Annotated in this window: 46 protein-coding genes and 1 riboswitch (2 of these 47 cut by a window edge); of the genes, 18 read left to right on the forward strand and 28 right to left on the reverse strand. The window is 72.5% G+C overall.

Going from position 1 to position 57671, the window contains the following annotated elements; translation table 11 throughout:
• The 3 genes in view from ABZT02_RS06385 to ABZT02_RS06395 are tightly spaced (at most 19 nt apart) and all read left to right on the forward strand, a layout consistent with a single transcriptional unit that may run on beyond the window.
• Positions 1-1262, forward strand: the 3' portion of a protein-coding gene (locus ABZT02_RS06385; RefSeq protein ID WP_356014822.1) for an AMP-binding protein. It extends 301 nt beyond the left edge of the window; the window shows 1262 of its 1563 coding nt (coding positions 302-1563); its start codon lies beyond the left edge, outside the window; its stop codon occupies positions 1260-1262.
• On the forward strand, positions 1259-2437 hold the full coding sequence (locus tag ABZT02_RS06390; RefSeq protein ID WP_356014824.1) for an FAD-dependent oxidoreductase: 1179 nt from the start codon (positions 1259-1261) through the stop codon (positions 2435-2437). Before ABZT02_RS06385 ends, ABZT02_RS06390 begins: the two co-directional genes overlap by 4 nt.
• A 19-nt stretch (positions 2438-2456) precedes the next feature.
• Positions 2457-3251: an aminotransferase class IV gene (locus ABZT02_RS06395; protein ID WP_356014825.1), complete on the forward strand. Its 795-nt coding sequence runs from the start codon at positions 2457-2459 to the stop codon at positions 3249-3251.
• Between the two features lie 51 nt (positions 3252-3302).
• Here the strand turns inward: ABZT02_RS06395 and ABZT02_RS06400 are convergent, their stop codons facing one another.
• Together ABZT02_RS06400 and ABZT02_RS06405 are read right to left on the reverse strand one after the other, a co-directional pair.
• Complete coding sequence (locus tag ABZT02_RS06400; protein WP_356014826.1) at positions 3303-3788, reverse strand: carboxymuconolactone decarboxylase family protein; 486 nt, start codon at positions 3786-3788, stop codon at positions 3303-3305.
• A 74-nt stretch (positions 3789-3862) separates the two neighbouring features.
• On the reverse strand, positions 3863-5251 hold the full coding sequence (locus ABZT02_RS06405) for a PLP-dependent aminotransferase family protein (protein ID WP_356014827.1): 1389 nt from the start codon (positions 5249-5251) through the stop codon (positions 3863-3865).
• 46 nt (positions 5252-5297) lie between these two features.
• Here ABZT02_RS06405 and ABZT02_RS06410 point away from each other — a divergent pair, with 46 nt between their 5' ends.
• The 3 genes from ABZT02_RS06410 to ABZT02_RS06420 are packed head-to-tail and all read left to right on the forward strand — an operon-like array spanning position 5298 to position 6954.
• Positions 5298-5795: a carboxymuconolactone decarboxylase family protein gene (locus tag ABZT02_RS06410; RefSeq protein ID WP_356014828.1), complete on the forward strand. Its 498-nt coding sequence runs from the start codon at positions 5298-5300 to the stop codon at positions 5793-5795.
• Complete coding sequence (locus ABZT02_RS06415; RefSeq protein WP_356014830.1) at positions 5792-6235, forward strand: carboxymuconolactone decarboxylase family protein; 444 nt, start codon at positions 5792-5794, stop codon at positions 6233-6235. Before ABZT02_RS06410 ends, ABZT02_RS06415 begins: the two co-directional genes overlap by 4 nt.
• Positions 6232-6954 (forward strand): isocitrate lyase/phosphoenolpyruvate mutase family protein, encoded by a 723-nt coding sequence (locus ABZT02_RS06420; protein ID WP_356014832.1) that lies wholly within the window; start codon positions 6232-6234, stop codon positions 6952-6954. The genes ABZT02_RS06415 and ABZT02_RS06420 overlap by 4 nt, the downstream gene beginning before the upstream one ends.
• 6 nt (positions 6955-6960) lie before the next feature.
• Here ABZT02_RS06420 and ABZT02_RS06425 read toward each other — a convergent pair whose 3' ends face one another.
• From ABZT02_RS06425 to ABZT02_RS06460, 8 genes are all read right to left on the reverse strand, one after another.
• Positions 6961-7908 (reverse strand): ABC transporter substrate-binding protein, encoded by a 948-nt coding sequence (locus ABZT02_RS06425; protein WP_356014834.1) that lies wholly within the window; start codon positions 7906-7908, stop codon positions 6961-6963.
• 1 nt (position 7909) lies between these two features.
• Complete coding sequence (locus tag ABZT02_RS06430) at positions 7910-9856, reverse strand: ABC transporter permease subunit (protein ID WP_356014836.1); 1947 nt, start codon at positions 9854-9856, stop codon at positions 7910-7912.
• Positions 9856-10977 carry a glycine betaine/L-proline ABC transporter ATP-binding protein gene (locus tag ABZT02_RS06435; protein WP_356014838.1) on the reverse strand — a complete coding sequence of 374 codons (1122 nt, stop codon included), beginning with the start codon at positions 10975-10977 and terminating at the stop codon, positions 9856-9858. Before ABZT02_RS06435 ends, ABZT02_RS06430 begins: the two co-directional genes overlap by 1 nt.
• The gene (locus ABZT02_RS06440; RefSeq protein ID WP_356014841.1) at positions 10977-12506 is read right to left on the reverse strand and encodes a GMC oxidoreductase; all 1530 of its coding nucleotides are present in this window, start codon (positions 12504-12506) and stop codon (positions 10977-10979) included. The genes ABZT02_RS06435 and ABZT02_RS06440 overlap by 1 nt, the downstream gene beginning before the upstream one ends.
• 47 nt (positions 12507-12553) lie before the next feature.
• Positions 12554-14080, reverse strand: a complete 1527-nt coding sequence (locus ABZT02_RS06445; RefSeq protein ID WP_356014843.1) for an aldehyde dehydrogenase family protein — start codon at positions 14078-14080, stop codon at positions 12554-12556.
• Positions 14081-14295: 215 nt separating this feature from the next.
• Complete coding sequence (locus tag ABZT02_RS06450; RefSeq protein WP_356014845.1) at positions 14296-15459, reverse strand: hypothetical protein; 1164 nt, start codon at positions 15457-15459, stop codon at positions 14296-14298.
• A 96-nt stretch (positions 15460-15555) separates the two neighbouring features.
• A complete protein-coding gene (locus tag ABZT02_RS06455; protein ID WP_356014847.1) occupies positions 15556-15912 on the reverse strand; it encodes a hypothetical protein in 357 nt (118 codons plus the stop codon).
• Entirely contained in the window at positions 15899-17683 is a 1785-nt protein-coding gene (locus tag ABZT02_RS06460; RefSeq protein WP_356014850.1) for a hypothetical protein, read from the reverse strand. Before ABZT02_RS06460 ends, ABZT02_RS06455 begins: the two co-directional genes overlap by 14 nt.
• A 140-nt stretch (positions 17684-17823) precedes the next feature.
• On the opposite strand from ABZT02_RS06460, the gene ABZT02_RS06465 reads away from it, so the two are divergent.
• Together ABZT02_RS06465 and ABZT02_RS06470 are read left to right on the forward strand one after the other, a co-directional pair.
• The gene (locus tag ABZT02_RS06465; RefSeq protein WP_356014851.1) at positions 17824-18720 is read left to right on the forward strand and encodes a helix-turn-helix domain-containing GNAT family N-acetyltransferase; all 897 of its coding nucleotides are present in this window, start codon (positions 17824-17826) and stop codon (positions 18718-18720) included.
• Between the two features lie 194 nt (positions 18721-18914).
• Complete coding sequence (locus tag ABZT02_RS06470) at positions 18915-19214, forward strand: hypothetical protein (protein WP_356014853.1); 300 nt, start codon at positions 18915-18917, stop codon at positions 19212-19214.
• Positions 19215-19570: 356 nt separating this feature from the next.
• Here ABZT02_RS06470 and ABZT02_RS06475 read toward each other — a convergent pair whose 3' ends face one another.
• The 6 genes from ABZT02_RS06475 to ABZT02_RS06500 all read right to left on the reverse strand — a co-directional run bounded on the left by ABZT02_RS06475 (position 19571) and on the right by ABZT02_RS06500 (position 25606).
• Positions 19571-20434 carry a hypothetical protein gene (locus ABZT02_RS06475; protein WP_356014854.1) on the reverse strand — a complete coding sequence of 288 codons (864 nt, stop codon included), beginning with the start codon at positions 20432-20434 and terminating at the stop codon, positions 19571-19573.
• A 127-nt stretch (positions 20435-20561) separates the two neighbouring features.
• Positions 20562-21551, reverse strand: a complete 990-nt coding sequence (locus ABZT02_RS06480; protein WP_356014856.1) for a malate dehydrogenase — start codon at positions 21549-21551, stop codon at positions 20562-20564.
• 394 nt (positions 21552-21945) lie between these two features.
• Complete coding sequence (locus ABZT02_RS06485) at positions 21946-23127, reverse strand: DUF2690 domain-containing protein (protein WP_356014858.1); 1182 nt, start codon at positions 23125-23127, stop codon at positions 21946-21948.
• 232 nt (positions 23128-23359) lie between these two features.
• Positions 23360-23839 (reverse strand): helix-turn-helix transcriptional regulator, encoded by a 480-nt coding sequence (locus tag ABZT02_RS06490; RefSeq protein WP_356014859.1) that lies wholly within the window; start codon positions 23837-23839, stop codon positions 23360-23362.
• A 236-nt stretch (positions 23840-24075) separates the two neighbouring features.
• Positions 24076-24666: a DUF3017 domain-containing protein gene (locus ABZT02_RS06495; RefSeq protein ID WP_356015535.1), complete on the reverse strand. Its 591-nt coding sequence runs from the start codon at positions 24664-24666 to the stop codon at positions 24076-24078.
• 85 nt (positions 24667-24751) lie between these two features.
• A complete protein-coding gene (locus ABZT02_RS06500) occupies positions 24752-25606 on the reverse strand; it encodes a bifunctional methylenetetrahydrofolate dehydrogenase/methenyltetrahydrofolate cyclohydrolase (RefSeq protein ID WP_356014861.1) in 855 nt (284 codons plus the stop codon).
• A 239-nt stretch (positions 25607-25845) separates the two neighbouring features.
• On the opposite strand from ABZT02_RS06500, the gene ABZT02_RS06505 reads away from it, so the two are divergent.
• Together ABZT02_RS06505 and ABZT02_RS06510 are read left to right on the forward strand one after the other, a co-directional pair.
• Positions 25846-26499, forward strand: coding sequence for an RDD family protein (locus ABZT02_RS06505; protein ID WP_356014863.1), 654 nt, complete (start codon positions 25846-25848; stop codon positions 26497-26499).
• 322 nt (positions 26500-26821) lie between these two features.
• A complete protein-coding gene (locus ABZT02_RS06510) occupies positions 26822-28456 on the forward strand; it encodes a serine/threonine-protein kinase (RefSeq protein ID WP_356014865.1) in 1635 nt (544 codons plus the stop codon).
• 22 nt (positions 28457-28478) lie between these two features.
• Here the strand turns inward: ABZT02_RS06510 and purH are convergent, their stop codons facing one another.
• Both purH and purN read right to left on the reverse strand, forming a co-directional pair.
• The gene (purH, locus tag ABZT02_RS06515) at positions 28479-30053 is read right to left on the reverse strand and encodes a bifunctional phosphoribosylaminoimidazolecarboxamide formyltransferase/IMP cyclohydrolase (RefSeq protein ID WP_356014867.1); all 1575 of its coding nucleotides are present in this window, start codon (positions 30051-30053) and stop codon (positions 28479-28481) included.
• Positions 30050-30697 carry a phosphoribosylglycinamide formyltransferase gene (gene purN / locus ABZT02_RS06520; RefSeq protein WP_356014868.1) on the reverse strand — a complete coding sequence of 216 codons (648 nt, stop codon included), beginning with the start codon at positions 30695-30697 and terminating at the stop codon, positions 30050-30052. Before purN ends, purH begins: the two co-directional genes overlap by 4 nt.
• Before the next feature lie 292 nt (positions 30698-30989).
• Between purN and ABZT02_RS06525 the strand changes: the two genes are divergently transcribed.
• Positions 30990-31811, forward strand: a complete 822-nt coding sequence (locus ABZT02_RS06525; protein ID WP_356014870.1) for a hypothetical protein — start codon at positions 30990-30992, stop codon at positions 31809-31811.
• Between the two features lie 26 nt (positions 31812-31837).
• Here ABZT02_RS06525 and ABZT02_RS06530 read toward each other — a convergent pair whose 3' ends face one another.
• A complete protein-coding gene (locus ABZT02_RS06530; protein ID WP_356014872.1) occupies positions 31838-33499 on the reverse strand; it encodes a DUF6350 family protein in 1662 nt (553 codons plus the stop codon).
• 96 nt (positions 33500-33595) lie between these two features.
• On the opposite strand from ABZT02_RS06530, the gene ABZT02_RS06535 reads away from it, so the two are divergent.
• Complete coding sequence (locus ABZT02_RS06535; protein WP_356014874.1) at positions 33596-34480, forward strand: sigma factor-like helix-turn-helix DNA-binding protein; 885 nt, start codon at positions 33596-33598, stop codon at positions 34478-34480.
• Positions 34481-34632: 152 nt separating this feature from the next.
• Here the strand turns inward: ABZT02_RS06535 and sucD are convergent, their stop codons facing one another.
• The 7 genes from sucD to ABZT02_RS06570 form a co-directional block, all read right to left on the reverse strand.
• Entirely contained in the window at positions 34633-35517 is an 885-nt protein-coding gene (sucD, locus tag ABZT02_RS06540; protein WP_356014876.1) for a succinate--CoA ligase subunit alpha, read from the reverse strand.
• A 21-nt stretch (positions 35518-35538) separates the two neighbouring features.
• Positions 35539-36717 carry an ADP-forming succinate--CoA ligase subunit beta gene (sucC, locus tag ABZT02_RS06545; RefSeq protein ID WP_356014878.1) on the reverse strand — a complete coding sequence of 393 codons (1179 nt, stop codon included), beginning with the start codon at positions 36715-36717 and terminating at the stop codon, positions 35539-35541.
• A gap of 419 nt (positions 36718-37136) precedes the next feature.
• Positions 37137-38960: a hypothetical protein gene (locus ABZT02_RS06550; RefSeq protein WP_356014881.1), complete on the reverse strand. Its 1824-nt coding sequence runs from the start codon at positions 38958-38960 to the stop codon at positions 37137-37139.
• Between the two features lie 178 nt (positions 38961-39138).
• Positions 39139-40167 (reverse strand): hypothetical protein, encoded by a 1029-nt coding sequence (locus tag ABZT02_RS06555; protein WP_356014883.1) that lies wholly within the window; start codon positions 40165-40167, stop codon positions 39139-39141.
• Between the two features lie 241 nt (positions 40168-40408).
• Positions 40409-41539 (reverse strand): VWA domain-containing protein, encoded by a 1131-nt coding sequence (locus ABZT02_RS06560; RefSeq protein ID WP_356015537.1) that lies wholly within the window; start codon positions 41537-41539, stop codon positions 40409-40411.
• Between the two features lie 631 nt (positions 41540-42170).
• Positions 42171-44942 (reverse strand): DUF5682 family protein, encoded by a 2772-nt coding sequence (locus ABZT02_RS06565; protein WP_356014885.1) that lies wholly within the window; start codon positions 44940-44942, stop codon positions 42171-42173.
• A gap of 533 nt (positions 44943-45475) precedes the next feature.
• Entirely contained in the window at positions 45476-46606 is a 1131-nt protein-coding gene (locus ABZT02_RS06570; protein WP_356014887.1) for an AAA family ATPase, read from the reverse strand.
• A 157-nt stretch (positions 46607-46763) separates the two neighbouring features.
• Between ABZT02_RS06570 and ABZT02_RS06575 the strand changes: the two genes are divergently transcribed.
• Together ABZT02_RS06575 and ABZT02_RS06580 are read left to right on the forward strand one after the other, a co-directional pair.
• On the forward strand, positions 46764-48119 hold the full coding sequence (locus tag ABZT02_RS06575) for an SWIM zinc finger family protein (protein WP_356014889.1): 1356 nt from the start codon (positions 46764-46766) through the stop codon (positions 48117-48119).
• A 74-nt stretch (positions 48120-48193) separates the two neighbouring features.
• Positions 48194-49804: a DUF5691 domain-containing protein gene (locus ABZT02_RS06580; protein WP_356014891.1), complete on the forward strand. Its 1611-nt coding sequence runs from the start codon at positions 48194-48196 to the stop codon at positions 49802-49804.
• A 350-nt stretch (positions 49805-50154) separates the two neighbouring features.
• Here ABZT02_RS06580 and ABZT02_RS06585 read toward each other — a convergent pair whose 3' ends face one another.
• Entirely contained in the window at positions 50155-50571 is a 417-nt protein-coding gene (locus ABZT02_RS06585; RefSeq protein ID WP_356014893.1) for a cobalamin B12-binding domain-containing protein, read from the reverse strand.
• A gap of 61 nt (positions 50572-50632) precedes the next feature.
• Between ABZT02_RS06585 and ABZT02_RS06590 the strand changes: the two genes are divergently transcribed.
• The 3 genes from ABZT02_RS06590 (at position 50633) to ABZT02_RS06600 (ending at position 53808) form a co-directional block, all read left to right on the forward strand.
• Complete coding sequence (locus ABZT02_RS06590; RefSeq protein ID WP_356014895.1) at positions 50633-50806, forward strand: hypothetical protein; 174 nt, start codon at positions 50633-50635, stop codon at positions 50804-50806.
• 328 nt (positions 50807-51134) lie between these two features.
• The gene (locus ABZT02_RS06595) at positions 51135-52004 is read left to right on the forward strand and encodes an alpha/beta fold hydrolase (RefSeq protein WP_356014896.1); all 870 of its coding nucleotides are present in this window, start codon (positions 51135-51137) and stop codon (positions 52002-52004) included.
• A 292-nt stretch (positions 52005-52296) separates the two neighbouring features.
• Positions 52297-53808 carry a M23 family metallopeptidase gene (locus ABZT02_RS06600; protein WP_356015540.1) on the forward strand — a complete coding sequence of 504 codons (1512 nt, stop codon included), beginning with the start codon at positions 52297-52299 and terminating at the stop codon, positions 53806-53808.
• Positions 53809-53835: 27 nt separating this feature from the next.
• On the opposite strand, the gene pcrA is transcribed toward ABZT02_RS06600, so the two are convergent.
• Positions 53836-56319: a DNA helicase PcrA gene (gene pcrA, locus ABZT02_RS06605; RefSeq protein ID WP_356014897.1), complete on the reverse strand. Its 2484-nt coding sequence runs from the start codon at positions 56317-56319 to the stop codon at positions 53836-53838.
• A 617-nt stretch (positions 56320-56936) separates the two neighbouring features.
• Positions 56937-57083, forward strand: a riboswitch (cyclic di-AMP (ydaO/yuaA leader).
• 7 nt (positions 57084-57090) lie between these two features.
• On the opposite strand from pcrA, the gene ABZT02_RS06610 reads away from it, so the two are divergent.
• On the forward strand, positions 57091-57671 hold the 5' portion of the coding sequence (locus ABZT02_RS06610) for an NlpC/P60 family protein (protein WP_356014899.1). 565 nt of this gene lie beyond the right edge of the window; 581 of the gene's 1146 nt are visible here — the first part of the coding sequence; the start codon lies at positions 57091-57093; the stop codon falls past the right edge of the window.

The raw sequence follows: 57671 nt of genomic DNA on the forward strand, positions 1-57671 counted from the left end.
TCTCCCCCGGGCTGGCCGGTGAGGTGGTCGGGGAGTTGATCGAGCGGCTCAGGCAGCCATGGCTGGTCACCGACCGGGCCAAGCTGGAGGGACCGCTGAAGGGGGTGGGCCTGCGGGTGCGGCAGGTTCTCACCGTGGACGACGCGCCGGGCGCCGAGCCCCTGGAGCGGTACGCCGGTACCGAGCCTCCGCCTCCCGTCCGCCTCCACCCCCGCGAACCGGCGCTGATCACCCACAGTTCGGGCACCACGGGCCTGCCCAAGCTCGCCGTGCATTGCGCGAACACCATGTGGAACCGGCTCGTACCGCAGAAGGCGATGGGCTGGCCGACGCGCGGGGAGACCGCGGCGCTGCACATGTCGTTCGTGCACTCGCGGTTCTACCATCTGCTCGGCGTCCTGCTGCACTTCGGCAGCCCGCTGGTGCTGATCACCGACCCGGATCCGGCCGCCGTGGGACCGCTGTTCACCCGGCACCGGCCCGGCATCGTGGAGACGCATCCCAACACCTTCGTGCTGTGGGAGGAGTTGGCCGACGCGCCCGGTGCTCCACTGTCGCGGGTGCGGTCGTACGGCTCGACGTTCGACGCGATCCATCCGCGCACGGTACGGCGGCTGCTGAACGCCTCGAAGCGTCGTACGCCCTGGCTGATCCAGCTGTACGGACAGAGCGAGACGGGGCCGGTGGCCTTCCAGTGGTTCACCCGGCGCAGTGCCGCACGCGCGGACGGGCGGCGGGTCGGGATCGGCATACCCGGCTTCACACGCGTGCGCGTGACGGGGCCGGGCGGTGAGCGGGTCGCCGCCGGGACGAACGGCAGGATCGAGGCCCGTACCCGAGGCCGCATCCTCACCTATCTCGGCTCGCAGGACCGCTACGACCGGCAACTCCACGACGGCTGGTGGGAGATGGGCGACATGGGCTACCGCAGTCGCCTCGGCACCCTGCATCTCACCGACCGGGAGATCGACCGGATCGACTCCGTGCCCAGCAGCCTGGAGGTCGAGGACACCCTGATGGAACGCCTGGAGGAGCTGCGGGAGGTCGTCATCGTGCCGGGTGCGGACCGCGAGCCGGTGCCGGTGGTGTGCGTGCGCGGGGACCGGCCGCTGGACCCCGGGCGCTGGCGGGATGCGACGGCGGATCTTCCGGTGATGGCCGAGCCCCGGCAGTGGCGGTTCGAGGAGCTGCCGATGACGGCGACCTGGAAGGTGAAGCGGGTCGAGATCACCCGGATGCTCGCGGAGGGTGCACGCGCGTGACACCGGTCGTGGTGGTCGGCGCCGGGCCCGTGGGGCTGTCGGCGGCGCTCGCGCTGCGGGCGCGCGGGCGGGAGGTCGTGCTGCTGGAGGCGGACCCCGAGGACCGTGAACGGCCTGGCAGCCGGGCCCTGTTCGTGCATCGCGAGACCCTCGCCCTGCTCGACGCGATGCGGCCGGGACTGGCCGGAGAGATCACCGCGTACGGACAGACCTGGCGGACCCGGAGGACCCTGTACCGGGGCCGCGAGGTGTACTCCCGCACCTATCCGCCCCATCGGCCGAAGGAGGGCCCGCCGCCCTTCACCAGCCTGCGCCAGGTGGACACCGAGCGCTTCCTGCGGGCCGCGTGCGAGCGGGCGGGAGTGGAGTTCGCGTGGGAGGCACGGGTGCTGGGCGTCCGCACGACCGCGACCGGGGTGTGGCTGGGATGCGGCGACGGCCGGGAGTGGAGCTGCGAGTACGCCGTGGCCGCCGACGGCGCCCGGTCGGCCGTGCGGGGTGCCCTGGGCATCGCCATGGAGGGCGAGCGGGGCGAGGGCTTCCATGTGGTCGTCGACGTGGCCCACGCACCGGGTGCCGAGCCGCCGCCCGAGCGGATCTTCCACTACGAGCATCCGGGCGTCGGCGGCCGCAGTGTGATGCAGGTGCCGTTCACCGGGGGCTTCCAGGTCGACCTGCAGTGCCGGGACGACGACCTGGAGGAGGAGTTCGGGACCGAGGAGGCCGTACGGCGCTGGCTGCCGGCGGTCGTGGGCGAGGGGTACGGGGAGCGGGTCCTGTGGGTGTCGACGTACCGCTTCCTGCGCAAGGTGGCCGCCTCCTTCACCGATCCGCACCGGCGGGTGCTGCTCGTCGGGGAGGCGGCGCATCTCTTCCCGCCGTTCGGGGCGCGCGGCATGAACAGCGGCATCGCGGACGCGGCGGCCGCCGCGGCGGCCATCGCCGCCGGGACGGTCGAGGACTTCGCCGACGTACGGCGGTCCGCGGCGCTGTTCAACAGTGCCGCCGCCGGTACCGCGCTGGACCATCTGCGGCCCCGGCGCCGGATCGTCCGGGCCCGTCAGCGGGCGGCGGCGGCGCTCGCGCCGGTGCTGCCGTGGTGCGGCGCGTGGCTGGAGCACGCGCCGTACGGGCCGCGGCACGGGGCGCCGGTGAACGCCGGGCTCAAGTACTGAGGAGGGAGTGGCTGTGGTGGTGAGCCGACCGGTCATCACGGAGGGGCTGTCGGTGTGGTCACCGGCCCGTGGGCTGACCCCGGCCGCAAAGACAGCGGCACCTCTCCTCGTCGCGGACTCCTGGCTGGTGCGGGACGGCCGGGTGCGCGGACTCGAACGGCACCGGGAGCGGTTCCTGCGGGCCTGCGGCGAGGTGGACGGGCCGCCGTTGCGCAGGCTGCTGGAGTTCTGGCGCGACATGACCGACGCGCTGCCCCGCACGGGCGAGTGGTTTCCCCGCGTCGAACTCGCTTCCGGTACCTCGGAGTTGCGGTTGCTGCTGCGCCACGCTCCCCCGCTCGGCACCGGCGTACGGGTCTGGGCGACCGGCCAGTGCGACCCTCGGAGCGTGCCCCGCCGCAAGGGACCGGACCTCGCCGCCCTCGCCCGGGTGCGCGAGCGGGCGTCCGGCGCGGGCGCGGAGGAGGCGGTGCTGATCACACCTTCCGGCGCCGTCCTGGAGACGGCCACCGCCAGCGTGCTGTGGTGGGAGGACGACACCCTGTGCCTGCCCCCGCCCCGGCTGCCGGTCCTGCCCGGGGTGACCGTGGCCCTCGTCCAGGAGCGGGCCGGGCGGGAGGGCGTCCCCGTCGCCCACCGCGAGCGGACCGTGGCGCAGCTGGACGGCCGGGAGGTGTGGCTGGTGAACGCGCTGCACGGAATCCGGCCCGTGACGACATGGACGGGCGGGTCGCTGAAAGCGGCACCGGCGGACCGCGCACCGGAATGGCGGGCTTGGCTGGACGGCATTATGGAGCCGCTGCCGGATAGATAGAGCGACGAACGGACGGGTATCGGCACGCATTGCCGATACCCGTATTCGGCGTTATTTCTTGGCCGGCTGATATCCCCCCGGCACCATCCGCGTGGCAATGGCGATCCGGTTGTACGCGTTGATGACGGTCGCCGCCCAGATCAGTGCCGCGACCTGAGTCTCGTCGAAGACCTCCGCGGCCTCGGCGTACACCGCGTCCGGTACCCGGCCGTCGTGCACCAGGGTCACGGCCTCGGTCAACGCCAGTGCGGCGCGCTCGCGCGCGGTGAAGAAGGGGGCCTCCCGCCAGGCGTTCAGGGCGTAGAGGCGCTGCTCGGTCTCGTCGGCCGCCCGGGCGTCCTTGGTGTGCATGTCGATACAGAACGCGCAGCCGTTGATCTGCGAGGCACGGATCCGGATCAGTTCGAGGAGTTCCGGTTCCACCTTGGCGTCCTGGGCCGCGGAAACGGCGGCGGCATGCAGGGAGCCCATCGCCGCGGACACGTCGGGGGTGATTTTCTTCAGGGCCACACGGGATATGGCTGCACTATTGCTCATGGGGCGACTCTATCCGCGCGACCCAATTCGCGTGCCGTTATTCAGAAATGGTGAACAGGTCGAACAGAACCTCGTCATTCGGGCAGCACCGCGCACAGCGCCTCCAGCGCTCCCGACCATGCGTGGTCCGGCGGTGTCCCGTAGCCCACGACGAGCGCGTCGCGCCGCTCGACGCCGGCCTCGGGGTGCTGGTAGCGGTGCAGGCCGTGGATCGCGAGGCCCTGCCAGGCCGCCGCCCGCAGCGCCGCCTGCTCGGTGCCCGGCGGGAGCCGCAGCACCACGTGCAGGCCGGCCGCGATCCCGGTGGCGTGGACCCGCGGGGCCCGCCGCGCGAGCTCGGCGACGAGGGCGTCGCGGCGGCGCCGGTAGCGCAGCCGGGCGGCGCGCACATGACGGTCGTAGGCGCCGGAGGTCAGGAACTCGGCGAGGGTGAGCTGGTCGAGGGATCCGCAGACATCGATGCCGCCCTTGGCCGCCAGCACCTCCTCCATGAGGCCGGGCGGCAGTACCAGCCAGCCCAGTCGCAGGCCGGGGGCGAGGGACTTGCTGGCCGTGCCCGCGTGGACGACGTGGTCGGGATCCAGGCCCTGGAGGGCGCCGACGGGCTGGCGGTCGTAGCGGAACTCGCCGTCGTAGTCGTCCTCGATGACCAGTCCGCCGGTGCGGCGGGCCCACTCGACGACGGCCGAGCGGCGGTCGCGGTGCAGGGTGCCGCCGATCGGGAACTGGTGCGCGGGGGTGAGCAGCACCGCGTCCTGGTCGGTCAGCTCCCGTGGGTCCGTGCCGTGCTCGTCGAACGGCAGCGGCACGGTCCGCAGACCGGCGGCAGCGAGCAGGTTCCAGTGCACGTCGAGGCCGTACGACTCCACGGCGACCGTGCGGGCACCGCGGGCCCGCAGGACCGCGCCGAGGAGCCGCAGGCCGTGCGAGAACCCGGCGCAGACCAGGATGCGTTCGGGGTCGGCGCGCACGCCGCGGGCGCGGGAGAGGTACTCGGAGAGGGCGGTGCGCAGTTCGACCCGCCCGCGCGGATCACCGTAGTCGAGGGCCTGGTAGGGGGCGGTGGCGAGGGCTCGGCGGGCGGCCTTGAGCCACTGGGCGCGCGGGAACGAGGCCAGGTCGGGGGTGCCGGGGACGAGGTTGTGGGTGGGGCGCCCGGGTGCGCGGGGCCGGGGTGGGGCGCCGGCGGGCGGGACGACCGTACGGTCGGAGACGCGCGTGCCGGAGCCCTGGCGGGCGGTGAGCCAGCCCTCGGCGACCAGGTCGGCGTAGGCGTCGGCGACGGTGTTGCGGGCGATGCCCAGGTCGGCGGCGAGGGCGCGGGAGGAGGGCAGCCGGGTGCCGGGGGCGAGGCGGCCGGTGCGGACGGCCTCGCGCAGGGCGTCGGTGAGGCCGCGCCTGACGCCCCCTGCGGAGGGCTCCAGGTGCAGGTCGATGCCGAAAGTGGCCCATGGTCTTGCCATGAAAGTGGACCATACCCTTGGGCTGCCCGGCTCCTAGGGTCGAGACATGACCACCGAGGAAACCGTCCGGTACACCCCCGAACACACGCCCCGCCTGTCCTGGGCCCAGCACGCCCCCGAGGTCTACAAGGCGATGCTCCGCCTCGACACCGCCGCCCGCCGGGGACTCGACCCCCGGCTGCTGGAGCTGGTGAAGATCCGCGCCTCACAGCTCAACCACTGCGCGTTCTGCCTCGACATGCACTCCAAGGACGCCCTCGCGGCCGGCGAGAGCGTCGAGCGGATCATCCAGCTCGGCGCGTGGGAGGAGTCGAGGCACTTCTACACGGAGAAGGAGGTCGCGGCCCTCGAACTGACCGACGCGGTCACCGTCCTGACCGACGGCTTCGTGCCGGACGAGGTGTACGACCACGCGGCCAAGCACTTCGAGGAGGCCGAGCTGGCCCAGCTGATCGCGGCGATCACGGTGATCAACGCGTGGAACCGGTTCGGTGTGACGTGCCGTCTGGTCGCGGGCCACTACGAGGCGGGGCAGCACCAGTGAGCCGTACGGACCTCCTCGACAGCGAGGTCGGCCGTGCCCTGTCCGCGCTCAGCGCCGCCGCGAAACAGGGACTCGGCGATCCGGCGCTCGCCGAACTCGTCGTCATCCGGGCCTCGCAGCTCAACCACTGCGCGTTCTGCCTGGACATGCACCTCGCGATCGCCCGCAAGCACGGGGTGAGCGAGAAGCAGCTGGACCTGCTCGCCGCCTGGGAGGAGGCCGAGGGCGTCTTCGACGAGCGGGAGCGGGCCGCGCTCGCGCTGACGGAGGCGGTGACCGTACTGACGGACAGCTTTGTGCCGGACGCCGTCTACGCCAGTGCCGCCCGGTATTTCGACGAGACCCGGCTCGCCCATCTCATCGGCCTGATCGTCGCCATCAACAACTGGAACCGGGTGATGGTCGCCCGCCGGATCCCACCAGGGGGTTACCGGCCGTGAGCAAGGTGGACGTCTTTCGCGCCCTGCACCGCAACCGGCTTCCCGGCGATCCCCTGGTCCTGCCCGGCCCCTGGGACGCGGTCAGCGCCCGGGTGTGCGAGGAGGCCGGGTTCCCGGCGCTCGCCACACCCAGCGCGGGGATCGCGGCCGCGCTCGGTCACGAGGACGGGTCCACGCCGGCCGACAAGATGTTCGCCGCGGTGGCGCGCATCTCCGACGCCGTCGACATCCCCGTGTCGGCGGACGTCGAGGGCGGGTACGGGCTGGCGCCGAAGGAGCTGGTGGAGCGGCTGCTGGAGGCGGGGGCCGTGGGCTGCAACCTGGAGGATTCCCATCAGGGTGTCCTCAAGGACCCGCGCGTGCACGCCGAGTGGCTCGCCGAGGTGCGGTACGCGGCCGGGGACCAGTTGTTCGTCAACGCCCGTGTGGACACGTTCTCCTACGGCGACGGCGATCCGGAACGGGCCATCGAGCGGGCCGCGCTGTACGTCGCCGCGGGCGCCGACTGCGTCTATCCGATCGGCGCCCCGGCGGGCGTACTGCCGTTGCTGCGGTCCGGCATCCAGGGGCCGCTCAACGTGTTCGGGCGGCTGGACGGCAAGGGCCCCTCGCCCACCGAACTCGGTGAACTCGGGGCCACTCGCGTCACGTTCGGGCCGGGGCTCCAGCGGAGGGCGGTCCAGCAGCTGCGGGAGACCGCCCGGAGCCTCCGCGCATAGCGGTGTTCAGGACAGCCACGCCTTCCAGGTGGACTCGTGGCTGTCGACCCACTTCTTCGCCGCGTCCTCCGGCGTCAGCTTCTGGTCGGCGATCATCAGGGAGACCTGGTTCTGGTCCTCGGTCGTCCACTTGAACTTCTTCAGGAAGGCCGCCGCCTTGCCGCCGGACTTGGCGAAGTCCGTGTTGAGGTACTTCTGGAGCGGGGTGTGCGGATAGGCGCAGGTGATCTTCGCCGGGTCCGCGTCGCAGCCCTCCTTGTAGGCGGGCAGCTTCACCTCGGTCATGGGGACCTTCTCGAAGAGCCACTGGGGGGCGTACCAGTAGGTCAGGAAGGGCTTCTTCTCCTTGGCGAACTGTTTCATCTGGGTGATCTGCGCGGCCTCCGAACCGGCGAACACCACCTGGTAGTCCAGGCCCAGGTTCTTCACCAGCGCCTTGTCGTTGGTGACGTAGGACGGGGAGCCGTCCATCAGCTGGCCCTTGCCGCCGCTCTCGGCGGTGCGCAGCTGCGAGGCGTACTTGTTGAGGTTCTTCCAGTTGGTGACGTCCGGGTGCTGCTCGGCGAAGTACGTCGGGACGTACCAGCCGATGTGCCCGGTCACGCCGAGTCCGCCGCCCGGCGTGATCGTCTTCTTGTCCTTGACGTACCGCTGTTCCTGCTCGGGGTGGCCCCAGTCCTCCAGGATGGCGTCGACCCGGCCCTGGCTGAGCGCGTCCCAGGCCGGGACCTCGTCGACCTGGACGGTGTCGACGCGGTAGCCGAGCTTGTGTTCGAGGAGGTACTGGGCGACGGCCACGTTGGCCTGCGCGCCGACCCAGGACTGGACGGACAGGGTCACCGACTTGGCGCCCTGGGCGTTGGCGAAGGGCGAGGCCTGCTTGGTCATGTCGGCGGCACCGCAGCCGGTGAGCAGCAGCAGCGAGCTCGCCGCTGCGATCGTACGGAGTCGCATGTCAGGCTCCCTTCCCCGGGCGGCGTTCCGTCGGCTGGGTGACCCGGTCGAGCATCAGGCCGAGGCAGACGATGGCGGCACCCGCGACCAGGCCGGTCGCCAGGTCGCCCTGGGCCAGGCCGAAGACGGTGTCGTAGCCGAGCGCGCCTCCGCCGACCAGGCCGCCGATGACGACGACGGCGAGGACGAGAACCACGCCCTGGTTGACGGCGAGCAGCAACGCGGGCCGGGCCAGCGGGAGTTGGACCTGCCGCAGTTGCTGCCAGCTGGTCGCGCCGAGCGAGCGGGAGGACTCCATCGCGGCCGGGTCGACCTGGCGCAGGCCCTGCGTGGTGATGCGGACGACGGCGGGCAGCGCGTAGACGACGGCCGCGGCGGCGGCGGGCGCGCGGCCCACGCCGAACAGCGCGACGACCGGGATCAGGTACACGAACTGCGGCATGGTCTGGAAGACGTCCAGGACGGGCCGGAGCAGGCGTTCGACGCGGTCGCTGCGGGCCGCGGCGACGGCGGTCGCGAAGCCGAGGACGAGAGTGACGGCGACGGCGGCGAGGACCTGCGACAGGGTGTCCAGCGCGGGCGTCCACACGCCTAGGACGCCGATGGCGGCCATGGCGAGGACCGCGGTGAGCGCGGTGCGCCAGGTGCCGATCAGCCAGGCCAGGGTGGCGACGATGAGCAGCACGGACCACCAGGGCAGCCCCTGGAGTCCGTCGCGGACCGGGTCGAGGACCCAGGTGGTGAAGTGGCCCGCCCAGTCGGCGGTGCCGCCGATGACGGGGACACCGGAGTACAGGTGGTCCGTCATCCAGTCGACGGCCCGGTTCACGGGCTCGGCGATGTTCAGGGTCCAGGCGTCGGGCCAGTCGACCCGGCCGAGCAGACGTCCGGCGACGGCGACGACGACGGTCCCGGCGAGGGCGTACGCCCATCCCGCGCGCCCCGGGCGCTCGGCACCGTCCGCCGCCGCGCCCGCGGCGCCGGTCACCCGGTCGAGGACGACGGCCAGCAGCACGATCGGGATGCCGGCCGCCAGGGCCGCGCCCACGTCGACCGAGGCGAGCGCCTGGTAGACGCGGTCACCGAGGCCGGCGGCGCCGATCACGGACGCGATGACGGCCATCGACAGCGCCATCATGATCGTCTGATTGAGGCCGAGGAGGAGTTCCTTGCGGGCCAGCGGGATACGGGCGGTCAGCAGCCGCTGACGGGCGGTGGTGCCGAGCGACTCCACCGCCTCCAGGACCTCCTTGTCCGCGCCCTGCAGGCCGAGCGCGGTCAGGCGGGCCATGGGCGGGGCGGCGTAGACGACGGTCGCGAGGACGGCGGCGGGCACGCCCATGCCGAAGACCAGGACCACCGGGAGGAGGTAGGCGTAGGCGGGCATGACCTGCATGGTGTCCAGGACCGGGCGCAGGATCTTGTCCATCCGGCGGGACAGTCCGGCGGCGAGGCCCAGCAGGACGCCGACGACGACCGAGGCGAGCACGGCGACGACCATGAGGGCGAGGGTCTGCATGGTGGGAACCCACATGCCGAGCAGACCGCAGGCGAGGAACGCGGCCGTCGTGCCCACGGCGAGCCTGACACCGGCGACGCGCCAGGCCACGAGGGCACCGAGCGCGGTGACGCCGGCCCAGCCCGCGCCGAGCAGGACGAGATACACGGCGCGTACGGAGATGACGACGGCGTTGCTGACGTAGCCGAAGCCGTAGAGGAACAGCGGGTGGCTGTCGCGGTTGTCGATGATCCAGTCGCTCGCGCTGCCGAGCGGCTTGGTGAGGTCGACGGTGAGGGCGTCGGGCCAACTGCCGCTGGCCCAACGGGCGTTGGCGAGGGGGACCAGGACCGCTGCGGCGAGTGCGATGAGCAGGAGCTTGCGGACCGCCCGGTGCTTGAGCAGATCGGTGGGCAGGGCGCCGGGCGTGGACGCGGTGACGGTAGCCATCAGACGGCCTCCTTGCGAAGCTCCGTTCCCGGACCTCCCGAGCCGGGGCCTCGCGTACCGAGCTCCGTTCCGGCGACCACGCCGAGCAGCCGCTCGTGGTCGACGACGCCGAGGCACCGTCCGTTCTCCACGACGCAGGCCGGCCTGCCGCTGCTCGCGACGACCTTGATCGCGTCGGCGACCACGGAGTTCGGGGCCAGCGCGCCCGGATGGGTCGGGCCCGCGCAGTCGCCCGGCTTCATGGCCCGGCGGACCGTCATGACCTGTTCGCGCGGCACGTCCCGGACGAACTCGCGGACATAGCCGTCGGCCGGGGAGCCGACGATCTCCTCGGGGGTGCCGAGCTGGACGACCTTTCCGTCGCGCATCAGGGCGATGCGGTCGCCGAGCTTGAGCGCCTCGCTCAGGTCGTGCGTGATGAAGACCATCGTGCGGCCCTCCTCGCGGTGCAGGCGGACGACCTCCTCCTGCATGTCCCGCCGGATCAGCGGGTCGAGCGCGCTGAACGGCTCGTCGAAGAGGAGGACCTGCGGGTCCACCGCGAGCGCCCGTGCCAGGCCGACGCGCTGCTGCTGGCCGCCGGAGAGCTGGGAGGGCTTGCGCTGTTCCATGCCCTCCAGGCCGACCTTGGCGACGACCTCGGCGGCCCGCGCCCGGCGCTCGGCCTTCCCCATGCCCTGGATCTCCAGGCCGTACGCCACGTTGTCGAGGACCGTGCGGTGCGGGAGGAGGCCGAAGTGCTGGAAGACCATCGCGGCGCGGTGGCGGCGCAGTTCGCGCAGCCGGGACTTGTCCATCGCGCGGACGTCCTCGCCGTCGATGCAGATCGTGCCCGCGGTCGGCTCGATGAGCCGGGTCAGACAGCGCACCAGCGTGGACTTGCCGGAACCGGACAGGCCCATGACGACGAAGACCTCGCCCTTGCGGACGTCGAAGCTCACGTTGCGGACGGCGGCCGTACAGCCCGTCTGCGCGCGCAGTTCGGCGGGGGCGAGGGCGGACAGTTCGGCGTCCTCGGGGACGCGTTCCGCCTTGGGGCCGAAGACCTTCCACAGGCCGTCGACGGAGAACACCGGATTGTCCGTCGTCGGCGGCTTCTCCATGGTCGCGGTCGTACTCATCACGCACCACCTCCCAGCAGGTCCACGGCTTTCTCGCCGACCATGAGCACTCCGATCATCGGGTTCACGGCGGTCATGGTGGGGAACACGGACGCGTCCGCGATCCGGATGCCGTCCAGGCCGCGAATGCGCAACTCGGGGTCCACCACGGCCAGTTCGTCGTCGGCGGCACCCATACGGCAGGTGCCCGCCGGGTGGTACACGGTGTGTGCGACCTTGCGGGCGTACTCGCTCAGCTCCTCGTCACCCGTGACGTCGGGGCCGGGGCACACCTCCCGCTTCAGCCAGCCGGCGAGCGGTTCGGTCGCCGCGATCTCGCGGGCGATCCTGATCCCGTCGACAAGGGTGCGCCCGTCGTAGTCGTCCTCGTCGGTGAAGTACCGGAAGTCGAGGGCGGGCTTCACCTCCGGGTCCGCGCTGGTCAGGTACAGGCGGCCGCGGCTCTTGGGCTTGGGGATGTTCGGGGTCATCGAGACGCCGTACGCCGGGCGTTCGTAGCCGAGGCGCTCCGGGTTGTCCGTGAAGGGGACCTGGTAGAAGTGGAACATCAGGTCGGGGCCCGCGCGTTCGGGGTCGCGGCGCACGAACAGGCCCGCGTCGGAGTCCATCGCGGAGTTCTCGGGGATCGGCCCGTTGGTCTCCCAGACGATCACCGACTCGGGGTGGTCGAGAAGGTTCTCGCCGACGCCCGGCAGGTCGTGGACGACCGGGATGCCGAGGGCTTCGAGGTCCGCGCGGGGGCCGATGCCGGAGTGGAGCAGCAGGCGGGGCGAGTCGACGGCGCCCGCACACAGGACGACCTCGCGGCGGGCCCTGATCAGGGTCTCCTCGCCGTCCTTCGTCCGCACGTGCACGCCTTCCGCGCGCGTGCCGTCCAGCTCCAGCTTGTACGCCCAGGTCTCCAGCAGGATCGTGAGGTTGGGCCGCTCGTCCATCACCGGGTGCAGATACGCCACCGACGCCGAGGAGCGCTTGTTGTTCTCCGGGTGGTAGGCCAGGTCGAAGAAGCCGACGCCGTCGTCGAAGGGCTTCTTGTTGAAGCCCTCGACCCGGGGAACCTCAAGGGCCCTCTGCGCCGCGTCGACGAAGTCGCGGGCGATGGCGTTCCGGTCCTTCTCGTCGACCGGGACGATGTTGTTCTTCAGCCGGGCGTAGTACGCCTCCATCGGGACCGCGCCCCAGCCCTTGGCGCCGGCCTCCTCCCACTCGTCCCAGTCGGAGGGCAGCGGCTTGAAGGCGATGAGGGTGTTGTGGGAGGAGCAGCCGCCGAGGACGCGGGCGCGGCTGTGCCGGATGTGGGAGTTGCCGCGCGGCTGTTCGGTGGTCGGGTAGTCGTAGTCGAGTTCGCCGCCGAGCAGGCCCATCCAGCGGCGCAGGGTGAGGACGTCGTCCCGGCCGACGTCACTGGGGCCGCCCTCGATGACGGCGACGGTGACGTCGGGGTTCTCGGTGAGGCGGGCGGCTATGACGGAGCCTGCCGTCCCGCCGCCGACGACTACGTAGTCGTACTCCTGTTTGGTGTCGGACATGGGGGTACTCCAGGGAAGTCTTGAGAGAGAGGGGAGGGCGAGTGGGCTCAACCGGCGAACCAGCGCACGGGCTTCGGCGCGAGGTTCTGGTAGACGTGCTTGCTCTCGCGGTACTCGGCGAGTCCGGTGGGGCCGAGCTCGCGGCCCACTCCGCTCTTGCCGAAGCCGCCCCACTCCGCCTGCGGAAGGTAGGGGTGGAAGTCGTTGATCCAGACGGTGCCGTGGCGCAGCCGGCCGGCGACCCGGCGGGCGCGGCCGGCGTCGGCGGTCCAGACGCCGCCGGCGAGGCCGTACTCGGTGTCGTTGGCGAGGGCGATCGCCTCGTCCTCGGTGCGGAAGGTCTCGACGGTGAGGACCGGCCCGAAGACCTCCTCCCGCACGACCCGCATCTCGCGGTGGCAGCGGTCGAGGACGGTCGGCTCGTAGAAGTAGCCGTCGGCGGGGCGCTCGGGCGACGGTTCGGGGCGCTGTCCGCCGGAGCGCAGCACCGCGCCCTCGGCGAGCGCGGAGGCGACGTAGGACTCGACCTTGGCGCGCTGCTGCTCGGAGACCAGCGGCCCGCACTCGACACCGTCCTCGGTGCCGCGGCCGAGGCGGATCTTCGCGGCCCGGCGGGCGAGTTCGGCGACGAAGCGGTCCCGGACGGACTCCTCGACGATGAGGCGGCCGCCCGCGGAGCAGACCTGGCCGCTGTGGATGAAGGCGGCGTTGAGGGCCTGGTCGACGGCGGTGTCGAAGCCCTCGGGGGTGGCGCAGGCGTCGGCGAAGACCACGTTGGGGTTCTTGCCGCCGAGTTCGAGGGCGACCTTCTTGACCGAGACGGCGGCGGCCTGGGCGACCTTGGTGCCGCTGACCAGGCCGCCGGTGAAGGAGACCAGGTCGACGTCGGGGTGTTCGGCGAGCCGGGCGCCGACGGTGTGGCCGGGGCCGGTCACGATGTTGGCCACGCCTTCCGGCAGACCGGCCTCGACCAGCAGCTCGATGAGCGCGATCGTCGTCATCGGGGTGATCTCGCTCGGCTTGACCACGAAGGTGTTGCCGGCCGCGAGCGCCGGGGCGATCTTCCAACTGGCCTGGAGGAGCGGGTAGTTCCAGGGAGTGATCAGCGCGCACACGCCGACGGGTTCGTGGACGACGACACTGTGGATGTCGGTCGAGCCGGCGTCGACGACCCGGCCGGGGGCCTCGGCGGCGACCAGGTCGGCGAAGTAGCGGAAGGCGTCGGCGACACAGTCGATGTCGACCCGGCCCTCCTCCACCGTCTTGCCCGCGTCCCGGCTCTCCAGGAGGCCGAGTTCTTCGCGGTCGCGTACGAGAAGATCGGCGACGCGGCGCAGCAGTGCGGCACGTTCGGCGACGGGGGTGAGCGGCCAGGGGCCCTGTCCTGAGTCGAACGCCTGGCGGGCGGCGGCGACCGCCAGGTCGGTGTCCTTCTCGTCTCCCTCGGCGACCACGGCGAACGGCCGTGCGTCGGCGGGGTCGAGGATCTCGCGGGTGGCGCCGGAGACGGCTGCGCGCCATTCGCCGCCCGCGTGGATGGTGTGCGGCTCCTGCCGCGCGTGCTGTCCGGCCATGATCGGTGTTGCCTTCCGTTCCTGTTCGGTTCCCCTGTGTCACACAGGTGTCACTCACGGGGACCGTCGTCGCATGCCCCCGCGCCTCGATTGCATGCGCAATCGATGGCTGAAAGTGCGCAGGCTCACGGAGCATTCGGACAAACAGGGTGAAAAGCACGGCAGCGGGTGCGGCCGGGGAACGGTTCACGGGGAACGGTTCACGGAGAAAGGGTTCAGTCGATCGACGCCGCGTCACAGGCGTAGGGCGCGCAGAAGCCGGAGAGAGCGTCGGTCAGCAGTTGAAGTTCGTCCTCGCCGCCGTCGTCCTCCAGACCGTAGGCGGCGATCGCGTAGATGAGGCCGTCCTGGGCGACGAACCGCTCGTCGTAGACGTGCCAGGGGCCGATGTCCGGCTCCCCGCTGAGGGAGTCGGCCCGGTACTCCAGGCGTTCGCCGGTGAACCCGTCCCCCTCGACGGGCCGGAGGTCCAGCTTCTCGAAGCCGTCCGGCTTGGGGGTGTCGGCGGAGAGGTACAGCTCGAAGGACGCCTCCGGGGACTCCTCCGCGACCTGGTACACCTGGAGCCTTCGCCGGCCGTCCGCGCTGCGGTAGTTGACCACGTCGATGCCGTACTTGGACGCCACGGTGGTGCGCGACCAGCCCGCGGGACGTGCGATACGGAAACCCTCCTCGTCCTCCAACAGCTCGTATCCGGCGGGGGGTTCGGGTGTCGAGGCGAGCGGGGACGGCGTGTCCCCGGTCGGTGAGGGGGTCGGCGACCCGTCGGGTCCGCCCTGCTGCGAGACGACCTCCGTGGGCGTCGGGCTCGCGTCACCGGCCTTGTCGTCCTCGTCCCCGCCGCCGACGACGAACGTCAGCACCAGGGTCACGGCGACACCGACCGCCGCAATCCCGACGAGCGCGGACCACAGGAGCCGGCGGTTCGTCCGGGCGGGAGGTTCGGGAACGGCTGCCTGACCGGCGGTCGACCAGGCGGCCCCCGACCACTCAGCGGACGGAACGGATCCGCCACCGAGCTGCTCGACCGAGGACCAGCCGCTGCCCGGGGTACCGGGGGCGCCGGGCCCGTGCCAGGTGCTGCCGTCACCGGCAGCGGGCCAGCCGGCGGGAGGGGAGGGGACGGGGGACGTCGGCGGTTCCGCGGGGCGGGACTCCACGGTCGCGTCGGAGTCCGCCTTCGCCCCGTCCGACCCGGCCGCCGGCGGCCACACGGGCGCGGCCGGTCCCGCGGCGGGCGCCGCGGGCGCGCCCGCCGAGGGCACCGCGTCCGGCCGGGCCGGTGGCGGCGGGGTGACCGGACCGGTCGCGGCCCCGCTCCCGTCCCCGTCCTCCCACCGCTGCGTCTCCTCGTTCCAGTACCGCACGCCCCCGCTCATGGCGTCCCCTTCCCGCTCACCGCGTCCCCCGATCACACCCACGCCGTGAAGGTCGGCTCACCGCACCCCTCACAGACCGGAACCGTACGCCTGCGCTCACAACCCCAGCAGGCCGGCCACCGCCCCCGCCGACGCGACCAGGCCGACCAGCGCCTGTGAGTCGTCCAGCAGCGCCCGCAGGCGTTCCCGACGGGTCGGCCCCGCCTGCCCCGTCGTGACGATCTCCTCCTCCGTCTCGGCCAGCGCGGTGTCCAGCGCGGCCGTCTCGTCGGTGGCCCTGAGGCGCGTGAGGTCCTCGCGCAGTTCCCGTACGGCGGTCAGGAGCGCCTCGGCGGCCTCGTCCCGCTGGGGCGACGTGCCGTGGTGGCTCTCGGCGTGCGCGTGGCTGCCGATCGCGAAGGTGCTGCCGTGGACACCGCCACTGATGCTGACGCCCGGCTCATCCGTTGCCATTGCCGCTGGTTCCCTTCTGTGGCGCGACCCCCGCGCCGCCGTCGGTGGAGGACGCGGTGGCGTACTTGCCCGCCGCGAAGGTGCTGCCGTGGACGCCGCCCTCGACGTGCACGCCGCCACTGCTGATGTTCACGATCTTCTGGACGAACTCGCCGGTCTGGTAACCGGATTCGGCCAGCGCGGTCAGCACGCCGTGGGCGACCCGGTCCTGCACGCTCCTGAGGTAGCGGTAGGCGTCCATCTCCTGGAAGCGGGACCCCTCGTCCGTCGAGCCGAGCTCCCGCACCGACAGCGCCGGACCGCCGGGCAGCGCGCCCGCGTACCCGCCGGTCAGCAGCTTCCACGCGTACCCCACGCCGCGGCCGAGTGTGACGAGGGAACGGGCCGCGGAGCCCGGCACCCGGGCCACCGCCCAGGCCGCCTTGCCGAGCGCGTTGTTGTGCCGGTAGGTGTGCGCGGTGCGGTCGGCGTCCTTGAAGTCCTCGCGCACCGGCAGCAGCACATGCGGGGCGATCTCCAGCATGAGCATCCGGCCCTGGGTGTGGACGCGCACGAAGACGGTGACGACCAGCTCCTCCTCCCAGCCGCCGACCCGGATCCGCAGGAAGTGCCGCCGCTTCTCGGCACCCTCCTCGACCGCGCGCGCCCGGTGGTCCTCGAAGGCCTGCGGGTGGTACGGCGCCTCCTCGCGCCGGCGCAGCCCCTCAGCGGGCAGGAACACGCACTCGTCGATCTCCAGCCAGCGCAGCCGGTCGCGGACCGTGTGCCCGGCGAACTCCGAGGGCAGCCGCAGCTGTTCGAGCAGCGGGCGGATCTTCTCCAGGACCGCGCGGTTGTTCAGCGGCAGCTGTTCCTTCTTCATCTCGTCGGGCCGCAGCTCGACGGCGAGCACCCAGGTCTCGTAGGCGACCCCGGCACCGCAGAAGGGCCGCTTCTCGTGGTACATGACCAGCGGCGCGTGCTGCTCGGTCCGGATGCGCTGCTTCAGCCGCTGGAACCGCTGCCCCTCGGTGCGCTCGGCGGGGTCGCCGGCCGCGTCCGGGAAGCGCTGCGGGGACAGCTCGGCGCCGACCGCCCTGGCGAACTGGCCGCGTTGCGCGGCCACGCACACCGCGATCAGCGCGAAGACGACGATCACCATCCAGGCCTGGAGCGGCCCGATCAGCCCGCTGACCCCGTCGAAGTCGGGGAACAGCAGATCGGACAGGTCGGACGAGTCGCCGTAGGAGCCGTACGAGTCGCCGTAGCCGTACGAGTCGCCGAAGGACCCCGAGCCGCCGTAGGACGACGAGTCGTCGTCGCCTCCGCCGAACGCGACGACCAGGGCCAGGATGAGGAACATCGCGAAGACGAGACGCCCCCACCAGCGGATGAAGAAGGCCGGCAGCCGCCGGTACAGCGGGGGGTTGGCGCCCTTGCCGCGGACCCACGAGGCGGCGGCGAGCAGCAGGCTGGGGCCGAGGAAGACCAACAGCAGTCCGCCGGTCAGCGGCAACCCGATCACCCACAGGCCCAGGATCAGGCCGGCCCACAGCAGCTCCTGGCGCCGGGCGCGCAGCGCGTGCGCGAGCACCCGGGCCGCGTCCAGGCCGAGCGAGGGCGCCACGATCCGCTGTTCGTTCAGGTGGAGCTGCTCGATGACCTGGTCCCGGTAACCGGAATCCAGGTAGGTGCCCGCGCACAGCAGCCGGGTCGCCTCACTGGCGTGCGGTTGCGTGGCGGGGCCCGGCGGGGCCGCCTGCGGTTGCCGAGGCACAGATGTAGTAGTCACGCGACTCCCCCGATGCGTGCAAAGTCCTTGCTGAAGTCAGTTGTTGACAAACCATCAGCATAGAGGTGCGGGTGGGGACAGGAAACCGGAATCTCATGTCCATGGACGCCACGGCTGTTCTTTGACTACAGTCAAAGATTATGGATCCGGTGTCGACCCAGCACGTGGCGGAGTTCCGTCGGTTCAACCGCTACTTCACCCGCCGCATCGGCGCCCTGGACGACCACTACCTCGGCCAGGACCGCCCGCTCGGCGAGGCGCGGCTGCTGTTCGAGATCGGCGAGGGGGTCTCGCTGCGCGAGCTCAGGACCCGGCTGGGACTGGACGCCGGATATCTGAGCCGGATGACGAAGACCCTCCAGACGCAGGGCCTGGTCCGGATCAGCGTCCACCCTGACGACAGCCGGCTGCGCATGGTCGAGCTGACCCGCGCCGGACAAACCGAGCTCAAGGAGCAGAACCGCCGGGCCGACGCCCTCGCCGCCGGCCTGCTCGACGGACTCACCCCGGCCCAGCGCGACCGGCTCACCGAGGCGATGAACACCGCCCGGCGCCTGCTGCGCCTGGCCGGCATCACCGTGGCCCCCGTCGACGGCGCCGCCCCCGACGCCCGCGCCTGCCTCGACGCCTACGCCGCCGACATCGACGCCCGCTTCCCGGAGGGCTTCGACAGGTCCGACCTGGTGCGCCCCGAGGAGGCCTCCGGGGACGCGGGCGCGTTCTTCGTGGCGTACGAGGAGGGCCGCCCCGTGGGCTGCGGCGCACTGCGACGGCTGGAGCCGCGGGTCGGCGAGCTCCGCCATGTGTGGGTGCATCCGGACGCCCGCCGCCTGGGCCTGGCCCGCCGGATCCTGTCCGCCCTGGAGACGGAGGCCGCCGCTCGCGGTTTCAGCGTCCTGCGGCTCGACACCCACGCGTCGCTCACCGAGGCGCGGACGATGTACCGGGCCAGTGGCTACACCGAGATCCCGCCCTACACCGATCACGTCTACGGCGACCACTGGTTCGAGAAAAGGCTGTCCGGCCCGGGGAGCTGACCACCCGACCACTGCGCGAGCAGTTCCCGCACCGCCCGCCGCAGCCACGCGTGCGCCGGGTCGATGAAAGGCTACGGTCCCGCCGTCACCGGAGTGGCGATCCTGCCGGTCGTCGCAGGCATGGCCGTTCCGCCGAGGCCGGCCGCCCCCTGCCCCTGCGGCTGCTGGTCATCTCGGCCGTTACCGGACTCTCCATGCCCGCGCTCACCCTGGGCGTCGCCACCGCGCTCCCGCCTCACCGGGCAGGGCTCGCCTCGGGTCTCGGCACCTCGGCCCTCGAGATCGGGACCGCCCTCGGCGTCGCCGTCACCGGCACGGTGCTGACCTCCTACCCCGGCCTTTCCCACGGCATGGGCCCGGCCCTGCGCACGGTCGCCGTGCTGGTACTGGGGTCGACGGTGGTCGTGGCCGTCGGACACCGCGACCGATCCGGAGAGTCACGCACTATCGCGTTCGGCGGGAAACGAGTACTATCGCGTTCGGTCCGTCGCTGAACCGGCGGCCCAACCACCCCAGCCCGCACCCCAGTTGACCCGAGGAGCCGCCGTGCCCTCCCTCCTGAACCCGGTCATAGGCCTGTTGATGCTCCGCGTGCGCGTCGAGGGCGACACCCTGGCCGGTGTCGAGGCCGGGCCCGGCCCCGTCTCCCGTACGTACGCGCGTTGCAGGGTCTCGATCCGTCCGGTGCGGGCGAGGTGGGCGTTCACGCCGGGCCGTGAGCGGCGTCGGCGCCCGGAGGTGGGGTGGACGGGCGGGTGCGGCTCGGCGGACCCGAGGGTGCGTTCGCGCGGGGGACGGCAGCGTCCGCCGTGTCTGCTCCGGCGAGGAGAGCGGCTCACGCCCAGGCCGCTCAGCGGCACTCCGTGTCCGCCGGGCAGAAGGAGGTCAGGGCCCTGGTGAGCGGCTCGCGTACCACGGCGGGCGTGAGGGAGGCGGGGCCGGCCGCGCGGATCGCGTACAGCGTTCCGTCGGCGGCCTGGAAGCGGTGGTCGACGACCTGGCGGGCGCCGAGGTCCGTGTCGTCGTAGCGGTAGGCGAGCTCGGCCCAGGTGGTGCCGGAGGCGCGGTCGAGGACCCGGTACCCGGGCTGGCGCGCGAAGCCGTACCCGCGGTCGTTCTCGGCCAGGTCGAGGGACTGGGCCGGGGTGTCCTCCGCGATCCGGAAGACCTGGAGCCGGCGGCCGTCGGCGGGGGCGTCGTAGACGACGACCGGCGCGGACCGGCCCTGCTTCTCGCTGCGGGTCCAGCCCCGGGGCACGTCGACGGTGTAGCCGACGGGGTCCTGGACGCGGTGGTATCCCGCGGCGGGGGAGGCGGCGGGCGACGGGGACGAGGGGGCCGTGACACTCGGGGCCGGACCGGCGCCCGTGCGGGTACCGGACCCGAGGGTGGTGTCCCGGAGGAGCCACCAGACGCCGACCCCGACCGAGACCCCGACCAGGACCGCCACCGCGAGGGCGGCGAGCACCCGTCGAACCCGATGGGGCGCGTGCTCGGAACCCGCGAGAGCCTGCGTCGCCCGGGGCCAGGGCGGTACGGGCGAGGCGTCGGTCCCGTCCGTCGCCCAAGGGGGCGCGAGCGAGGTCTGCGTCTCCGCGGAGGCCCACGGCGGAGCGGTCCCCGTCTCCCCCGAGCTCCAGGCCGACCGGCCTCTCTCCTCGCTCGGCCCGTGTCCCGCTCCGGAACCGGAGCTGTAGCCGTTCCAGCCGTTCATCGCGAACCCCCCGCATCACCCCACCGGGTAAGGCTTCGACCGTAGGACGGAAAACGGCCACGGGCCCCGTTCCGGAGGAAACCGGAACAGGGCCCGTGCAGGCTCGTGACAGAGCTGTGGAGAAGACTCAGATGAGGCCGAGGGCGCGGACCGCCTCGCGCTCCTCCGCCAGCTCCTTCACGGACGCGTCGATACGGGCGCGGGAGAACTCGTTGATCTCCAGGCCCTGGACGATCTCGTACACGCCGTCCTTGGTGGTGACGGGGAAGGAGGAGATCAGGCCCTCCGGGACGCCGTAGGAGCCGTCCGACGGGATGCCCATGGAGGCCCAGTCGCCGTCCGCGGTGCCGTTGACCCAGGTGTACACGTGGTCGATGGCGGCGTTGGCGGCGGAGGCCGCCGAGGACGCGCCACGGGCCTCGATGATCGCGGCGCCGCGCTTGGCGACGGTCGGGATGAAGTCCTCGGCCAGCCACTTCTCGTCGTTCACGGTCTCGGCGGCGTTCTTGCCGGCGACCGTGGCGTGGAAGATGTCCGGGTACTGGGTGGCGGAGTGGTTGCCCCAGATCGTCAGGCGCTTGATGTCGGCGACCGTGGAGCCCGTCTTCTTCGCGAGCTGGGTCAGCGCGCGGTTGTGGTCGAGGCGGGTCATCGCGGTGAAGCGCTCGGCCGGTACGTCCGGGGCCGCGGCCTGGGCGATCAGCGCGTTGGTGTTGGCCGGGTTGCCGACGACGAGGACCTTGATGTCGTCCGCGGCGTGGTCGTTGATGGCCTTGCCCTGCGGCTTGAAGATGCCGCCGTTGGCCTCCAGGAGGTCACCGCGCTCCATGCCCTTGGTGCGGGGGCGGGCGCCGACGAGGAGGGCGACGTTGGTGCCGTCGAAGGCCACGTTCGGGTCGTCCGTGATGTCGATGCCCTGGAGCAGCGGGAAGGCGCAGTCGTCGAGCTCCATGGCGGTGCCCTCGGCGGCCTTGAGCGCGGGGGTGATCTCCAGGAGGCGGAGCTTGACCGGCACGTCCGCGCCGAGCAGCTGGCCGGAGGCGATGCGGAAGAGCAGGGCGTAACCGATCTGGCCGGCCGCGCCGGTGACGGTGACGTTCACGGGAGTGCGGGTCATGGCGTTCTCCGTATGACAGCTGGCGGTGGGGCGTCCCTGCCCCGGACGTTTGATCGATCTCTCGGCGTCAAGAGATCTCCAGCGGTCAGGCTATCGCGCATCCGGGATCCCGGACGTCCGGCCCCGTGTGGCCCAGCCCACAAACCGCTGCCCCGACAGAAAAGGCGGCCGCCCGTCCGGGAGAGAGGGGACGGAGACGGCCGCCGTATGGGGGTACCGTTTCCGGACTCCCGTGGGGGTACGGTTCGCCTGCCCGCGATGCAAGAGCCCATGCACGCTCCGGGGAAGATTTACTCCTCAGGCGCGCGGGGCCGTGTCGATGGGCGGTTCCGCCGCGCGGGCGCGACCGGCCACAGAGCAACCGCACCCGACAGCGCACACCCCCGGCACTCCCTCAGTCGGTGCACCCCTGCTGCCCCGAAGCCAGAGTCACACAGGCCTTCGCCTCCCCCGCGTCCTTCACGGCGACCATCGGCGTGTAGGCGATCGTGTCCCCCGCCTCGGTGATGCTGCCGCTCCGCTCGGCCACCTTGCCCGCGCTCACCTCGACCTTGTCCCCCTGGCCGGCCTGGGTGACCCGCCCCCAGGCCGCTCCGCAGGTCTCGCTGTAACGCACCTCGACCACGGTCGCCCCCACCGTCGCGGTCTTGGCGGTCGTCACCAGATTCCCGCTGCACCCCATGGCCTCGGCGTCCTTCCCGGTGCACCCCTGGCCACTGCACTTCACCCCGGCGGGCAGCGAGACGGTCGCGCTGGCGGACGGCGACGGCGACTTCTCGGTCCGGTTCTTCCTGTCCCCGCCCGGGTCGGTCAGGAAGAACACGGCGGCGACCACGACCAGCACCCCGACGATCCCCGCGAGGAACATCGTCAGCCGCCGCTTCCCTCCGCCGGAACCACCGGAGTCACCGGAACCACCTGAGCCACGCGAGCCGCCGGCGACCCCGACCCCGTCCCCGGGACGCGCGTCCTGCGGCTCGTCGTACGGTCCGGGCGCCCCCGGCGTCCGCCCCGTACCGCCGGCGGAGACGGGCGCCGCCGCGGCCGTACGTCCCGGAGAAGCCTGTGAGGGCCCCTGGTACCCGGCCACACCCCAGGAGTTCCCGCCCGAGGAAGCGCTGTCCGCGTCCGCCGCGGTCGGCTGCGGCGGCACCGTGGGCGCGACCCCCGCCGGCCCCGCCACCCCCGGCGTCGCCGTCGCGCTGCCGCTCTTACGGGCCGTCTTGGCGCCCTTGGCGTTCGCGGGCGGCGCCCCGAACTCGCCGAGCGCGGCCCGCGCCTGGGAGATCCGGATGGCTTCCATGGTCATGTCGTGGCGCATCTCCGAACGGCTCCAGGCGCGTTCGGCGAGCTCCCACATCGTGGTCAGGTGAATGGGATTCGTGCCGGTGACCTCGGCCAGGGCGACGATCGCGCCTTTCGGCGCGAGCAGCCGGCCGTTGAGATACCGGTCCCAGGACGTCTTGCTGTAACCCGTGCGGTCGGCGACGGCCGCGATGCTCAGGCCGCTGCGGTCCACGAGCCGCCGCAGCTGGCTCGCGAACTCCCTGACCTGCGGATCCAGTTCATCCGGCAAGGCCCTCCAACGAGGCATTGCTCCCCCTCTTTCCCCCCGGTCGGTGCTGGCTGTTCCCCGCTCTTCCCCGTGCCGCAAGGATCTCAGCTCCCCGGGTGGGGGCGCACGGGAGCATCAGCAAGTTCGACACGTTAGCCGTGCTGTCGAACAGCTCCCTATCAAATACGCAAACTTGTCGACACATCGTCACAGGTGGAACACACCGGAAATAACGTCCGTCACGGAAGTCCCCTCATCCCCCGGACGCAACGGCACCGGCCACCCCGAGCAGCAGGACGAGCACGAGCAGCAGCGCGGCGGCCAGCAGCAGGCGGTTCATGCCGCTCGCGCGCTCCCTCGGGGGCTCGTCCCACCACGGCAGCGTGGGATCGTCCTCGTACCTTTCGCCCTCCTCACTTGCCTCGCTCCCGGCGGCCCGTGCGGGTGCCGTCGCCGGACGGGGCCAGGTCTGGACCGCCAGTTCCCAGCGCACACCGAAGCGCTCGGCGTCGGTGGTGTCGAGGCCCGCGATCCGGCACAGGGCGGCGACGGCCTGGCGGGGCGGGGGCTGGGTGGCGTTGAGATAGCGGTGCCAGGAGGACTTGCTGTACGCGGTGCGGGCGCCGAGCGCGACGAGACTGAGCCCCGTGCGGTCCTTGAGCTGTCTGAGCTGCTCCACGAAGTGCCGTACCTCCGGCGGCAGATCGTCGGGCAGCGCCTGCCAGCCATTCATCGCCCACCTCCGCGGCGTCCTCACCTGTTCCCCGCCATTGACGACGTCACAGGGCTGATCGGTTCCTGGTGCGGGGGTCCGCTGTGGCAGGTCGCGCACACCGTGCCGGAACCGTCACCGCTGTGCCACAGCGGACGGACAGCGGTTGAACAGGCTGTTCGCGGCACGGGAGGCTGGGTCGTGACGGCGGTCCGTCCCTCGTCGGGGGTGGGGGCGGACCGCCGGCCTGCTGCGGGTCAGCTGCTGCTGACCGTGAAGTGCAGGGTGTCCTTGAGGAAGGGGATCACCAGCCAGGGGTCCGGCTGCACCATCAGCGCCAGCAGGACGATCGCGGTGCCGAGCACGCCGTAGGTGGCGATGTCGGTGAAGCGGGAGCGGACGGCGAGCATGCCGACGTCCGGCAGCAGCCAGCGCAGCACGGCGCCGACGAGCAGGGCGACACCGATGAGCAGCGTGCCGAAGCGGAACCGGTCGAGGGCGGTCAGCAGCAGCCCGAGCCCCACCAGGGCCAGCACGGCGAGCACCGGCCACTGCCGGGCGGGCGCCGGAGCGTCCCGCGGCGCGGCGCGGCCGCCGCCCTCGGGCGGCGCGGTGTCCCTGGTGAACAGCGGGAACCGCCGTGTCGCCCGCCGCGGCCGTCCGTCGATGTCGGGCGCGCTGATCGCGTCCCGTACGACGATCTCGGCCTGTTCCTCGGGATCCGGCCCCTCGTCCGACGCGACGTCGGCGCCACCGAACTCCGGGGACTCGCCGTCCACGGCACCGGTGTCAGGGACCTGCTCCGCCTCAGCGGCCCCGGCCCCGGGCTCCCGGGACTCGCCGGGCACAGGCTGCTCCGCGGCCGTCTCCTGGGAGCCCCGCGCCGCGGTCGCCCCTGTCGTGGTCGCTCCCCGCTTCTCGGGGCCGCGTGCCTCAGCCGACACTGCGCTCCGCCGCCTCGACCACGTTGACGAGCAGCTGGGCGCGGGTCATCGGGCCGACGCCGCCGGGGTTCGGGGAGATGAAGCCGGCGATCTCGGCGACGCCGGGGTGGACGTCGCCCACGATCTTGCCCTCGGCGTTGCGGGAGACCCCGACGTCGAGGACGGCGGCGCCGGGCTTCACGTCCTCGGGACGGATGAGGTGGGCGGAACCGGCGGCGGCGACGATGATGTCCGCGCGCTTGAGGTGCGAGGACAGGTCACGGGTGCCGGTGTGGCACTGGGTGACCGTCGCGTTCTCGCTGCGCCGGGTGAGCAGCAGGGGCATCGGGCGGCCGATGGTGACACCGCGGCCGACGACCACGACCTCCGCGCCCTTGATCTCGACGCCGTAGCGACGGAGCAGGGTCAGGACGCCGTTGGGGGTGCAGGGCAGCGGGGCCGGCTCGTTGAGGACGAGGCGCCCGAGGTTCATGGGGTGCAGGCCGTCCGCGTCCTTGTCCGGGTCCATGAGCTCCAGGATGCGGTTCTCGTCGATGCCCTTGGGCAGCGGCAGCTGGACGATGTAACCGGTGCACGCCGGGTCGTCGTTCAGCTCGCGGACGACCGCCTCGATCTCCTCCTGCGTGGCCGTCTCGGGCAGTTCACGCTGGATGGAGGCGATGCCGACCTCCGCGCAGTCCCGGTGCTTGCCGGCGACGTACTTCTGGCTGCCGGGGTCGCTCCCGACGAGGATCGTTCCGAGGCCGGGCGTGACGCCCTTCTCCTTCAGGGCCGCCACGCGGGCGGTCAGATCGGACTTGATCGCGGCTGCGGTGGCCTTGCCATCGAGAATCTGGGCGGTCATGACCCCATCCTCCCGGATGACCCGGCCCTGGTTCCAATCCGGGTTCCCCCTGGGTCCCGCCCAAGATCGACGAGGTTGCACTTGCACAACACCTACCGAATGGGGCTGGACAACAACACACCTGCCTAGAACGATGTCTGGCGCAGTATCGCGGTTGATGTTCGGGGGGCAGACCGCTCAGCCATGACGTTCCTCCGCGCAGTCCGCATTGTCCCCAGCTCGGCCGACGGAGGATCACCATGAGTTTCGGCTCGCCCAACAACCCGTACGAAAAGCCGCAGAATCCGCAGAACCCCCAGCAGCAGCCGCAGCAGCCCGGTTACGGCTACCCCCAGCAGCAGCCGCCGCAGCAGCCCGGTTACGGCTACCCGCAGCAGGCCCCGCAGGGCGTACCGCAGCAGCAGGGGTACCCCCAGCAGCCGGGTTACGGCTACCCGCAGGCTCCGCAGGTCCCGGCCTCCGCCTACGGCTACCCGCAGCAGCCGGGCTACGGCGCGCAGCCGCCGTACGCGAACTGGGGCCAGCGCTTCCTCGGCACCCTGGTCGACGGCCTCGTCTTCGCGGTCCCGTACATCCTCGTCATCGTCGGCGCCAACGCCAGGACGGCGGCCCTGTCGCTGATCGGCGGCCTCGCGATCCTCGGCCTCGCGATCTACCAGCTGATCATCGAGGGCAAGAACGGCCAGACCCTCGGAAAGAAGGCGCTCGGCATCCGTCTGGTGCGGGAGATCGACGGGCAGCCCCTCGGCGTCGGCATGGCCTTCGTCCGCCGCCTCGCGCACTTCCTGGACAGCCTCGCCTGCTACCTCGGCTGGCTGTGGCCGGCCTGGGACGCCAAGCGTCAGACCTTCGCCGACAAGATCTGCTCGTCCATCGTCATCCGCACGAACTGAGCACCGCTGCACCACAGTCGGCGTCTCGCGATACTTTCCCCGGGGCCGTGTCACGTCGTGACACGGCCCCGGGGCGTCACCCACCCCTGGCTCGTAGGCACGCGGACCCGCTGGAGCCCGCACCGGACGGCACGCGCGTCACCGGCGGCCGGCCCGACGGCACCCGGGTGACCCGACCCGGCGCGGGACCACGCTCCCGTGCGCGCCCGCCGCGTTCCCTCCGTATCCCGGCACTCCCCGGCAGCGGGGCGCTAGCCTCTCCTCAGTCAACTCGTGTGACGCGAGAGCACGTTGAGGAACGAAGAGGCAGGTCGGGGGGACCGTGACAGACATACCGGCGGCCGGTGACACCGCGCTGCGGCAGGCGGGCGCGGTTCCGCTGCTGCCCGCCGACCCCGGGCGCATCGGGCCCTACGTCCCGCTCGGGCTGCTCGGCAGCGGCGGCATGGGCCGGGTCTATCTGGCCCGGCGCGCCGATGACGGCCCCGGGCTCGCCGCCGTGAAGGTGATCCGGCCCGAGTACGCCGAAGGCCCGGACTTCCGGCGCCGGTTCGAGCGGGAGGCCGCCGTGCACGGGCGGGTGCGTACCCCGCGCGCGCCGCACCTCCTCGGGACCGGGTTCGACGACGCGCTGCTGTGGATGGCCACCGAGTACCTGCCCGGCCTCAACCTCGCCGAGGCTGTCCGCGAGTGCGGGCTGCCGGAGGCGGCCGGGGTGTGGCGGCTGGTGGCGGAACTCGGCGAGGCCCTGTCGGCGCTGGCCGCCGCCGGGGTCGTGCACCGCGACCTCAAGCCGTCCAACGTCATCCTGTCCCCCCGGGGCGCCCACGTCATCGACTTCGGCATCTCCCGCGCGGCGGACAGCAGCGCGATCACCACGACCGGCAACCGGGTCGGCACGGCCGCGTACATGGCGCCCGAGTATCTGCGCGAGGGCCGCTGCGACGCCGCCTCCGACGTCTTCTCGCTCGGTTGCACCATCGTCTACGCCGCCACGGGGCACGCCCCCTTCGGCGACGGAACCGGCGTGGACGTCATGCACCGGGTGGCCTTCGAGGCACCCGACACCGAGGTCATGGCCGAACTCGCGCAAAGGGACTCCGCGTTGGCCGCGCTGCTGTCCGCCTGCCTGGCCAAGGACCCCGCCGGGCGCCCCACCCCACGGCAGCTGATCGACGCGGCCACGGCCGCCGGGCACGGGCGCGCGTCCGACTGGCACCACCCACTGGCCGCCCGGCTCCGCGACCGGCAGCAGGGGTGCGCGGTGCTGGAGGGCGGACCCGTCCGGCAGTCGCCCCACTTCCGCACGCCCCTGGAGCCGGTGCTCTCCCCGCTCCCCACCCCGGCCACCGGGACCGGTGGGCGGCGCAGGCCCCTTCTGGCCGCCGTCGCGGGCATCGCCGTCGGTGCCGTGGCCGTCGGCGCCTTCCTCCTCACCCGCCCGGCCCCCGACTCCCCGGCCGCCGCACCGACCGCTTCGGGGGCCGGCGCCTCCGCCTCGCCGTCCGGCAAGAACGCCGACGGGAAACAGAAGAAGAAGGACAAGAGCGAGGTGCAGACGGCCGCCCCCGAGGAGAGCAGCGGCGCGCCGGACAGCACGCCGTCCGCGCCGGCCACGCACGGCGGCGGCAGCGCGGGCGGCGGCAGCCCCACATCCCCCACCCCCACCGCCACCGTGACGAAGACGGCCGCGCCCCCGGCCACCCCCGCCTGGATCTCCGGCTGCACCTACTACTCGGGCACCGAACTCACCGAGTACGGCGACAAGGGCCAGCGGGTCGTCCAGGTGCAGTGCATGCTCACCAAGCGCGGTTACGGCGTGGGCGGTTCGGGCGTGGACGGTGAGTTCGGCAAGGACACCCAGTCGGCGGTCAAGCAGTTCCAGAGCGCCAAGGGGCTGGAGGTCGACGGCCAGGTGGGGCCCAACACCTGGGCGGCGCTGCGCAGTTCCACGTAGCGCCGCCCAGGTCGGTGTTCCGTCAGTGGAAGAAGTGCCGCGTCCCGGTGAAGTACATCGTGACGCCGGCCTTCTTGGCGGCCTCGACGACGAGTTCGTCACGGACCGAGCCGCCCGGCTGGACGACCGCCTTCACACCGGCCTCCAGGAGGACCTCCAGTCCGTCCGGGAACGGGAAGAAGGCGTCCGAGGCGGCGTACGAGCCCTGCGCGCGCTCGGTACCGGCCCGCTCGACGGCCAGCTTCGCCGAGTCGACCCGGTTGACCTGACCCATGCCGACGCCGACCGAGGCGCCGTCCTTGGCGAGGAGGATGGCGTTGGACTTGACGGCCCGGCAGGCCCGCCAGGCGAAGGCCAGCTCGGCCAGCTCGTCGGCGCTGAGCGCCTCGCCGCTCGCCAGGGTCCAGTTGGCCGGGTCGTCGCCCTCGGCCTGGAGGCGGTCGGTGATCTGCAGGAGCGCGCCGCCGTCGATGGGCTTGACCTCGGCGGGGTGCGCGGGCGCGGCCGGAGCCTTCAGGACGCGGATGTTCTTCTTCTTGGCGAGGGCCTCCAGGGCGCCGTCCTCGTAGTCGGGGGCGACGATGACCTCGGTGAAGATCTCGGCGACCTGCTCCGCCATCTCCTTGGAGACCGGACGGTTCACCGCGATCACACCGCCGAACGCCGACAGCGGGTCACACGCGTGTGCCTTGCGGTGCGCCTCGGCGACGTCCGCGCCGACCGCGATGCCGCAGGGGTTGGCGTGCTTGATGATCGCGACGGCCGGCTCGACATGGTCGTACGCGGCACGGCGGGCGGCGTCCGTGTCCGTGTAGTTGTTGTAGGACATCTCCTTGCCGTGCAGCTGCTCGGCCTCGGCGAGACCGACGCCGGTGCCGTCGACGTAGAGCGCGGCGGGCTGGTGCGGGTTCTCGCCGTAGCGCAGGGTGCTGCGGCGCTCCAGGGTGGCGCCGAGGAAGTCGGGGAAGAACGACTCGTCGGCGGGCGCGTAGGCGCTGGCGAACCAGCTCGCCACCGCGATGTCGTACTCGGCGGTGTGCCGGAAGGCCTCGGCGGCGAGCCGCTTGCGGGTGGCGAGGTCGAAGCCGCCGTCCTTGACCGCGGTCAGGACGTCGGCGTACCGCTCGGGGCTGGTGACGACGGCGACCGACGGGTGGTTCTTGGCGGCGGCGCGCACCATGGACGGTCCGCCGATGTCGATCTGCTCGACGCACTCGTCCGGGGAGGCGCCGGACGCGACGGTCTCGCGGAACGGGTAGAGGTTGACGACGACGAGGTCGAACGGCTCGACGCCGAGCTCCGCGAGCTGCTCGCGATGGCTGTCGAGGCGCAGGTCGGCGAGGATGCCGGCGTGCACGCGCGGGTGCAGGGTCTTGACGCGGCCGTCCAGGCACTCGGGGAAGCCGGTGAGCTCCTCGACCTTGGTGACGGGGACGCCGGCGGCGGCGATACGGCCCGCGGTGGACCCGGTGGAGACGAGTTCGACGCCGGCTTCGTGCAGCCCGCGGGCGAGCTCCTCGAGCCCGGTCTTGTCGTAGACGCTGACGAGCGCGCGACGGATGGCCCGCTTGCCGTTCTCGATGCTCTCGGCGGTCACTGGATAACTACCTTTCGTCCCTCAATGCGATAGCCGTTGCGGGCGATCCGCCCCACGACCTCGACGAGCAGCCTTCGCTCGACTTCCTTGATGCGCTCGTGCAGAGCGCTCTCGTCGTCCTCGTCCCGGATCTCCACCACGCCCTGGGCGATGATCGGTCCGGTGTCGACGCCGTCGTCGACGAAGTGGACGGTGCAGCCGGTGACCCTGGCTCCGTACGCGAGCGCGTCGCGCACTCCGTGGGCCCCCGGAAAACTGGGCAGCAGCGCGGGGTGGGTGTTCACGAACCGCCCGCCGAAGCGCGCGAGGAACTCCTTGCCCACGATCTTCATGAACCCGGCGGACACCACGAGGTCGGGTTCGTACGCGGAGACGGCCTCGGCGAGGGCGGCGTCCCACTCCTCGCGGCTCCCGAAGTCCTTGACCTTGCGGACGAAGGTGGGGATCCCGGCCCGCTCGGCCCGCGCGAGCCCCTCGATGTTCTCGCGGTCCGCCCCCACGGCCACGATCTCGGCGCCGTAGGCCTCGGTGCCGGTCGCCGCGATGGCGTCCAGCAGCGCCTGTAGGTTCGTACCGGATCCGGAGACCAGCACGACCAGGCGCTGGACCGGCCTGGCCTGCTCGGCCACGGGCTTGGCGGCCACGGCGGGGGCCCTTTCTCGGGGGAGCGTTTGTACGGTCGTACGAATGCTTCGAGCCCCGGGATACGGGGAAGTCTACGAAGCGGCCGAACGTCAGCAACGATACCGGCACATCGGAAGGCCCCCACGGGACGGGGGCGTGGCCGGAAGGTAGCGTCTGGGAGGGACCGGTCCGGGAACGCGGGTGGTGCGCGGTGCGTTCACGGGATGAGGCTCGCGCCGACGGGCCCACCGAACCGTTCGATCCACGTAAGCCATGGCCAGTCACATCCTTCAAGGGGAAGACGCTCACTTGATGTCGGACCGCAGCCTGCGACTCCTCACGCTCCCCCAGCAGTCGGTGCAGGAAGGGGAGCGCAGCGGCATGCTGCTGCGGGAGCAGCCCGCCTCGCCGCCGGACGCCCCGTCCTCCGACAAGACGTCCGGCAAGACGTCGGGCAAGAAGGACGGCGGGACGAACGGCGAGGAGCAGGGCGCGGCGACCGAGGACGACAACCCCTTCGCCCCGCCGCCGGAGGGCACCCCGGACCGCCCGTGGCAGCCGCGCCGCCCCGAGGACTCGGACGGCGGCGGGGGCGACGGCGGCGGCCGCACCCCGTGGGGCAGCCAGTGGAGCGACCGCCAGCCGGGCCGCTCGGACGGCAATTTCGGCGAGCGCCCGGGCGCGGGCCCCGGTAGCGGTCCGCAGGGCCAGGGCGGCCCAGGACCCGGCCCGCGCTGGGATCCGACGGACCCCTCCCAGCGCCGCGCCCGCTACGCCCTGCTCTGCGGCATGTGGGCCGTCTTCTTCGTCCTCTTCGGCTGGCCGTACGTGAGTCTGCTGCTGGGCGCGCTGGCCCTCTACTGGGGTATCAGCGCCCTGCGCGCCAAGCCCCGCAACCCGGACCCCGACAGCCCGGCCCCGCCCCCGTCGGCCCGCCCGCAGACCACGGCAGCGGTGAGTGGCGTGGTCACGGCCTCGCTGGCCATCGTCTTCGTGGCGGGGAGCTTCACCGCGAGACTCGTCTACGACGACTACTACACCTGCATGAACGACGCCCTCACCAACCAGGCCCAGCAGTCCTGCTCGGACCTCCTCCCGAAGGAACTCCGGAGTCTGCTGAGCACGAACGGCTGACGGGGGGAGCGGGAAGGGCCCGGCGGTCAGTCGGTGGGCGAGGGCTTCTCGGGGGACTCCTCCAGCGGCATGGCGGCCTCCTTCAGGACCGCCCAGCGTGACTCGCGCGAGGCGTCGTCGTACCAGGGTGTCGACGAAGGCACCGGCTCCGTCGGAGGCTCGGCGGGCAGGAAGTCGTAGGGCTCGTAGCTGTCGTCCTGGCCGTGACTGGCGTCCTGGCCCTGTGGGGCGTCCTGGCTGTGAGGGGCGTTGTGGCTGTGAGGGGCGTTGTGGCCACTCGCCGCCATCGGGGCGGCCCCAGGAGCGCTTGCGGAGATGGCCCCGGGAGCGGTCTCGGCCGCGCCCGTCTCCTCGCGCTCGCGCCGCGCGAGCCGGCCCCGCACCGACGGCACCCACGTCCACGGCCCGCCCCTGGCGCGGCCCCGCCAAGCCCGTACCAGCCACGCCACCGGCATCCCCACCGCCGTGAGCCACCCCACCACCGCCGCGCCGACCTGCCACCACACCGGCCCGAACCGGGCCAGCGCCCCCACCCCGAGCGGTCCGCCGGCCAGCGCGGTCAGCACGGCGACCGCCCCCGCGCACAGCGCCGCCGCCCACACCACCGCGCCCGCCGTCCGCCGCCAAGGCCGTCCCGCGCCCACGTCCCGCCCCACGAACCACCCCACCACCGCCCCGGCCACCACCGGCACCGCCCCCGCCGCCCAGTGCACCGGCCCCCCGACCCCCGCTTCCGGTACCGCCGCCAGCAGCGGGAACGGCGGCAGCATCGGCGCGGGATCCGACGACAACGGCCCCACGACATGCCCGGCACCGAGGACGAAGCCGGGTCCGGCGGCGTAGCCCACCGCCCACACCACCGCGTTCGGCACCAGCGTCAGACACAGCAGCAGGACGGCGAACCGTCCCGACCACCCCTCCGTCAGCTGGAGGAACGACTCCCGCGTCGCGCCGCCGTGCGCCACCAGCGACACGCCCAGCAGCACCACCCCGCCCCCGGTGAGCACGCAGACGCCGGCGCCCGCGGCTCGTGCCGCCGCGGAGAGCCGCGCCCGTGCCTCCGCACCGAGGACGAGCCGCCGCATTCCCGCGGGCAGCAGCATCAGCAGTCCGTCCCACGCCTCGGAGGGACGGCCGTTCGCCGTCCACACCCCCGCGCCGGCCGCGCCCATGACGACGGCCGACAGGCACCCGCAGGTCCACGCCCACGAGGGCCGCAGCGCTCCCCCGGACGCGTACAGGGTGACGGCGGCGCCGACGGCGAGGTACCCGAGCACGACCCCCGTCCACGCCGTCCGCCCGGACGCCTGCGGCGGCGCCTCCTCCCCGGCGGCCAGATCCCGCGCCGCCCGGTGCACCAGCCACAACGGCAGCGCGAGCAGCAGCAGCGGGGTGACACCGACGGGCGCCGGAACACCGGAGAGCGTGTCCGTGCGGACCAGCTCCGCCCCGTGCGCGAGCAGCCACAGCGCCGCGGCCACGTGCAGCGCACCCCCCGGACCGCTGTCGGGATACGGCGAGCTGATCCACAGCCCGATCACGAGCACGGCGAACGAACCGAGCCCCAGCCCGGCGGCCACCGCACCTCCGAGGAGGCTCGCGGCCAGGCCGGGCGTCCGGTCACGCAAGCGGGTGAGCAGGGGCGACAACGACGTTCGGCGAGCGGTCAGCTGAATCACGACCGCCATGCTCCCAACGACACGCGCTTTCTCGTCGTAACAGGCCATTGCCCGATGTGTCGCTCAATATACGACTATGTACTTTTTCGCACGAAGGGGCGTCCTGTGACGCGGGATCAGGTCGCGAACCCGGTTGGCGTCACCGGCGGGACGACGGCTCCTCGGCAGGAGCACGAGGAGCTCCCGACCACCCCCCTGACACCCGCTCAGGCCTTCGACGCGCTGTACGCGTTCTGCGCGCCCGCCCTCGTCCGGCAGACCTTCCTGCTCACCGGCCGCCGCGAACTCGCCCGCGAGTCGGTCGAGCGGGCCTTCCAACTCGCCTGGCAGCGCTGGCCCGAGGTGGCGGTGGACCGGGATCCGGCAGGCTGGGTACGGATCATGGCGTACGAGTACGCCCTCTCTCCCTGGCACCGCTTCCGCCCTCGGCACCACCGCCCCGAGGCACCCGTCACCGACCCGTCCGCCCGCGCGCTGATGGCCGTACTCCTGAAACTCCCGCCGTCGCAGCGGCGCACGCTCCTGCTGTACGACGGCGTGGGTCTCGACCTGCCGGAGACGGCGGCGGAGACCGAGGCGAGTACACCGGCGACGGCGTACCGGTTGATGAACGCGCGTGCGACGATCGCGGCACGGCTCCCCGACCTCGCCGACCCGTCCGACCTGCACGATCGCCTGACCCTGCTGGCCTCCACGGAACGGTTGCGGGCCGCGCAGCCGCCCGCGGTGCGGACCGGGAGCGAGCGCCGGGCACGCTACTGGACCCGGGCGGCGATCGCGTTCACGGTGGCGCTGATCGGCACGACGGCGCTCACGCTGCGGACGGCTCCGACGCATTACGAGCCACCGGTCCCGCCGGGGGCGGAGATCCAGGGGGTGCCGCCGAGGGTGGGGCGGGGTCCGCTGTCGGAGGCGGAGACGAAACTGCGGGAGAAGTTGCGCGAATCGGCGGCGAAGGGGCCGGAGAGGCTGGTACCGCTTGGTCGTTGACGGCGGGCCGGTCTCTCAGGGGCGCGGGGAACTGCGCGACCGGCCACGACGCACCCGCACCCGTCCGACGACCCGCCCCGGCACCCCGTAACGCGCCGATGGGCCCGCCCCGAACAACGGAGCGAGCCCAAAGACGTTCAGCTGGGTACCGTTCAGCCGGCGAGGATCTCCCGCGCCAGCTTCGCCGTCTCGGTCGGCGTCTTGCCGACCTTGACGCCGGCGGCCTCGAGGGCCTCCTTCTTCGCGGCGGCCGTGCCGGAGGAGCCGGAGACGATGGCGCCGGCGTGGCCCATGGTCTTGCCCTCGGGCGCGGTGAAGCCCGCGACGTAGCCGACGACCGGCTTCTTCACGTTGTCCTTGATGAACGCCGCGGCCCGCTCCTCGGCGTCGCCACCGATCTCACCGATCATCACGATCAGGTCGGTGTCGGGGTCGGCCTCGAAGGCGGCCAGGGCGTCGATGTGGGTCGTACCGATGACGGGGTCGCCACCGATGCCCACCGCGGACGAGAAGCCGATGTCACGCAGCTCGTACATCATCTGGTACGTCAGCGTGCCGGACTTCGAGACCAGGCCGATACGGCCCGGCTTGGTGATGTCGCCCGGGATGATGCCGGCGTTCGACTGACCCGGGGTGATGAGACCGGGGCAGTTCGGGCCGATGATCCGGGTCTTGTTGCCCTGGGACACGGCGTACGCGTAGAACGCGGCCGAGTCGTGGACCGCGATGCCCTCGGTGATGACGACCGCGAGCGGGATCTCGGCGTCGATCGCCTCGACCACGGCGGCCTTGGCGAAGGCCGGCGGTACGAAGAGGACGGATACGTTCGCGCCCGTCTTCTCGATCGCCTCGGCGACGGTGCCGAAGACCGGGATCTCCGTGCCGTCGACGTCCACGGTCGTGCCCGCCTTGCGCGGGTTGACGCCACCGACGATGTTCGTGCCGTCGGCGAGCATGAGCTTGGTGTGCTTCATGCCCGTGGAGCCGGTCATGCCCTGGACGATGACCTTGCTGTCCTTGTTGAGGAAGATAGCCATGGCTGAGTCTGTCCCTCTTCCTTACTTCGCAGCCGCGAGCTCGGCGGCCTTGTCGGCCGCGCCGTCCATGGTGTCCACGCGCTGCACCAGCGGGTGGTTGGCGTCGGAGAGGATCTTGCGACCCAGCTCGGCGTTGTTGCCGTCGAGGCGGACGACGAGCGGCTTGGTGACTTCCTCGCCCTTGTCCGCGAGCAGCTGCAGCGCCTGCACGATGCCGTTGGCGACCTCGTCGCAGGCGGTGATGCCACCGAAGACGTTGACGAAGACCGACTTGACGTCGGGGTCGCCCAGGATGATCTCCAGGCCGTTCGCCATCACGGCCGCGGACGCGCCGCCGCCGATGTCGAGGAAGTTGGCGGGCTTGACGCCACCGTGCGCCTCACCGGCGTACGCGACGACGTCCAGGGTGCTCATGACGAGACCCGCGCCGTTGCCGATGATGCCGACCTCGCCGTCAAGCTTGACGTAGTTGAGGTTCTTCTCCTTGGCGGCGGCCTCGAGGGGGTTGGCCGCGTCCTTGTCCTGGAGAGCCTCGTGCCCCGGCTGACGGAACTCGGCGTTCTCGTCCAGGGAGACCTTGCCGTCGAGGGCGATGACCTCGCCGGAGGCGACCTTGGCCAGCGGGTTGACCTCGACGAGGAGGGCGTCCTCCTCGATGAAGGTCTTCCACAGGGTGACCAGGACGTTCGCGACCTTGTCGGCCACCTCGGCCGGGAACTTCGCGGCCTCGACGATCTGGCGGGCGACCTCGGGGGTCACGCCCACGTTGGCGTCGATCGGCGTCTTGGCGACGGCCTCGGGGCGGCTCTCCGCCACCTCCTCGATCTCCATGCCGCCCTCGACGGACGCGATGGAGAGGAAGGTGCGGTTGGCCCGGTCCAGGAGGAAGGAGACGTAGTACTCCTCCACGATCTCCGGGGCCGTCTCGGCGATCATCACCTTGTGGACCGTGTGGCCCTTGATGTCCATGCCGAGGATGTTGGTCGCGTGCTCGACCGCCTCGTCGGCGGAGGCGGCGAGCTTGACGCCACCGGCCTTGCCACGGCCGCCGACCTTCACCTGAGCCTTGACGACGGACTTGCCACCGAGGCGCTCGGTGGCTGCGCGGGCCGCCTCAGGCGTGTCGATGACTTCACCGGCCAGCACCGGTACATCGTGCTTGGCGAAGAGGTCCCTCGCCTGATATTCGAACAGGTCCACGCGCTTCCGTCCCTATCAGTGATCTCGCGGTTCGTTGTCTGCGTGGGCGTGCCGCGAGGGCAACGTGACGTCCGACCGCTGTCTGTCACAAGGGAGGCGCACACGGTGTCCGAGCGCGCGGCATGTCCGTCTCGCAGGTTATCGCTGCTTGCGGGAGGCCCCTAAATCGAGGGTCACACCTGAGCGGTGATACCTGTCACATGATGCCGCCCTCACTGGCACGGCGTGCCGTAGGTGAAGGGCCTCACCGGGCTGGGGTTGACCCGGTGAGGCCCCTTGAACAGCCCGCAAGGGGCTCTGGGCGGTCGATCCCCACCCCAATGGGGACCTCTTCGCCCCGCCCGTGAGGTTCCGGCAGGACAGACCGACGGCTTTCGGCCGTCCGGGGCCCGTCGCCTCACGGAGTCGGTGGGGGACGGTCAGGCGCGGTACCGGAGGTCCTGCGCCCAACCCGGGGTGAGGGACTCGGCCACGCCCTGGACGCCGGTGGCGGCGTGCCCGGCGAGCGGTCCCGCGGTGTCGCGGACGGTCCCGGTCAGGTCGTCGGCGAAGGGGCCCACCTGAGCGGTGACGGGGGCGGCCTCCCCTACGACGCCGTCCGCGAAGGGCGTGACGCCGTCGCCCGTCACGCCGTACGCCAACGCCGTGGCGCTGTCGGCGACCGGCTCCACCGTTCGGGTGACGGTGTCGACGACGGGCCGGACGGCCCCGGTGACGCCGTGCGCGAAGGCCGGGACCTCGCCCGTGACGCCGTACGCCAGGTCGGTGGTGTGGCCCGCCACGCCGTACGCGAGCGGCGCGACGTCGCCGACGACCCCGGCCCCGAAGGGCCGGACGTCCTGCGCGACGCCGTACGCCAGGGTGGTCGCGTCCTCGACGGCCTGCCCGGCGACCGGCACCACGCCGCGCACGGCGGTGTTCACGACCGGGGGCAGCACGGCGTCGGTGGTGTCCTGGGCGACCTGCCCGACGAGACCGGCGGCGTAGGGCGGCACGTCGGAGACGACACCGTCGGCGACCGGGAGCACGCCGGCGACCGTGCCGGTCGCGTACCCGGCCACGCCGTCCTGGATCCCCCCGACTCCGCCGACCGCGCCCCCGACCACGGGCCGCACGCCCTGGACGGCGCCGCCGACCACCGGGGACACGTCCCCGACGACGCCGTACGCCGGCACGATCGCGGCACCCACGGCGTGCCCGGCGGTCCCCGCGACCCCGCCCACGGTCCGCCCGACGGCGGGAACGACCCCTTCGGCGACCGGCACCACCCCGTCCACCGCCTGCACGGCGACCGGCACCACGCCGTCCATGGTGGCCGTCACGACGGGCGGCACGACGGCGGCCGCCGTCTGGCCGACGACGGTTCCGAGCGTGCCGACGACCTGCCCGCCGGCACGGTTCACCCGGCCCGTGACGTGGCTGGGCACGGAGGAGGCCGTGGCCTCGGCGGTGGCCGTTGCGGCGGTGGCCTCGGACCCGGCCGTGGCGGAGACGCCGTCGATCCGGCCCTGCGCTCCGGTGAGCGTGGCCTGCGCCGCGCCGGTCGCGCCCGTGGCGGTGCGGCCGGCGCCCGCGAGGGTGTGCTGCTTCTTCGTCCGTACGACGCCGTCGACGCCCTGCGCCCGGGCACGGGCCGCCGTTTGGACGCCCTGCAGCTTCGTCTGCGCGCCGGCCAGGGCGCGCTCCAGCTCCGGGGCGAAGGCGGAGAGGGGACCGAAGAGGTAGTCGACGTCGGGGTGGGGAGCGGGGGGCGTCGCGGGCATGCTGGGCGTACCGGGGGTGCCGGGCGTGCGCGGTACGGCCATCTCGGGGGCTTTGGCGGCGGCTGCTTGGGCGGCGTGGGTCTTTGCCTCGGCCTGCGCGGCCCTGGCTGCCTTCGCGCCCTGGATGGCCGCGGCGCCCTTCACCCTGGACGCCTTCGTCTGGGCGGCCTGGGACATCTGCGAGGCGACGGTGGCCTTCGCCGCTGCCTCGCGGTGGGCCTGCTCGGTGGTGCCGGCGGTCGCCTTGTGCGTGGTGGCCGTGGTGGCGGTGGAGGTGACATCGGAGACGACGCCGTCGAGGGTGTCGCTGACGGTGGTGGTCGTGTCGGAGGCGGCGTCGGCCGTCGCCTCGGTCGCCGTGTCCGTCGCGGAGAGGGAGGCGGCCGGGAGTTCGTCCGCGCCGGCCACGGCGGAGCCGAGTGCCCACGCACCGGTGACGCCGGCGGCTATGACGATGGAACGGCGGATGTTCTTGTTCATGAGTGCGTCAGATCCCTGGATCTTTGGGGGCCTGGAGAGGCATGGGGACATCCGGAGCCATAGGGCTCCAGGGGGATCCGTCCGGAGATCCGAGGGGATCTGGGGGGTGTCCGAACGGCTGGGGCAGACCTGTTCCGCCCCCGCGCGCAAGGTCGGCGAGGGGGGGTGGAGGTCTGCCCTAGCCGGGGAAGACGGGGATGTCCCGGTGCCTGTCCCGGGTCCCGGCCACGTCGACGCTCGCGGCGGCACCGGGCACGAGCCGCAGCGGCGCCCGGTGGTCGGGGGTGATGGCATGCGCGTCGCCGTGGCGCGAGGCGCCGTTGTCCACTGCCGACTTGCCGCCCAGGGCTCCGCCCGGGTTGTCGGAGGGCGCCTGGTGGGCGGGCGCGTGGGCGGGTGAGGTGGTGCGGTGGGCAGAGGGACGCGCGACGGGCTCGGTCACGGTGACGTGACCGGCGAACCGCGGCCCGAACCCGGCACCGGCGTCCGCGGAGCCCTCGGCACCGGCTGGTTTCCTCGCGGCGTGCTCACCCGGCTGGGGCGTCGGCGCCGAGGTGCCCGGCGCGGGCGCGGGCAGAGTCTGGTCCGGGGTCCCGGGCAGGCCCGGCGGGCCGGGCAGGCCGGGCACCGTGGGGATACCCGGCACCGTCGGCGGGGTCGGCCACGACGGGGACGCCGGGAGCGACGGCAACGTCGGCCACCCCGGCGGCGTGGGCCCCGCCGGTATCCCGACCGTCTCGGTCAACCCCGTGGTCACCGCCTCGACCAGATCACCGACCGGCTGCACGACACGGTCGGTCACGGCCCCGACTACGTCGTCGGTCACCGGCCGGAGAACCTTGTCGTCGGCCGGGCGGGCGAGGGGGGCGGGGGCAACCGGGTCGAGGGCGACCGGGTCGGGAACGCCGGCCTCAGCCGTGTTCGTGTCCGCGTCGGTGTCCACGTCCGCGTCTGGGTCCGTCCCCGGGACCGCGGGTGTGGCGGTGGCCGTGTGGGTGTCCCTCGGCTCGGTCTGAGGTGTCACCGACTGACCGGCCGTCTGGCCCGGCAACGCCCCGATGCCGTCCGCCGCGTGTGCCTGCTCCCCGCAGAGGAAGCCGAGCACGAACAACCCGCCCACCAGCAGACCCACTTGCAGCGCTCGCCGCCCGACCACCGCGCGCAGCACGCGCACAGCGGCACCGGGAAAGGCTGCTGACCAGGTCAAGAGGGGGCGAATCCTTCCGTGCGACAGAACGAAGCGAAACGGAACGGAACGGAACGGAGGTGAAGGGAAACGAACGCGAAAGGGAAACGGAAGGGAAGGGTGAAGACTATGGAGAAGCCGATCCTTGCACGGGGTGCCCGAGGTCGCGCAAGCCCCCTGTTACCGATGCGTAGTCATGTCCGTTTTGCTGGGCGGAGCCGCAGGTCACCGGGTCGACAAATCACCAACGGGCGGCCCTGGTTCACACCGGGTCCGGTATCGGAAGCGGGCGCTTCTCGATGGCCGCCGCCATCACCTCCGGGAACAGGTCGGGAGTGCAGGCGAAGGCCGGTGCGCCCAGCGCGGCGAGCGCGGCCGCGTGCTCCCTGTCGTAGGCGGGTGCCCCCTCGTCCGACAGCGCGAGCAGCGTCACGAACTGCACCCCGGACGCCTTCATCGCCGCGACCCGCTTGAGCATCTCGTTGCGTATGCCGCCCTCGTAGAGGTCGCTGATCAGCACCATCACCGTCTCCGCGGGCCGGGTGATCTGCGACTGGCAGTACGCCAGCGCCCGGTTGATGTCCGTGCCGCCGCCGAGCTGCGTGCCGAAGAGCACGTCCACCGGGTCGTCGAGCTGGTCGGTGAGGTCGACGACCGCCGTGTCGAAGACGACGAGCCGTGTGTCGATCGACCGCATGGACGCCAGCACCGCGCCGAACACGGAGGCGTAGACGACGGACGCCGCCATCGACCCCGACTGGTCGATGCAGAGAACGACCTCCTTCTTCACCGACCGGGAGGCCCGGCCGTATCCGATGAGCCGCTCCGGCACGATCGTCCGGTACTCCGGGAGATAGTGCTTGAGGTTGGCCGAGATCGTGCGGTTCCAGTCGATGTCGTGGTGGCGCGGCCTGCTGATCCGGGCGCTGCGGTCGAGAGCGCCGGTGAGCGTGGCGCGGGTGCGGGTGGCGAGCCGCTTCTCCAGATCCTCGACGACCTTGCGCACGACGGCACGCGCCGTCTCCTTCGTCGTCTCCGGCATCGCCTTGTTGAGCGAGAGCAGCGTGCCGACCAGGTGTACGTCGGCCTCGACCGCCTCCAGCATCTCCGGTTCGAGCAGCAGGGTGGACAGGCCCAGCCGGTCGATGGCATCCCGCTGCATGACCTGGACGACGGAGGAGGGGAAGTACGTGCGGATGTCCCCCAGCCACCGCGCCACGGACGGTGCCGAGGCCCCCAGCCCCGCCGAACGGTCCTTCCCCGCCTGCCCCTTCCCTTCTCCCCTGCCGTAGAGCGCGCTCAACGCCCCGTCCATCGCGGCATCCCGCCCACCGAGCGCGCACCCGGTCCCGTCGGCCGCCTCCCCGCCCAGCACAAGCCGCCAACGCCGCAGCCGCTCGTCGGTGGCGGAAGCGGGGGCGGCGGGGACGGAAGCGGGGCCGGGGGGGGAAGCGGGGACGGTGGGGGAAGAGGAGACGTGGTGGGAGGCGGAGACGGTGGAAGAGCCGGCCGGGCCCCGTGCCGCGGCCGCCTCCTCCTCGGCGTCCGCCGCCTGCTCTTGGGCCCGGGCTGCACCGGGAGCGGCACCCGGAACCTGCGGCGGGTTCACGGCCGCCCCTTCCTCGAGGTCCGGTGCCCGCCCGTCAGCCGGATCCCGCAAGGGGTGCCCCGACCGCATCGCGGCCTGGGCCGACGCCCGTCCCCCGGCCGGTTGCAGCACCGGATTCCTCAGCGGGCCCGTGCTCGTGGCCGGAGCCGTCGTGCTTGGAGTCGTCGTGCTCGGAGTCGTCGTGCTCGGAGTCGTTGTGCTCGGAGCCGTCGTTGTCGTCCCGACGTTCGGCTCGGTCGTCATGCCCCTGCCCCCGTCCGGAACCGGTCCCAGAGCGGGACCACGGCCACGCCCGTCACCGAGTCGCGCTTCGTCCGGGTCCCGGTCCTGTTTCCGAATGCGATTCCGCGCCCGTCCCCGACAGCGGCGGCCGTCCTGTCGGCCCCGCCCCTCGGTGTCCGCACTACCTCGGTGATCATCCCGCCACCCCCGCAAGGTCGTTGTCCTCGGTTTTCGCCAAATCGTCGTGCTCGTCATGGCCGTCGTGGCCGTCGTGGTCGTCATGGCCGTCGTCCAGGCCGAGCAGCAGCCGCACCACCGGCAGCACGGCGTCGGCCCGGTCGCTGTCGAGGCCGGCCCCGAAACCCGGTATCCCGGAACCGGCTCCCACCGCACTCCCCCGCTGTCCCGGGCCCCGCCGGACCAGTTCGCCCAGGGTTCGGCGCACTCCCGGTTCGTACGCCGAGAACGTGCGCCGCAACAACGGCAGCACATCCGTGAACGCCTCCGCCGACACCCCGGTCAGCCAGGCGTCGACGAGTCCGAGCAGCCGCTCGTCGTGCACGAGAAGCATTCCGCCGCCGGACCCGCCCCCGACGAAACCCTCGATCCACGCGGCCGCGTCCCCCGGCTCCGTCCCCGGCGACAGCACGAGCCCCATGAGCCGCGCCGCCTCGTCCTGCGCCAACTCCCCGTCGTCCAGCAGCAGTCGCACAGCCCGCCCCCGAATGACACCGGGCACGGTGTCCCGCAGGGACAACACCCTGAGCACGGCCTGCCAACGGCCACGGAGACCACGGTGAGCCGGAGCCTGCGCATCATCCCGGCGGCCCTGCGCCGGTGCGGTCACCGCAGAGGCGCTCGGGTCGCCCGCCCCCGGCCCCGAATCGACGGTCGCGTCTCCCGGTGCCGCCGCCTCGCCCAGCAGCCCCACCGCCCCGTGGACCGCGTCCACATGACGCCGCATCTCCTCCGCCGCCTCCGCGTCGAGTGCGGCACAGGCCGGGGGCAGGCCGACGAAGACCCGCTCGGCGAGGCCCGCCGCGACCTCCGTCAGTGCGCCGGTGTCGGTGCCGCGCACATCGCCGTAGCGCAGGGAGCGGACGAGGGCCGGCAGGGCCTGGGCGAGGTGGCCGACGTCCGCGTCCAGTGCGGCGCGGTCGGCGAGGATCTGCATCACCGTGGGCAGGGCGTCGGGCAGTTCGGCCAGCAGACAGCGCTCGGCGAGGGCGGTGACATCGGCGAGCCCCGACGCGGAGACGGCGTCCGCCTCCGCCTTGGCCGTCGCGGCGGCGAGCACGGTCGTGCCCCACACCCCCGCCTCGGCGACCCGCACCGACAGCTCCGGCTCCCACCGCAGTCGCCACGTCTCACGGAACGTGCCCGTGCTCCCCCGCGCGACCGCCGGCTCACCCCACGCCACCCCGAGGAGCCGCAGCCGGTGCAGGAGCCTGCTGCGCTCGGCGTCGTTCTCCTTGCGCAGGTCCAGCTCCAACTCCCGTTCCAGCGCCTCGGGTTTGAGCCGCAGCCGCCGCTGGATCCGGTCGAGATCGCGCTGCAACGGCACCGCGGGCGCCGCCTGGGGCACCTCCCCCAGGACGTCCCCGACCACCAGCCGGTCGTGCACCAGCGCCAACGGCACATCCGAGCCCTCGCACATCACGGCCCGCACCGCGTCGGTCGTCTCGCTCAGGCCCGGCAGGGGGCGGCCGCGCATCGCCGCGAGCGTCTCGGCCAGCCGTACGGCCTCGATGACATGCGCCGAGGACACGACCCGGTCCTCGTCCCGCAGCAGCCCCGCCACCTTGGTCAGCCACCGCTCGACGGGCCGGTCCGGCGCGCCGAACAGGTGCCCGTACCAGCCGGGCGAGTCGATCCCGGCGCCGTAGCCGCTGTGCCGCGAGAGCCTGCGGTACGTCCACGGCACCCATGTCATGTCCGCCTTGACCTTGGGGAGCCCCTTCAACAGCGCCTTGTCGGCGGCGACCGTGCTCTTCCGCCGCAGCGCGGGCACGTGCCAGGCCCCGCACACCACGGCCACGTCGTCCCCGAACTCCCGCTGTGCCGCCCGCATCTGGAGCCGCATGTACGCCTCCCGTACGAGGTCCCGGTCATGTCCGCCGGTCCCGTACGTCTCCCGCAGCACCCCCATCGCCTCTTCGAGCACGGTGAACGGCTCGAACACGTCCCCCTGCCCCGCCCCCCGGTGCTCGACGACGTCCTCCCACCACCGCTCGGGGTCGTCGTATCCGGCAGCCTCGGCCAGCACACCGAGCGGATCGACACGGACGGCATCGTGAACGGCGGGCTCATCGCCCGGAGCGGCGTCCCCACCGGCGGGAGATGCCTCTGCCTCTTGCGGGGCGGCGTTCTCGTCGGCCGGAGCAGAGCGCCCGCCGGACGGGTCGGTATCACGCGCGTCCGGGGCCCCGGCGTCGCTCGCACCCGGCGCCGGGATGCCCTGCGGGCGCGGTCCCGCGGTACCACCGGCCTCCGCCCCGGGCCCGCCCATGTCCGGCACCTCGGTGGCGGGTCCGTCCGGTCGGTCCGCGGGGCCTTCGTCCGCCTCTTCCCTGCCCCACGCCAACGTGTGCGTGGCGGGCAGGTCGATGAAACGGGCCGGGACCTCGTGCTCCAGCGCCCAGCGGATCGCCACCCACTCCGGGGAGAACTCGGCCAGCGGCCAGAACGCCGAGCGGCCGGGCTCGTCCACGGCATGGGCGAGCAGCGCCACCGGCGGTCGCATGTCCTCCTCGGCGGCCAGCGGAATCAGAGCGTCGGCCTCGGGCGGCCCCTCGATCAGCACGACCCGGGGCCGGGCCGCGTCCAACGCCGCCCGCACGGCCCGCGCCGACCCGGGCCCGTGATGCCGCACCCCGAGCAGCAACGGGCCCACACCGGCCTCCCGGCCCCCCTGACCCCCTACGTCGGCCGCACCCCGGCTCCCGGACACCCCGCCACCCCTCATTCCCTCTCCGCCTGACGCACGGGAGCCACTCACCGCTCCGCTCCTGGACCCGTCGCCCCGAACCACACCCCCGCCATCCCCCGTCCACCCCGCACCCTGAGACTTTCCGAAGCCACTCGCCGCTCCGCTCCCGGACCCGGCACCCCGAACCACACCCCCACTTCCCGACCCGCCGGCCCCGGACATCCCCGCCCCCCGAAACCCTCCGAAGCCACCCGCCCCTTCGCTCCCGCTGCCCCCTGCGCCGCGAGTCCCCCCGGTCCCGTCCTCACCCGCGCCCGTCACGCCCGTCACAGCGCCCCCCTCCCCTCCGAGGCCACTTGGAGTCGTCCTCGCCGGCCATCCCGACCCTGTCCCCGTCGCCGTACCGCTCAAGGCCCGTCACAGCCGTCCCCCTCGTCTCCGTGTCCCTCGGCAGCCCGCACCGGCCCTCCCGACCATCCCCGGCGCTCCCGTACGTCCCGAACGACGAGCCGCCGCCCTCACCTCTGCCCCGTGCGTGGGCTCCGCGCGGCCCCGCCCCAGGCCGACCCTCACGCACTCACCTCCCGGCAGGCCCGGTAGAAGTCCTTCCAGCCGTCGCGCTCCCGGACGACCGCCTCCAGGTACTCCTGCCAGATGACCCGGTCGGCCGCAGGATCGCGGACGACGGCGCCGAGGATGCCCGCGGCGACGTCTCCGGCCCGCAGGACGCCGTCGCCGAAGTGGGCGGCGAGGGCGAGACCGTTGGTGACGACCGAGATGGCCTCGGCCGTCGACAGCGTGCCGCTGGGCGACTTGAGCTTCGTACGGCCGTCGGACGTCATCCCGTCCCGCAGCTCGCGGAAGACCGTCACGACGCGGCGGATCTCGGCGATGCCGTCGGGCGCGGACGGCAGGTCGAGGGAGCGGCCGATCTGGTCGACGCGGCGCGAGACGATCTCGACCTCCGCCTCGACGCTCTCCGGCAGTGGCAGCACGACCGTGTTGAAACGGCGGCGCAGGGCGCTGGAGAGGTCGTTGACCCCGCGGTCGCGGTCGTTGGCCGTGGCGATGAGGTTGAAGCCGCGGACCGCCTGCACCTCCGAGCCCAACTCCGGTATCGGCAGCGTCTTCTCGGACAGAATCGTGATCAGCGAGTCCTGCACGTCGGCCGGGATACGGGTCAGCTCCTCCACCCGCGCCGTCATCCCCTCCGCCATGGCCCGCATCACCGGGCTGGGCACGAGGGCGTCGCGGCTCGGGCCGTTGGCGAGCAGCTGCGCGTAGTTCCAGCCGTACCGGATCGCCTCCTCCGGCGTGCCCGCCGTGCCCTGCACGAGCAGCGTCGAGTCACCGCTGACCGCGGCGGCCAGGTGCTCGGACACCCAGGTCTTCGCGGTGCCGGGAACGCCGAGCAGGAGCAGGGCGCGGTCCGTGGCCAGGGTGGTGACGGCGACCTCGACGAGGCGCCGCGGGCCCACGTACTTCGGCGTGATCACCGTGCCGTCCGGCAGGGTGCCGCCGAGGAGGTACGTCGCCACCGCCCACGGTGACAGCTTCCAGCGGGCCGGGCGCGGGCGGTCGTCCTGCGCGGCCAGCGCGGCGAGCTCGCCGGCGAAGGCTTCCTCGGCATGCGGCCGCAACGCCTCGTCAGGTTCTCCCTGCTTCGGTTCCACGGTCGTCGGTTCAACGGACACAGACATGGCTGAGGCCCCCTCCAGCTCGGCCGGTTCGGATCTGTCACCAACCGTGCACCACGCCACTGACAATGCGATCCGACCTGCGGAAACACGCTCACGAGGGCCGGCGCGGCAGTCGTCCCGGGGGCGATTGTCAGTGGGGGGATCTACCTTCGATGACATGACTCAGCAGGGGGTGCGCTGGACGGCGGATCAGGTGCTGGCACTGGCTCCTGACGCCGCCTCACGCAAAGCGGGAAGCAAACTCGGCGCGGCCGGGCCATGGTCCGAAACGGGGAGTTCCGACGAGGGGACGGTGTGGGGGCTGTGCAAGGGCAGTGGCAGCAAGCCGTATCAGACGGTCATCGACATCGCGGACGCCGCGGGTCCGGCGTACAAGTGCAGCTGCCCGAGCCGCAAGTTCCCGTGCAAGCACGCGCTCGGGCTGCTGCTGCTCTGGGCGGGCGGGGAGGGTGCGGTGCCGCCGGGGCCGCCGCCGGACTGGGCGGGGCAGTGGCTGGAGGGGAGAAGGCAGCGGGCGCAGGAGAGACAGGCGGCGGGCGCGGCCGGTTCCGCCGCCGGGTCCGGTGACCCGGAGGCGGCGCGGCGCAGGGCGGAGCGCCGGGCCGGGCGGATCACGGCGGGCGCGACGGAGCTGGAGCAGCGGCTGGCGGATCTGCTGCGCGGCGGTCTGGCGGGGGCGGAGCAGGCGGGCTACGGCATGTGGGAGGAGACGGCCGCCCGCATGGTCGACGCCCAGGCGCCCGGACTCGCCGCACGGGTGAGGGAGTTGGGGGCGATCCCGTCGTCCGGTCCGGGCTGGCCGGTGCGGCTGCTGGAGGAGTGCGCTCTCCTCCACCTCCTCGACCAGGGCTGGCTGCGCCGCGAGCGGCTGCCGGACGGCCTGGCGTCGACGGTCCGTTCCCGGATCGGCCTGCCCGCCTCGGCGGACGGCCCCGCGATACGGGACCGCTGGCTGGTCCTCGCCCAGTACGACACGGCGGACGCCCGTCTGACGACCCGCCGGGTCTGGTTGCACGGCACCGACTCGGGCCGCACGGCCCTGCTCCTCTCCTACGGCGCCGCCGGCCGCGCCCCCGAACTGGCGCTGCCGGTGGGCCTGGAGCTGGACGCGGAGGTGTCCGCCCATCCCGGTACCGGTCAGCTGCGGGCGGCGCTCGGCGAGCAGTTCGCGCCGCCCGCGCCCTCGGCGGCCCGCCCGCCGGGAGTGACGACCGAACAGGCGGCCGCCCGCTACGGCGAGGCGCTGCGGGACGACCCATGGCTCGACTCCGTCCCCGTGACGCTGGACCGGGTCATACCGGCACCGGACGGGGAATCCTGGCAACTGGCCGACGCCGACGGCGACTCGGCCCTGCCGCTCACCGCCTCCGCCCGCTCCCGTCCGGGCCTGTGGCGCCTGGTCGCGCTCTCGGGCGGGGCCCCGGTGAAGGTCTTCGGCGAGTGTGGCCACCGCGGCTTCACCCCGCTGACAGCGTGGCCGGAGGGCACGGGCGAGGCGGTGCGACTGTGGTGACCGGAACCGCCCCACTACCCGGTCGGCTGCTGAACGGAACCGAACCAGAACCCGGCCGGACGGAAAGGAACCGCATGGACAAGAACTCCGCTCCCGCGCCGGACGCCTGGGAGGAGCTCGTCACCTCGGCCCTGCTCGGCACCGCGCGCCGCACGCCGACCGGCGTCGCCCCCGGTCCCGAGGCGCCGGTGGCGTTGCTGGACGCGGCGGCCGTGGAGACCGTACGGCGGCGGGCCGGGCTCAGGCCCGCGCGCGCGGCGCAGCGGCCGCAGCCAGCGCCCGAGGATCCGCGCCCTCCCCTGCCCGCGGCGGCGGCCCGCCGGCTCTCGATGCTGCTCGCCGACCGGCCGGGCACGGGCGGCGGCGGCCGCAGGGGTACGGCACCGGATCTGATGGAGCTGCTCCCGCAGTGGCTCGCGGCGGCGAACGCCCGCGGGTACGCGGCGCCCCCGCAACTGCTGCCCGCGTTGCTGGACGCGGCCCGCGGGCGTACGGATCTGCGGCCGGCGGCGCTGGCGTTCGCGGGCTCGCGTGCCACCTGGCTCGCCCGGCTGAACCCGGACTGGCGGTTCGCCCTGCGGGCCACACCCGGCGGCGGAGCGGCGCTGCCACCGCCGCAGGACACCGCGGGAATCCAACTGCTCTGGGAGGAAGGCCTGTTCGCCGAGCGAGTGGCCCTCCTGGCCGCGATACGCGCTCGGGAGCCCGCCGCCGCGCGCGAGCTGCTCGCGACGACCTGGGCCACCGAGCGGGCCGAGGACCGGCTGATGTTCCTCGACTCGCTGCGGACGGGTCTGGGGCCCGACGACGAGCCGTTCCTCGAGCAGGCGCTGGCCGACCGGAGCCGCAACGTACGGGCCACAGCCGCGGAGTTGCTGTCGGCGCTGGCGGGTTCGGCGCTGGCGGCGCGGATGGCGGTCAGGGCCGGGGCGTGCGTGGCCGTCGACCACACCCGGGACACGCCGACGATCCTCGTCGAGGCGCCGCACGAGTGCGATCCGGGCATGGAGCGCGACGGCATCGTGGCGAAGGCGCCCTCGGGGCGGGGGGAGCGGTCGTGGTGGTTCGGGCAGTTGGTGGAGGCCGCGCCGTTGCGGGTGTGGCCGGGGCGGCTCGGCGGTCGGACGCCCGCGGAGATCGTGGCGCTGCCGGTGGCGGACGACTGGCGGAACGAACTGCACGCGGCGTGGTGCCGGGCTGCCGTACGGCAGCGGGACGCCGGGTGGGCGCGGGCGCTGCTCGGGACGCCCGCGGCGCCGGAGGCCGGGGGCCCGGGGGCGGTGTCACTGGCGGAGCGGGCCAAGCTGCTGAGCACGTTGGGCTCCGCCGAACGGGCCGAGTGGGTCGCCGGGTTCATCGCGACGCACGGGTTGTCCGAGGCGTTTCAGCTGCTGGGGGTGTGTGGGGTGCCGTGGGCTGAACCGCTCGGGCGGGCGGTGGTCGACGCGCTCAACATCGCTCGGGACGCGGGCAGTTATCCGTGGAGTTTCAGCGGGGTGATGGGGCTGGCCGAGCGGTGTCTCGATCCGGCCGAGGCGGGACGCCTCGAGGGGCTGATGGCGGTGCCGGACGAGGGGGAGGACGCGAGTCCCGGAGCGGGGGGTTACTGGGCCGAGGCGTTCCAGCGCTTGGTGACGACCTTGCGGTTGCGGGCGGTGATGGCGGAGGAACTGGAGGGTCCGTAGAAGTGTGCTGGGCCGTGCCCTCCGGCGGGGGCGGGCGCGTCGTGGATTGCCGCCGCGTCGTGGATTGCCGCCGCACCCCGCGGCCCAGCCGCGGATGTCACAGCCCCGCCCGCCCCGAGGCCGATGCCGCCCCTCGTACCCGCACAACCCACCCACCACCAGGCTCCGAGCCGGAGCCGCGACGCCACCGGGCGGGTGGATCGAGCGGCACGACCGCCCGCAGCCAGGGCAGGGCCGCGTCTCCACGGGCGGCGACTGAACCCACTCAGGGGCGCGGGGAACTGCACGACCAGCCCCCACCCGCCCGCACCCGGAACCCGGCACCCGGCACCCGGCAGGACAGGCAGGCCCTACGCCCCCGCAGGCTGCCGCACGTTCTCCCGGACCCAGTCCACGATCGACTGGGTCGTCGCCCCCGGCGTGAAGATCTCCGCGACCCCCTTCTCCTTCAGCGGAGGGATGTCCGCCTCCGGGATGATCCCGCCGCCGAACACCAGGATGTCCTCGGCATCCCGCTCCTTGAGCAGGTCGATCACCGCGGCGAACAACGTGTTGTGGGCGCCGGAGAGGATGGAGAGACCGATCGCGTCGGCGTCCTCCTGGATCGCCGTGTCGACGATCTGCTCGGGAGTCTGGTGGAGACCGGTGTAGATGACCTCCATCCCCGCGTCGCGCAGCGCCCTCGCGATCACCTTGGCTCCGCGATCATGACCGTCGAGCCCCGGCTTGGCCACCACTACGCGGATCGGACCGGCTGTCACACCCATCACTGCCTCCATGAAGCGACTGCGTCCATTCCTACCGACTAGTACCGCACAGACCGGGAATGTGAACGAACGTTATCGCCACCATCTCGCGCCGGGCAGTTTCGCAGTGGACACCGAGGGGGAAATCACATGGTGGGACACGTTCGGGAGCCGCAACGAGGTCGCCGCACCGCCGCGCCGCAGGACGCGCGCCACGGTGGTGCGGCGCGCCGGCGACGGCACGAAGGGCACGTAGGACAGGTAAGGCACGACAGCGGGGAGCCTCGTCGCCACACCGGCAGGGCCACTCGTCACGTCACCGGCGCACCATCAGCACCGCGAGTACCATCGGCACCACCGATACGACCGGGACAAGCACCGGCACCGTCGGCATCGCCCGCACCACCGGTTCCGTCAGCTCCGCCGGTCCACCCGGCAGCCCCGGAACCGGGCGCCGACCGCCGCACCCACCCCCCGTGCCCCACTCGCGCCACGCAGGCGTCGACCACGACCTTCGCCGGGACTCCCCATGAGCGCACACGGGGGACGGAGCCGTCCTCCCGTGTGCCGACAGGAGGTCGGCCATGAAGGTCACCAAGGCGGCGCTGCCCCTGCTCCCGCTGTGCGAGCGGCTGCTCCCCGGCCGGCTGGCGGGACTGTCCCTGGCCCTCCTGAAGGCGACCGCGCTCGAGATCGCGATCCTCGCGGGGCACCTCCTCCTGTACCCGTCCGGCATCACCCAGGAGCGTCGCTCCCCCCTGCCCCCGCTCCCCGGCCCGGAGGACGGCGCCGCACAGCTGCCGACGGAGGCCAAGCCCCCGGTCGTCCTGCTGCACGGCTTCATCGACAACCGCTCGGTCTTCGTGCTCCTGCGCCGCAGCCTCGCCCAGCACGGCAGGCAGCAGATCGAATCACTCAATTACTCCCCCCTGACCTGCGACATCCGGGCCGCCGCGGAGCTGCTCGGCCGGCACATAGAGGGAATCTGCGAGCGCACGGGCAGCGAACGGGTGGACGTCGTCGGGCACAGCCTCGGCGGCCTGATCGCGCGGTACTACGTGCAGCGGCTCGGCGGCGACACCCGGGTCCGCACGCTGGTGACACTCGGCACCCCGCACTCCGGCACCCGGGTGGTGCCGCTGGCGAACGCGCACCCGATCGTGCGCCAGATGCGCCCCGGCTCGAAGTTGCTCGAGGAGCTCACTCGGCCGGCCCCGGGCTGCCGTACGCACTTCGTCAGTTTCTGGAGCGACCTCGACCACCTGATGGACCCGCTGGAGACCGCCTGCATCGACCATGAGGACCTGATGGCGGAGAACGTCCAGGTGAGCGGGATCGGACATCTCGCCCTGCCCGTGCACCCCGCCGTCGCGACCGGCATACGGCAGGTGCTCGACACCGCGCGCCCCGGGGAGGAGACGGCCGACCGCGCGGGCGGACTGACCGTGGCGTAACGGTCGTATCGGTCACCGGATCCGAGCCGCCGACAGCTCGTCCCACAGGCCGCCGACAGCGCGTCGACAGTCACCGAACCGCGGAACGACATCGAACAACCTTCGAACACAGGGCCAAGGTCCCGCCCGCGGTCCCCCGAAACACGGCCGAATGCCCGTTTCCTGCGCGCCTAAAACCAGTTGAAGATTGTCGCGCCCGCGTACCGCCGGGTACAGTCGCCGCACTGCTCTGGCAGCCCCTGTTGTCGAGGCGAAAGAGAAGTTGGTGAACGACCGTCACCCGTCGGGGACCATGACCACCCCGGCCCCGGCCTCCGACGCCGAATCGTCGCACTACGCGTCGTACGGCACCCAGGAGGCCCAGTACGGCGACCTCACCACGTACGGCGGCTATGACGCCACCGGTTTCGACGCCACCGGCGCGACCGGCGCGCACGCCACCGGCACCTTCGAGGCCGACCCGCTCTTCGGCGACATGCCGGGCGACGACACCGGTTCGTACGACGCCTCGACGTGGACCACGGGCGGTCACCGGACCCTGAACTACGACATGTACGCGGCCCAGCACCACGCCGCCTACGACACCGGCGCGTACGACGCCACACAGTGGGGTGCCGACCACCAGCAGCTCGCCGCGATCCCGCCGCAGGCCGGCAGCCCCGATCACAGCGGCCAGTGGGACGCGAGTTCCTGGCACCAGCCGGACCAGTCCGCGGGCCCCGCCGACCAGACCCAGCACTGGGAATGGGGCACGCAGACCTTCGACACCGGCGCGTACGACGCCACGCAGTGGAACTCCGACGGCACCGCGGCCGACCCGCAGCAGACGGCCGGCTTCGAGCAGGCCGGGTACGACGAGAGCCACGCGTACGACGAGGCGAATCCTTACGGCGACGACTACGCCGAACACACCTCGCACGACGGCGAGTCGGACGCCGGCGTCATCACCGCCACCGGCGAGATGCCCGCCGTCCACGACACCGACGCCCCGCTCCTGGACGATCAGGAAGAGGTCCCCGCGGCCCCGGCCGCCGCCCCCGGCTCCCGCGTCGCCGCGCGCAACGCCAACCGCTCCCGCCGCCGCACGCCCGCCAGGCGCTCCGCGCTGCTGACGATCGCCGTCCCCTCGGCGTGTGTCATGGGTGTCGCCGGAATCGCCGCCGCCTCGGTGGGCACGCTGACCGGCGACGACCAGGACACCTCGACGACCCTCGCGGACACGACCGCCGTCCACCCGGCCGCCGCGAACAACAAGTTGGACACCCAGCTCGAGAGCCTCTCGGCCGGCGCCGACGACTTCGCCGACCGGGCCAGCCGCACCCAGGAACGCATCGACCTCAAGGCCCAGCAGGTGGCCGAGAAGAGGAAGGCGGCGGAGGAGGCGGCCCGCAAGGAGCGGCTGCGCCCGAAGTCCGCGCTTCCGGTCGCGCAGCGGGGTCTCAGCGCGTACTTCGGCCAGTCCGGCATCAACTGGATGTCCGTCCACACCGGCATCGACTTCCCGGTGTCGTACGGCACGACGGTGATGGCCGCGACCGACGGCACCGTCCGGACGCAATGGAACAGCGCGTACGGCAACATGATGGTCGTGACGGCGAAGGACGGCACGGAGACGTGGTACTGCCACCTCTCCAGCTACCGCGTCGCCTCCGGTACCACGGTCAAGGCCGGCGACCCGATCGCGTACTCCGGAAACTCCGGCAACTCGACCGGACCCCACCTGCACTTCGAGGTGCACCCGGCGGGCGGTTCGGCCATAGACCCGTTGCCGTGGCTGCGCAGCCACGGGCTGGACCCGACGTAACCCTGCGGGCCCAGCCCCCTTCCGGAGCTACAGCTTCTCCACCGGCGCGTACCGCAGCAGCAGCCGCTTCGGCTTCGCTTCCCCGAAGTCGATCGTCGCCTCGGCGTTCGCGCCCGTGCCCTTCACGCCGACCACCGTGCCGAGCCCGAACTGGTCGTGGGTGACACGGTCGCCGACGGCCAGGGCCACCACCGGCTTCTCCGAGGTCCTGCGCGTCGCGAAGCCGGACGCGCCCGACGCCGAGGAGCGGGAACGGGACGACGACAGCGACGCGGCGACCCCGGAGACCGGCCCCGCGGGAGCGCCAACGGCCCCCGTGCGCTTCCAGTCGACGTGCTGCGCCGGGATCTCCTCCAGGAACCGGGAGGGCGGGTTGTACGACGGCTGCCCCCACGCGCTGCGCAGGGAGGACCGGGTCAGATACAGCCGCTCACGCGCGCGCGTGATGCCGACGTACGCCAGGCGACGCTCCTCCTCCAGTTCCTTGGTCTGGCCGAGGGCGCGCATGTGCGGGAAGACGCCGTCCTCCATGCCGGTGAGGAAGACGACCGGGAACTCCAGGCCCTTGGCGGTGTGCAGGGTCATCAGGGTGATGACGCCGGAGCCGTCCTCGTCCTCGTCGGGGATCTGGTCGGAGTCGGCGACGAGTGCGACCCGCTCCAGGAATTGGGAGAGCGAACCGGGCTCCTCACCCTCGCCCGACTCCTGCTCGAACTCCAGGGCCACGGCGGCGAGTTCCTGGAGGTTCTCGATGCGGGTCTCGTCCTGCGGGTCGGTGGATGCCTGCAACTCGGCGAGGTAGCCGGTGCGTTCGAGGACCGCTTCCAGGACGGTCGCCGGGCCGGCGCCGGACTCGACGATCGTACGGAGCTCCTCCATCAGCACGTTGAACCGCTTCACGGCGTTGGTGGAGCGCGCGGCCATGCCGTACGCCTCGTCGACGCGCTTGAGGGCCTGCGGGAAGCTGATCTTCTCGCGCTGGGACAGCGCGTCGATCATCGCCTCGGCGCGGTCACCGATGCCGCGCTTGGGGACGTTCAGGATGCGCCGCAGGGGCACGGAGTCCTCGGGGTTGGCGAGGACGCGCAGGTAGGCCAGGACGTCCCGGACCTCCTTGCGCTCGTAGAAGCGGACCCCGCCGACGACCTTGTAGGGCAGGCCGACGCGGATGAAGACTTCTTCGAAGACACGGGACTGGGCGTTGGTGCGGTAGAAGACGGCGACATCGCCGGCCTTCGCGTCGCCCGCGTCCGTGAGGCGGTCTATCTCGTCGGCGACGAACTGCGCCTCGTCGTGCTCGGTGTCGGCGACATAGCCGGTGATGCGCGCGCCCGCGCCCGCGTTGGTCCACAGGTTCTTGGGGCGGCGGGACTCGTTGCGCTCGATGACGGCGTTGGCGGCGGTGAGGATCGTCTGGGTGGAGCGGTAGTTCTGCTCCAGGAGGATCGTCGTCGCGTCCGGGTAGTCCTCCTCGAACTGGAGGATGTTGCGGATGGTCGCGCCGCGGAAGGCGTAGATCGACTGGTCGGCGTCACCGACGACACACAGCTCGGCGGGCGGCAGGTCCTGCTCGCTCGGCGGTACGTCCACCTGGTGCTCGGAGGTCCCGACCAGCTCCCTGACCAGCGCGTACTGTGCGTGGTTGGTGTCCTGGTACTCGTCGACGAGGACGTGCCGGAAGCGGCGGCGGTAGTGCTCGGAGACATCGGGGAACGCCCGGAGCAGGTTGACCGTCGTCATGATCAGGTCGTCGAAGTCGAGGGCGTTCGCCTCGCGGAGGCGCGACTGGTACATGGCGTAGGCCTGGGCGAGGGTCTTCTCGAAGCCGTCGGTGGCCTGGGCCGCGAAGTCCTCCTCGTCGATCAGCTCGTTCTTCAGGTTGCTGATCTTGGCGCTGAAGGACTTCGGCGGGTACCGCTTGGGGTCGAGGTCCAGGTCGCGGCAGACCAGGGCCATGAGCCGCTTGGAGTCGGCGGCGTCGTAGATCGAGAAGGACGAGGTGAACCCGAGCTTCTTCGACTCCCGCCGCAGGATCCGCACGCACGCGCTGTGGAAGGTCATGACCCACATGGCGTTCGCGCGCGGGCCGACGAGCTGCTCGACGCGCTCCTTCATCTCGCCCGCGGCCTTGTTGGTGAAGGTGATCGCGAGGATCTGGCCCGGGTGGACGTTGCGCTCGCCGAGGAGGTGGGCGATGCGGTGGGTGAGCACCCGGGTCTTGCCGGAGCCGGCGCCGGCCACGATGAGCAGCGGGGAGCCGGAGTGCACGACGGCCGCGCGCTGGTTCTCGTTCAGCCCCTCCAGGAGCGCGGCCGGGTCCACCACGGGGCGCGGGGCGCCGTCGCGGTAGTAGGCGTCCCGGTCCGGGGGCACGTCGAACTTCCCACCGAACAGGTCGTCCGGAACCTGCTCCGGTACGTGCTCGTCCTCGGGCGGCGGCGGGGGTTCCTCCCCGTGCCCGCGAGGGGCCTGGAGGTCCGCCAGGAAGCTGTCGTCAAAGAGGCTGCTCATCGCTCTCCGAGTCTAGGGCTCCCCACTGACAGCCCGCCGCCGCCCCGAGAACATCCACCCGTACCGGAACCCGATGATCTTCCGGACCTGCCCTCCGGGCGCCCTCCCGTGCTCCTCTGCCGACGTCGACGCCCGCCGGGAGCGGCGCCCGCAGGATCGCGCACCTGCCGTGCGAGACCTTCGTCACCGCACGGGCGCACCCCCGGGCGGCCGTCGGAGCCGAGCGCCGGAACGTCCGGACGGGCCGGTTCTCGCCCGGGCCCGCAAGACCATGAACGGCCGCGCCGCGCCTTGCCGTGCGGCGGGACGACGACCAGGTTGTCCCCGACCAGGCCCCCGGCCGCATCCGCGACGACCGTACGGCCGCCGGGGAGGGCGAGGGCGCCCAAGTCGGCCCAAAAAGGCGATCGGACGGGGGCACTGCAACAGAAAGGCGAACAAACCATGGCAGATCACACCGAATTGGCCACGCGGAGCGCCCCCTGGGACGAAGGTCACGAAAATGTATCGGGCATATCGAACATCAACCTTCACAGGGGCCACACCAGTTGGCTACCGTTCCGGGCAGGCCGTACGACCCCCTCCGGCGAACCTCGCCGGGCCGCACGGCCCCCGCCGAGTCCGCAGCGCCGCCGCGCGCCCGGAGCCGGGGACCCACCGAACCCGGGGTGAATCGGCCCACTCCCGCGACGGGAGCGCCGTAGGGCAACCCTTCCCGCCCGAACCCGACAGCTAACCCGGTAGGCGGAGCATCGGAAGGAGTCGCCTCCCTTGGCGTCGCACCGCAAGTCGCGTCCCGTCGGTACGCGCGTGGCAGGTATACGGACCCCGGCCCTCGCTACGGCCGCCCTCACCTCCGTGGCCCTGCTGTCCCAGTCGGCGAACGCCGCGCCGGCCGATGACAAGCCGAGTCTCGAAGAGGTCGAGAAGAAGGTCGACGACCTCTACCGCCAGGCCGAGTCGGCGACCGACGGCTACAACGCGGCGAAGGAGAAGACGGCCAAGCAGCGCAAGCAGGTCGACACGCTCCTCGACGACGTCGCCCAGCGCACCCAGAAGCTCAACGAGGCGCGGGAGGAACTCGGTGCCTTCGCCGCGGCCCAGTACCGCACCGGCGCCGCCGCGCCCGACACAGCGACCTTCCTGCTCGCCGACACCCCGCAGGACTACTTCGACCAGACGCAGCTGATGGGCCGCTTGACGAGCCGTCAGAAGGGCGCGGTCGACGACTTCGTCTCCGAGCAGTCCGCGACGATGAAGAAGCGCCAGGAGGCCTCCCGGAGCCTTCAGACGCTCAGCGAGACGCAGAGCGACCTGAAGACCGCCAAGGCGACCGTCCAGAAGAAGCTCGC

The sequence above is a fragment of the Streptomyces sp. NPDC005402 genome, assembly GCF_040606575.1.
GTDB lineage: Bacteria > Actinomycetota > Actinomycetes > Streptomycetales > Streptomycetaceae > Streptomyces.

What these genes read in the sequence shown, in the direction of transcription:
- ABZT02_RS06530 (WP_356014872.1), bottom strand. Translation starts at nt 33,499, where the DNA reads ATGGCGGTCGTGATTCAGCTGACCGCTCGCCGAACGTCGTTGTCGCCC.
- ABZT02_RS06505 (WP_356014863.1), top strand. Translation starts at nt 25,846, where the DNA reads ATGAGTTTCGGCTCGCCCAACAACCCGTACGAAAAGCCGCAGAATCCG.
- ABZT02_RS06525 (WP_356014870.1), top strand. Translation starts at nt 30,990, where the DNA reads ATGTCGGACCGCAGCCTGCGACTCCTCACGCTCCCCCAGCAGTCGGTG.
- ABZT02_RS06585 (WP_356014893.1), bottom strand. Translation starts at nt 50,571, where the DNA reads ATGGGTGTGACAGCCGGTCCGATCCGCGTAGTGGTGGCCAAGCCGGGG.
- ABZT02_RS06435 (WP_356014838.1), bottom strand. Translation starts at nt 10,977, where the DNA reads ATGAGTACGACCGCGACCATGGAGAAGCCGCCGACGACGGACAATCCG.
- ABZT02_RS06440 (WP_356014841.1), bottom strand. Translation starts at nt 12,506, where the DNA reads ATGTCCGACACCAAACAGGAGTACGACTACGTAGTCGTCGGCGGCGGG.
- ABZT02_RS06455 (WP_356014847.1), bottom strand. Translation starts at nt 15,912, where the DNA reads ATGGCAACGGATGAGCCGGGCGTCAGCATCAGTGGCGGTGTCCACGGC.
- ABZT02_RS06550 (WP_356014881.1), bottom strand. Translation starts at nt 38,960, where the DNA reads ATGAACAAGAACATCCGCCGTTCCATCGTCATAGCCGCCGGCGTCACC.
- ABZT02_RS06580 (WP_356014891.1), top strand. Translation starts at nt 48,194, where the DNA reads ATGGACAAGAACTCCGCTCCCGCGCCGGACGCCTGGGAGGAGCTCGTC.
- ABZT02_RS06480 (WP_356014856.1), bottom strand. Translation starts at nt 21,551, where the DNA reads ATGACCCGCACTCCCGTGAACGTCACCGTCACCGGCGCGGCCGGCCAG.
- ABZT02_RS06595 (WP_356014896.1), top strand. Translation starts at nt 51,135, where the DNA reads ATGAAGGTCACCAAGGCGGCGCTGCCCCTGCTCCCGCTGTGCGAGCGG.
- ABZT02_RS06575 (WP_356014889.1), top strand. Translation starts at nt 46,764, where the DNA reads ATGACTCAGCAGGGGGTGCGCTGGACGGCGGATCAGGTGCTGGCACTG.
- sucD (WP_356014876.1), bottom strand. Translation starts at nt 35,517, where the DNA reads ATGGCTATCTTCCTCAACAAGGACAGCAAGGTCATCGTCCAGGGCATG.
- ABZT02_RS06425 (WP_356014834.1), bottom strand. Translation starts at nt 7,908, where the DNA reads ATGCGACTCCGTACGATCGCAGCGGCGAGCTCGCTGCTGCTGCTCACC.
- ABZT02_RS06445 (WP_356014843.1), bottom strand. Translation starts at nt 14,080, where the DNA reads ATGGCCGGACAGCACGCGCGGCAGGAGCCGCACACCATCCACGCGGGC.
- ABZT02_RS06430 (WP_356014836.1), bottom strand. Translation starts at nt 9,856, where the DNA reads ATGGCTACCGTCACCGCGTCCACGCCCGGCGCCCTGCCCACCGATCTG.
- ABZT02_RS06410 (WP_356014828.1), top strand. Translation starts at nt 5,298, where the DNA reads ATGACCACCGAGGAAACCGTCCGGTACACCCCCGAACACACGCCCCGC.
- ABZT02_RS06570 (WP_356014887.1), bottom strand. Translation starts at nt 46,606, where the DNA reads ATGTCTGTGTCCGTTGAACCGACGACCGTGGAACCGAAGCAGGGAGAA.
- ABZT02_RS06465 (WP_356014851.1), top strand. Translation starts at nt 17,824, where the DNA reads ATGGATCCGGTGTCGACCCAGCACGTGGCGGAGTTCCGTCGGTTCAAC.
- pcrA (WP_356014897.1), bottom strand. Translation starts at nt 56,319, where the DNA reads ATGAGCAGCCTCTTTGACGACAGCTTCCTGGCGGACCTCCAGGCCCCT.
- ABZT02_RS06405 (WP_356014827.1), bottom strand. Translation starts at nt 5,251, where the DNA reads ATGGCAAGACCATGGGCCACTTTCGGCATCGACCTGCACCTGGAGCCC.
- ABZT02_RS06490 (WP_356014859.1), bottom strand. Translation starts at nt 23,839, where the DNA reads ATGAATGGCTGGCAGGCGCTGCCCGACGATCTGCCGCCGGAGGTACGG.
- ABZT02_RS06475 (WP_356014854.1), bottom strand. Translation starts at nt 20,434, where the DNA reads ATGAACGGCTGGAACGGCTACAGCTCCGGTTCCGGAGCGGGACACGGG.
- ABZT02_RS06565 (WP_356014885.1), bottom strand. Translation starts at nt 44,942, where the DNA reads ATGAGGGGTGGCGGGGTGTCCGGGAGCCGGGGTGCGGCCGACGTAGGG.
- ABZT02_RS06450 (WP_356014845.1), bottom strand. Translation starts at nt 15,459, where the DNA reads ATGAGCGGGGGCGTGCGGTACTGGAACGAGGAGACGCAGCGGTGGGAG.
- ABZT02_RS06500 (WP_356014861.1), bottom strand. Translation starts at nt 25,606, where the DNA reads ATGACCGCCCAGATTCTCGATGGCAAGGCCACCGCAGCCGCGATCAAG.
- ABZT02_RS06470 (WP_356014853.1), top strand. Translation starts at nt 18,915, where the DNA reads ATGCCCGCGCTCACCCTGGGCGTCGCCACCGCGCTCCCGCCTCACCGG.
- ABZT02_RS06400 (WP_356014826.1), bottom strand. Translation starts at nt 3,788, where the DNA reads ATGAGCAATAGTGCAGCCATATCCCGTGTGGCCCTGAAGAAAATCACC.
- ABZT02_RS06600 (WP_356015540.1), top strand. Translation starts at nt 52,297, where the DNA reads ATGACCACCCCGGCCCCGGCCTCCGACGCCGAATCGTCGCACTACGCG.